The following is a 57671-nucleotide window of genomic DNA, read 5'->3' on the forward strand; positions in this document are numbered from 1 at the left end:
GTATGTTCGTTAATCATAATGTGCCCTCAAACAAGATTTGAAGATCTGATCATGACATTGAGATTTAGTTCAAAAAAATCCCCGCTAATTTCTTAGCAGGGATTTGTGTATAAGAGACAGCTAAATAAGCGGCTTTGTTGTTTAAAGTAATCTTAAATTAACGTATGCATTGCGGCCTAGGCTCGAACTCACTCGCCCTAAGCGGTAGCTGAATCACCTTGCCACATCCTGGTGGTGCCTGCTTACCCGTTTGTTCATTTACAAATGCCCAGCGTATTGATGGTGGACGCGTATCAGCTATTGCTTGTGGGTTAAGTGGTTTTAAGTAACGAATATATGCTTCTAATGCGCCTACGCTACCTGTTAAACCAGTGCTTTTGTTGTCATCTCGGCCAAGCCACGCAACAGTCACTGTATTTTGATCAAAGCCTGCAAACCAACTATCACGTAAATCGTTGCTGGTCCCTGTTTTACCAGCGAGCTGGATTGACGGAAAGTGTAAATTTAAGCGTTTAGCAGTGCCATCTTTCGTTACGCGTTTCATTGCGTATTTGGTCATATACATTGCAGATTTATCAAAACGAGGCTCTGCATTTACTTTATGCTTATAAAGTACTTTACCAACAGAGTCAGTTAATGCCGAAATTGCAGTGAGCTTTTTATATTCGCCATCTGCAGCAATTGTTGTATAAAGCTGAGCCACTTCAAAACTCGACATTTCAACAGCCCCTAAAAGCAGCGATGGGTATTCGTCTATCGCCCCTGTTGCGCCTAAACCTTTCAATGTATTTACTACTTTATCAACACCTACATCGAGGCCTAAATTAACCGCAGGGATATTTATACTGTTACTAAATGCTTTATAAAGTGGAATTGCACCACGGTATTGGTGGTCAAAATTTTCTGGTTGCCACACTTTACCTTGCTCATTTGTGACCTGTACTGGCGAGTCATCAAGCAAAGTAGCTAAATTATAATGTGGCAATTGCAGTGCGGTTAAATACACGGCAGGTTTTACAAGCGAGCCTATATTACGTTTTGTGTCTAAAACACGGTTAAATCCTGAATATCGAACATCGCGACCAGCAATAAGTGCAGAAACACCGCCTTTTTCTACATTAACAGAGATCATGGCTGCTTCTAGTTTTTCAGTTCTAGGGCGATTTTCCAAGTACGGTAAACTCTTTTCAATCGACTCTTCCATTGCTGTTTGCTTTTGCAAGTCAAAATAAGTAAATACTCTTACGCCTGCATCAAGTGTTTGCTGATCAGGTAATAATTCATTTAACTCTCTGTTTACTAGCTCTAAATAGCCTGGGTATGATTTTTGTAAACTGGCTTTCATTGGCGCAATATCAATTGGGCGATTAAGCGATGCACGGTACTCTTTTGTGCTAAGTAACTTATTTTCGACCATTAGACGCAGCACTAAGTCCCTGCGCTCCATTGTGCGCTCTTTATAACGACGTGGGTTGTAATAAGATGGGCCTTTAACCATTGCCACCAGCAGAGCAATTTGATCGTACTCAAGCTCGTCTACAGGCTTTGAAAAGTAAAAGTCAGAAGCAAGCCCCATACCATGGATACCTTGGTTGTATGACTGCCCTAGGTATACCTCATTTAAGTAAGCTTCTAATATCTGATCTTTTGAATAGCGATAATCTAAAATAAGGGCAATAAAGGCCTCATTTATTTTTCGTACTAAAGAACGCTCACGCGTGAGGTAAATATTTTTAGCTAATTGCTGAGTAAGCGTACTGCCACCTTGAACGGTGCGTCCCGCTTTAATATTTGAATAAAGCGCACGTAAAATAGAAAACACCGACACACCATGGTGATCATAAAAATCACGGTCTTCAACTACCAATAGCGTATCTTTTAGCATCGCTGGAAACTTATCTAGTGGTACAAATTCTCTATCTTGTTTAGAATCGTTGCCAATTCGCGCTATTTGCACAGGTTCTAGGCGAGCAGAGTTTAAACGCCTGCCGAACTTATCTTTAATAGTCGCAACTTTTTGCCCTGCAAAACGAAGTTCAATAATATGTGATTCTTCAAGGCCATCATAAAATTCAAAATCACGGCGATAAATCTTGATGCTATCTGCTGTTTTAACAAACTGCCCTGTTCTGCTTAATCTATTAACAGATGAATAATGTAGACGCTCTAACTCAAACACAACTTCTTGGCTTGATAAAAATTGCCCCGGATAGAACTCCATAGAACGAGCATACACTTGCGCTGGAAGTTGCCATTTATTACCTTCAAATATACGTGTAGTTTTTGAATCTAAATAAATGAAATACATTGCCATTGCAATAAAAACAGCCAAGCTGAATTTCCAAAACACTGACCATGTTTTTCTCATAAAAGAGCGTTTAACAGTGGGATTCACTGTTTTTTTACTGCCCTTTGATGTGCTTTTTTTTGTCGTGCTTGACGATTTACTAGCACGTTTAGCTGCAGGTTTGCTGGTAGGTGTTTTTTTATTGTCGGCCATTTAAGTGTAATTTATTCCAAGGGTTATTCACGAGTGTGAGCTTAGCATATTGGGCATATCCTAACATCCGAAAAGTTAACCCCCCCTGAAACAAAAAAAGCCCTACCGAAGTAGGGCTTTATGTAAACACACTATTATTTAAATAAACTATTAGCTATTTCGAACAGAAACAAACTCTGGGTAGGCTTCAATACCACAATCGTGTTGATCCATACCGTTTAGTTCTTCCTCTTCAGTTACTCGTATACCCATTGTTTTGTTAAGCACAGTCCAAACAATAAATGATGCTACAAATACAAAGGCAAGAATACACACTAAACCAATTAACTGATTAACAAAGCTTGCATCACCATTGGTTAGCGGTACTAACATAATACCTAATGCACCACACACACCGTGTACAGAGATAGCACCTACTGGATCGTCAATCTTAACTTTATCAAGTGCTATAATGCTAAACACAACTAATGAGCCACCAAGTAAACCTAGTAAACATGCCATTAATGGAGAAGGTGAAAGTGGGTCAGCAGTAATTACAACTAAACCTGCTAATGCACCGTTTAATACCATGGTTAAATCTGATTTGCCCCAAAGTATCTTACATACAAACAGTGCAGCAATAGCACCCATTGCAGCAGCTGCATTAGTATTAAGTAATATTTGACCTACCGCAGTTGCGTTTTCTTTATCCGAAAGTAGTAATTGAGAACCACCGTTAAAGCCAAACCAACCCATCCATAAAATAAATGTACCTAGTGTAGCAAGTGGTAAGTTTGAACCTGGAATTGGGTATATTTCACCGTTTTTACCATATTTTCCTTTACGAGCACCTAGGATTAGTACACCCGCTAGTGCAGCAGCTGCACCTGCGCCATGTACAATTGCAGAACCTGCAAAATCTACAAAGCCCATTTCAGATAAGAAACCACCACCCCATGTCCAGTAACCTTCAATAGGGTAAATAAAACCAGTTAGTACTACAGCAAAGCCAAGGAAAGCCCATAGCTTCATACGCTCAGCAACTGCACCCGATACAATCGACATAGCCGTTGCAACAAATACTACTTGGAAGAAAAAATCAGATTCTAAAGAATGGTCAGCATCAGCAGCTTGTGTGCCAATTAAAGCGCCTATTGAAGGAATAAAACCACCTTCGGCATTGTCTACATACATAATGTTGTAGCCAACTAATAAAAACATCGTACATGCAATTGAATACAGCGCGACATTTTTAGTTAAAATTTCAGCTGTGTTTTTAGAGCGAACTAAGCCCGCTTCTAACATGGCAAAACCTGCTGCCATCCACATTACTAATATACCTGATATTAAAAAATAGAAGGTATCGAGTGAAAACTTTAGTTCTATTATTGTATTTTCCATGAGACCCCCTTAAATTGCTTCTTCGTCAAGTTCGCCAGTACGGATACGAACAATTTGGTCTAAGTCGTACACGAAAATTTTCCCGTCACCGATTTTACCTGTTGATGCAATTTTAGTAATTGCTTCAACAACGCGTTGACAATTTTCAGTACGAGTTGCAATTTCAAGTTTGATCTTAGGAATAAAATCTACTTGGTATTCTGCACCACGATATAACTCAGTATGACCTCGTTGACGTCCAAAACCTTTAACATCAACTACTGTCATCCCCTCAATTCCTAAATCAGCGAGTGCTTCACGCACGTCGTCTAATTTAAATGGTTTTATGATTGCACTAATCATTTTCATAGCGGCCCCCTCGGACTCTTTATTGTTATCCTGTTGGGTTAAACAATCCAACCTTTGTGCCACTATTTTTATATTTTTTAAAACAATAAGTTAGTGAAAAACAGAAACTAAATAACAAAAAAAACGCACCAATTAGGTGCGTTAATTTAACAAGTTATCTACATTGGTGCGTGCAATATATTAATTGCATGCTTAGCTTTATATAACAGAGCTATACCACGCAGTTTCTTCCTTGGTTTTTAGCTTCGTATAATGCTTTGTCAGCAACACGCATTGCCTGCGTCAAGCTAGTGTCTTGAAAGTCTGCCAAGCCTATACTTGTAGTAATTTTAATTGATTTATCGCTGATAGAAAAATCGTAACTAGCCAGCTTTTTTCTAAATGCTTCAAAGTATTCACGACCACGTTCAAGCTCTATCTCAGGTAATATTATGGCAAACTCTTCTCCACCAACCCGTGCAACTGTAAACTTTGAAAACGTAGTGCGGATTAATGAACCAACCTGCTTTAAAGCCTGATCGCCACCCTCATGGCCTAATGTATCGTTAATATTTTTGAAAAAATCGATATCTAACAATGCGAGAGTATTTTTCTGGTTTTTACTTTTAAGGAGCTTTTCTGCATATTGATAAAAATAGCGTCGATTATGAAGCCCTGTTAAATGATCCCTATGCGCGCTTTCTTTAATATCTGAAATTAACGATAGTTGCTCCATTGTTTGAAGTACTCGACAATGAAACTCCTCATTCATAAATGGCTTTGTTAAAAAGTCATTGGCGCCATATTTAATAAATCGCGCTGATAGGCCATGTTTCCCCGCGCCCGACAAGCCAATAATTGCTAAGTCGTCTCGGCCTCTAAAGTTACGTACCGCTTTAACAAGTTCAAAGCCATCCATAGAAGGCATAGCGTAGTCGGTCATAAGTAGCTTTATATCAGGATTAGCTTTTAATATTTCGAGTGCTTGTTGTCCATCGTGGGCATCTGTCACATCAAACAATTGCTTTTCAAGCATTTGCTTCATTAACGAGCGGCTCAGTAATGAATCATCTGCTACTAATGCTTTACAACCTTGGTTTCTTAGCAATTGCGCAACGAGTTTAACGGCGTAATGGTAAGAGTCGCGATTATCTTTAATAACATAATCAACGACACCTAATTCAAGCATTTGTTGGCGCTTGTACTCATCTATTTTTGAGGTTAAAACAACCGTAGGAATCTTTTTAGATAAAGTATATTTTGCGACTTCACCGTGAGGAGCATCTGGCAAGGTTAAATCAACTAACGCAAGCGTGTAGTCGTATTTTTCTACGTAAGTGGCACATTCAGCTAAAGACCAAGCAAAATCGATTGCCACATCAAGGTATTGTGCAGTTAAGTGGCGAAGTACCTGCTGCACTACTTTACTGTCTTCAACCACTAATACTCTTTGCATAAAGCTTCTCTTTACCTTTAATTAGTTTTACCACAAAACGACAAATACCACGCAATTACTGCAATAGCATTAGTCATAAACATCCGGTGTAGAGTGCACTTATGTGCTTGAAAGCGTAATCCGTTAGATTTTTTGGTGATAGCCTGTATAAAAAATCAATACAAGTAGGCCGCAATATACCTGAATTTTGCAATTAACTAAATAAAGAAAGTAAATCCAAAATAACTATAAAAGCGATTAATACGCGCCTTTCAATGTATTAATACCTTACTGAACCAGTATTATCGGCCACTAGTCTCAATACTTTTGTTATTTAACTCATTTTTATCTTTAATGATGTATCAACAATAATAAGGACACCTAATGAAGCTTAGTCGTATTATCAGTTTACCGATAACCGTTATTGCATTAATAATTAGTACAAGCACGCTTGCCGATAACCAACGTCGTATTGATGTAGACAGCAAAGTAGTTACCCAACATAAGGCTAAAATTAATGGCCAGCGTTTTAGTTATACCGTAGCTACAGGCACACAACCTGTATGGGATGATAAAGGCGACGCGGTTGCTACACTACAATACACCTACTACACACGTGACAAAGTTGACGACAGGACAGCTCGCCCATTACTTATTTCATTTAATGGCGGGCCGGGTTCGGCTTCTGTATGGATGCATCTTGCTTATACTGGCCCTCGCGTATTAAAAATTGATGACGAAGGCTATCCAATTCAACCTTATGGCGTAAAAGACAACCCATATTCTGTACTTGACATTGCCGATATTGTTTACGTAAACCCGGTAAATACTGGCTATTCTCGCGTACTTGAAAACGAAAAAGGCGAACTGCCTTCCAAAGCAAAACAAAAAGAATTATTTTTTGGTGTTAATGCCGATATTAAATACCTTGCTGAGTGGTTAAATACTTTTGTAAATAGAGCACAGCGCTGGCGCTCGCCTAAATTTTTAATTGGTGAAAGCTACGGTACAACACGTGTATCTGGACTCGCTCATGAGCTTCAAAACAGTCAGTGGATGTACATAAACGGTGTTGTTCTCGTATCACCTACTGACATTGGTATTAAGCGCGACGGCCCGATTAAAGCCGCTAACCGCCTACCTTACTTTGCAGCGACTGCTTGGTATCACAAAGCACTTAACGCCGATTTACAAGCTAAAGATCTTGATGAGTTATTACCTGAAGTTGAAGAGTTTACTGTAAATGAGTTAATCCCTGCGCTTGCTAAAGGTGGCTTTATTAATGCTGATGAGAAGCGACGCATAATTACAAAAATGGCGCACTACGCAGGCTTATCAGAAAAGTTTGTTGAGCAAAATAACTTAGATATTCCAACTCAATTTTTCTGGAAAGAGCTACTGCGTGAACGTGGTAAAACTGTAGGCCGCTTAGATTCTCGTTATTTAGGAATGGATAAAAGAGACGCAGGTGAATCCCCAGACTACTGGGCTGAACTTACCTCTTGGTTACACTCTTTCACTCCTGCAATTAATCACTACTTGCGTGAAGAGCTAAACTATAAAACGGATGTAAAATATAATTTATTTGGTAATGTTCACCCATGGGATAGAACCGGTAATAATACGGGCGAAAATCTACGTTTAGCTATGGCGCAAAACCCTTACTTAAACGTGATGATTCAATCAGGATACTTTGATGGTGCAACCAATTACTTTGACGCTAAATATACGTTATGGCAATTAGACCCAAGCGGTAAAATGAAAGACCGTTTGAGCTTTAAAGGCTACAGAAGCGGACACATGATGTACCTTCGCCACGCTGATTTAGAAAGCTCTAATAACGATTTACGTGACTTTATACAGCACGCTTTACCCAAAAAAGGGCAAGCGGCTAAATACTAAAATACCTAAAACAAAAAATGGCTCTTTAAGAGCCATTTTTTATGTGCGTTTTTCATATCGTAAACAATAGCTTTTAAGTTGTGTGACTACAGCGTTAAAGCGCTCTTCCAGCTGCTGTATATATTCATTTTTAACTGTTTCGTTTTCTGCCTGTGTTTCTATCTGCTGGCATATATTTGCCAACTCAATAGCCCCAACAGACTTTGAAGACGACTTTAATGCATGAGCCTGAAAAGCTAAATCAACATAGTTTTTACTCTTAGCATACGCGTTAGCTAATTTAATTTGCTCCCCTGCTGTTTGTAAAAACGCATTAAATACCATGCAATGTACGCTAGGATCATCACCAAGCATTGCTTTTAGTAGCGTAATATCTAATTGATCAAAACTATCTGAAGCTATATTTTCACCATCTGATTTTTCTGAACGTGTATTGACCATAGTTTGAGAATGCTCCATCAATAACGACTTTAATTTAACAAGCTCAATAGGCTTTGTTAAAAAGCCATTCATTCCACAACTATAGCAATTATCTATGTTGTTTTTGGTAATGTTGGCCGTAATTGCAATTATAATCAGTTCATCAAAATGAGTGTTTTCTCGTATTTTTTTGGCTAACCCTAACCCATCGAGTAAGGGCATTTGAATGTCGGTTAGTAAAATATCAAAGCGTTTATTTTGTATGGCCTCCCAAGCTTGCTCACCGTTACTTACAAAAGTAGAGCACACTCCAAGCATAGTTAATTGCTGTTTTAACACTTGCTGATTTGTAACTTGATCTTCTGCCACTAAAACCTCAAGCGTAGGAAGCGTTACCGCATTTAAGCTTTGCTGTGTTATTTGAGGGGCTTGCACTTGTGCTGGCAAGTCAGTTTGATCAAAACTGTTAAAGTTTAGCGTAAAACAAGAACCTTTGTGCTGCTCGCTTTGTGCGCTCAAAGACCCTTGCATACGCTCTACCAGCTGCTTAGTTATCACTAAACCAATACCGGTTCCATTTACTTTACTGGTTTCAGCGCCTAAGCGGTCAAAAGGTTTAAATAGGCGAGAAATGTCATCTGGAGAAAATCCGCATCCGGTATCTATTACATCTATTTCGCATTGTTTATTACTTAACACCCGACAATTAATATTAATGCTGCCATTTAGTTTGTTGTATTTAATCGCATTTGAAAGCAAGTTAAGCATCACTTGTTTAAAGCGGCGCTGATCAATATAAATACTCAACCCTTCTAAGGACTCAAAACCGTGAGTTTGCAGTGTTATTGATTGCCCTTTAATTAGCTCAGTGACAAGCTCTACTGACTCTTCTAATATGCTTTTAATAGGCACATAAGAAAAACTAAACTGCATATTACCCGACTCAATAGCTGTTAAATCAAGCACATCGTCTATGAGTAATAGTAAATGCTCTCCAGCTTGATAAATGCTTTTCGCGTTTTCTTTTTGTACTTTATTAGCACTCTCATCATATCCATACAGCTGGGCTAAGCCTAAAATTGCATTTAATGGAGTTCTTAATTCGTGGCTCATACTGGCCATAAAATCTGACTTTGCTTTGCTTGCAGACTCAGCTTGAATTCGTAATGCATTTAATTTTTGATGGTTATTCGCAACCTCATCAACCATATTATTAAATGCATTTATTACACTGCCCACTTCATTTTGTTGTTGTTTATCTATATGGCAATCAAAGTCGCCTTTGGCTAAACGTGAAAACCCAAGTTTTAGCGTCCTCAAAGGCGATGTAACCCTGTAATCCACCAGCCAAGCTAAACCTATAAAAACGATAACTAAAATAATAAATTGTATATATATTAAGGTGTAATGAAGTTTTGAAGATTCGTTAATTTCATTCGTAAAATTAACAACCAAGCTAATATTAGCCAGCGGTTTGTCTAAAAATACCACCTGTTGAGATAACAGCATGTCGCCGTTTTCATTTGCTCCAACCCAATTCTCAAGCGGATACAATTGGTTTTTTGAATCAACGTCAACAATTTTAATACTTTTCCAATTAGGGCGAGTTTGAAGTTGACTGTCTATTTCTTCATATAGCTCTGCATATTGCCTAGTTAACAACGGAGTCGTTATAGAAGTCGATAACTGCGCTAAAGAACGCTGAGCAGCCTTTGAAAGGCCATCGTTTACCCAACGCGCTTGTTCAGGTAATGCGTAAAACATAAAAAGACATGCCATAAGCAAGCCACAAAGCAATACAACAATAAAGCTTTGCGCCCTTAAACTACGAAACCCTCTAATTTTCAACATAAAATGAGCGCAAGCCCCACTGAGTTAACTGCTGATACTCTGCTAAAGTTGCAATACTAGGTTTAATAATTGGGATACCTGCAAGTAAATGTTTATGCTCTGGGCTTTGCCCTATATCTAAAATAGCTTGTTGCACTTTTAACTGTATTGCAGGATCAACCCTTGGATGGGCTACAATTGGGTGGCGACTAATTTCACGCGTTTTATAAAGAATTTTGAGTTTATTTTGTAAGCTTTCTGGTTGTTGTTTAAATGTGCCCATTACACCACCGCCCGCCATTGTTGAGTGCAGTGCTACATTTAAATATACCGATGGATGAGTTTGGACATATACAGGCTTTATTGTTAGCCCGTATAACAATGCTAAATCAGCTCTCATTAATAATGACGCACCTAATGCGTTAGGTGCAGGGAATGCTATTTCAGCGCCCTCTAGTTGGCTTAAATTATCAATATCACTGTCTTTGTTTACGAGCAAAATACCTTGCAGCTTTCGCCCTGCATCTTTTATTAATGGTAAATATCCCTGTTTTTCGTATGCTACAACACTATGCCATGGGTTCATGTATGCAAAGTCGTACTCGCCATTAGCAAAGGCTTTTTCAAATACAGGAATAGACTCAACTGTAATTAGCTTTATAGTTATTCCCGTTTGCTTACTTACTTGCTTTAACAAAGGTTGCCAAATAGTATTTAGCTTTTGCGGCTCGTATTGCGGCACTACACCAAAGGTATATTCTTGAGCTAATAAGAATGAGCTGTGTATCAAACATAATATAGCCACTAAATACTTCATCAATTCTCCAAATAATAGCGTGTCATTATTGCTTAAGCGTAGTTAAAGACTACTCAACACACCATTAAATTATTATATATTCGATATTTAGCATTGACCTGCTTTGATTAGAGGTAGTTTTGGAGTGTATTTTTTATCTGTGAGCATATGATGCAAGTTCATAAATGTGATGTAAGTACTTTTCAATCCGACCTTATTGCTTAGCCAAGTAGGTATTGCCCCATCAGGCAAAGCATATACTTGGTACTCAATATCAAGGCGGCCTTTGTCCTCACTCAGCAGCCAGCGTGCATTTAAAGTAGTAATTCTTATAACGCCATTGTTTTTGGGCTGCTTATTAGGGCGAGCCTTAATAAGCAATTGGCTTTTATTTGCAGTCAACTGTGAATAACAAGAATAAGTAATGCTATCTCTATCTCTAACAGGCCAAGGAGAATTAAAATAACTGTACACTAAATTTTCTGATGGGCTTATGTGCTTAATAACCTTTACCTGAGATATATTTTCGAGCCATTGGGGTGCGGCATCGGTATCACTAAGTAATTCTAAAAACTCATTGGTGGATACGCCTTTCACGCTCATCTGCGCTTTTACTTCAAAGGTATTATCACTGTGGCTTTGATAATACACACTTACGCCATTTTTGTTTTTATACAAATGCCATATGGGCTCAGCGTAAGTGTTAAAACTAACTAATAAAAAAATAACGAATAAACACTTTTGCAACTGAATTTTATTACAAAAGCGCATCATTTATTTTTGCCAGTAAGGTTCTATGTCAAGTGAAGCAAGGCGACTTTGCTCCATGGCACTGACCAAATATTCAGACTTTTGTTCAAGCCATGACTGGATTTTAGCAAGCTGTTCGTCCTCTTGCCCTGCACATAATTGCTTTAAATACTCAAGCGTACTTAATTCATAAATACCATGAGAAATATCAAGCCAAGGCAATCTAAACTCTAGGCGTTCTTCTTTATCAAATAACGATCCTAAACAGTTACCGCTCAGTAGGCTATTTTCAAGCTGAGTTCGTAGGTTTAAATACGAAGCGACATCGAGTGTTTGCTCCTTTGGAAGCAACTCGTGCAGGTTTTTCCAGTCTTTATTGAAAAGCCTATTGGCAATAGACGACACATTTTGCTCAGCCGCTTGAAGCTCTGCTTGCCCCCAGTCTTTACGCCATTGCTTATCGATTAACCATGTAGTTAACGATAGTAATAAACGATTATAACGTGCGCTGTGAAACAGTGCATTTATATCGTCAATGCTTGGCTGTAACTCTTTTAAGTCTCCAATGACTTGAGCAAGTGCTGGCGCCGCATTAATTTTTTTATAAAAAGCATGGCGTTTAGACGTGTACGTTTTTAATTGAATCGCGTTTTCTACCCACGCTAATTCACTTAATAACCATTTAAGTTCGGTACGTAAGTGCTCTGTACTTTCTTTAGATACTATATCGTCGTATAGCCAAAAAGTATGGCGGATTAAACTGATGCCGTCAGTTACGCGTTTAAGTGTTTTTAAACTTGGCTTATCGAAATAGCATTGCTCGTGCTTTTGTACAAAGCGAATGCCAAAGTTCATGGCTTCAACTAAAGCACGCTCTTGAGTAGTCGACTTTGGTAATTGTACAAAACCAATAGATTTGCTTGGCATTAAAGGTTTTTCATCAGCAAGTCGATAACCACGCGCGGCCTTAGAATACAAACCTAAGCGTATGCAGTTTTGGCTAACTAGTATATCTGCAAATGCAAACAGCTCATTACGACTGCCCTCAACTAGCTCAATTTCTAGCTCGCTAATAATTTCAATTTTACCCGAAGCCGCAATTTCACCTTTATCGAGTACGACTTCAATTTTAGCGCCACTTTCGGTTTCAATTAACCAAGTACGACGAATGAAGTTAGTACTAAATATTGGATACAAGTTTTTTGAGATGGCGCTTATTTGCATGCCATGAGGCCAAATATCAGCATCAAACGCCATTAAATTAGGGCGGCTTGATTCAATTGGTAAATTGTACTCTGGACGTTGGTGTAAACCACCTACCACTTCACCTGCAAGCTTTATAGTTTGCTCGCATTCGCTGTCAGAACAACGCGTTCGAAAGCCTATATCAAGCGCTCTAAGCTCTCTGCTTGGCGTATCGTAGTATGCATTTTGTAAGCTGCGAGACGGTTTATTCTTCACCGTTTTTGCAAATTGAGTAATTAACGAGGGGATCAGTGGAATAACGGCATCTGATACCAAAAATTTCAGTTCTATCTCAGTATCCATTCGGTTTGCGGATTACCTTTAAAATAAATAAGTGCTCAAAATAAACAAAGCGCCTTAACAATGCAAATTTTTTAACCTTATTTTAGGGCTTGATGACCTTTGCGGATTAAAATTCGTTCTATCTAGGAGCAATTTAATCACAGCGTGAGGCTTGTAACCTAGTGGACTCGATAACTACTCCTGCGTTACCGTACTGGGTTACAATATCAGTCTTGCTATTGATCTATTTAATCCATACTATCTAACTACTTATGTGAAATAAAAATCACGTTCATAACGGACGCAGTTAGATCAACAAGGTAGATAAATGCTAAAACATTGTTTATTAGGGCTACTTTTAACAGCCACCACATTCATGAGTTATGCACAAGAAGCACAACCTGCAAATTCAACGAATGCAAACACCGCTTATATTATCGATAATCTATACACTTTTATGCGCTCTGGGGCGAGTAAAAATTATCGACTACTCGGCTCTGTAGATGCTGGAACAAAGTTAACCTTGTTATCAAATGAAGAAAACGGCTTTATAAAAATTAAAGATGATAAAGACCGTGAAGGCTGGATAGAAACTAAGTTTATTACTAAAACAGCTGGCTTACACCAACAGTACAAAACACTAAGTAGCGAAATGAGCACTATGCAAGAAAAGCTACGTCAAGCTCAAATAGAACTTCCACAGCTACAAGAACAAAATCAAACTTTAACAGATCAAAATCTGCAGCTATCTGCTCAAATCACTAAACTTAAAACAACGCTAGAACAAGAGCGCACTCAAAAAGAAGCTGCTAGCTCAAAAGAGAAACGCCAGCTACTGACTTACGGTGGTGCTATTGCGTTTTTAGGCCTGTTTTTAGGTATTATATTAACGATAGTGCTGTCACGTCGTAAGCGCTACGAAGGTTGGGCGTAAAGCTCCATCCAACTAAATACAAAAAAGCCGCTTTATAGCGGCTTTTTATTCTCTGTATTTTCATGCAGTTCGAGTTTTGGTGCACTCATACCTTTGAGCAACCGACCAAATATATCAGCGCCGGTAATAATGCGTTTCACGTCGCTCCACACTAATACCACATCGTGATCAATGGCCCCATCAAACGATTTATCTAAAGAATGATTAGCTCGTATTTTTAAAATCACTTCACTCAAACGCATCGCTTCATCAGCAACAATTATAGGTCTGTGACAATAATGATAAGGGTCAAACGTATCTGGCTCAAATAACGCTGATCTTAAAAAACCGTCAGCATCTACCACTAATAAAGGCCAACCGTCTTCATTGGTAATGATCACCCAGTTATAACCTGACTTATGTAGTTTGCGTAAAAACTCATTATCAGTCGTTAATGTAAGGTCTGGGAAAATAGGCAAATCAAGCTTAGTAGGCAAAGCAATAATAGAGTCTGGATCAATTACCTCACCCTCTTTGGTTACGCTTATTTCATCTAAGCTAAAAAAGTTAAGCGCGCCTATTCCCTCAACGTGTTGAACATCAGCTTCTTCAGCCTCTATGTGTTTGCGAATAATACCCCTGAGCTCACTTTCAGCAAAGTACGTAATCCCCTCTTTGCCTAACCATGCATCGAGAATTAAAGCAGTTGGCTTAGCAACTATATAAAACAGAATCTGATAAAACTTAATTAACGGCGAAAGTAGGCTCGCCATTTTTAACGCATTACGCGAAAAATAAGCCTGTGGTGTTATTTCACCAATAATAGTAATTGCGATAGTTGAGAATAAAAACGAACTTGCGCCCATTAATACCGAATCAGAAAGTAGTGTAAGTAGTACGTTAATACCTACGTTACCCCACAAAATAGTCGACAATAAAAAATTAGAGTCGTTTCGAAGGGCCATGACTTTTATGGCCGCCTCGTTCCCTTTTGCACTTTCCATTTCAAGCTGAAGCCTACTTAGTGAAAAAAACGCTAAGTTTAAGCCCGAAAATATTGCCGATTGTGAAATACACAAAGCAATTGCACACCAAATCATGACTTCAAAGGTCATTGTATTTTCCTGTTAGTAATACCAATTCACTTAATTAAGCGAATTGGTATAAGGCTTATAAAAGCAATAAACTGCCTAAACCTAAAAAGGTAACAAACCCAACAATATCGGTAACGGTAGTTAAAATTACCGAACCAGATAACGCAGGATCAATTTTCATTTTGTCTAAAATAGACGGAATAACAACACCTGCTAGTGACGCGGCCACTAAATTCAATAATATGGCTACCGTAATCGTAATACTAAGCATTAAGTCGTTAAACCATAAAAAGGTAAGTAGGCCGATTACAAACGCCCATACCAAGCCATTTACAGCGCCAACACGCAGCTCTTTTTTAAGCAACGCATTACGGTTTGAATCTGTAACCTGTCCAAGCGCTAAACCTCGCACAATAACGGTTAATGTTTGACTACCTGCAATTCCCCCCATAGAAGCGACCACTGGCATTAATACCGCTAGTGCTACAACTTGTTCTATCGTTGCGCCAAATAAACCGATAAACCACGACGCTAAAAAGGCAGTAGCTAAATTAATACCTAACCATATGCCACGGTTTTTAGCACTTTTTCGCACACTTGCGAACAGGTCTTCGTCTTCACGTAAACCACCGGCTTTAGCGGCTGCTTCATCAGCAATTTCTTGTCGTAATTCATAAGCAGAGGCAATGGTTAATCGCCCAAGTAATTTGTTATCAACATTAACCACTGGCAGTGCCATTTTTTCACTGTGGATCACCACTTCTGCCGCTTCATATAAATCATCATCAGCATGGAGCGATGAAAAGTCATGATTTGCCAATGTCATTAAGTTATCGGTGTCGCTGGCTTTTATTAAATCATTTACCGCAACCTCACCTATTAAACTACCCTTGCGGCTTACTAAATAAATAACTTCACTGTATTGCGGTAAACCTTTGTGTAGCAATTTTTTAGCACCACCGGCTGTTAGCTTCTCCGATACTTTTAAAAAGTCAAAACCTAACCAGTGACCTAATTGCTCTGGCGGGTATTGCTGCGCTAAATCATATTGTTTGGTTTGCGCTTCATCGAGTTGCTTTTTTGCATACTCAACAAATCGCTCTGGTATAACTTCTTCAAGTTCCAGTAGCTCTTCTACATTAACTTCATCAAGAAGTTTAAAAGCCTCAGTGTCTTCTAGCGTTTGTAGCAACCACAAACAACTATCTTCACTTAAATTAACAAAAATTTCGTGTTGCGTGTCTTCATCAAGCAACTGCCAAATTTCAAGTCGTTGTTCTTTTGGTATCGCCTCAAAAAGTAATGACAGGTGCTCTGTTGAAAGCGTTAACTGCGCATCTGCTAATAATTTATTTTTGCGTTCTGTTGTATCGCATTGCAATAAATCATTTATGAGCTGTGGAAGTTGGTCTACAGGATACTCAATCATCTTAAAACCTTAAAATTTAAAAGCGCACATTATTTATAGTCTACTTGAACAATAAAAAATTGCAGAAAAAACGTGAACTTATTAAGCATGCGCAAGCTATTTTTGCGCATTGTATGGGCAAACTAAATGCAGTACTAATATTTATTTTAAAAAATTAAAAAAACAGTAAAAGGACTTGTTTTTGAGGGATTAAACAACAAGTAAGCAAACCAAATGGATTACTTATAATAAAAAAAACCCCATATTAGCTAGGCTAATATGGGCAAAATCACACAATGAATTAGGTGTTTTTAAATTACGGTTTATGCTTTAAATTAAAGTCTATCAGTAATATTTCGTACTAAGTCAGAATCTACAAATTGAGTAATAAGTGCAGCGCCCCACGCATAGCCTCGCTGTATTGGGTAACCTTTAAAAATCCAGCGTTTACGCACGTGATTAAAGCGCTCTAAATAGTCTTGTTTTTTTTGTGGCAGAGGTTGCTCACCCAATTTATTCCATGCTTTATATACGCCTGACATGTCAGATCCTCGCATAAAGCGTTGCAACCAACGTGGAAAACGAGAAAAGCTAATAGTGGACTGAAAATCAATAAAATAAGGTTTACCGTCTGCGCCGCATAAAATATTACCCATATTACGCAAGTCTAAATGCACGATGCCTTTGCGATGCATTTTTGCTACTTGACGCTCAAGCTCACTAAAAAAGTTAACAGGTAGTGTTTTGTCTTCATGAATTAAAGCGCGCAGTGGCGTGCCTTCAATATAGTTATAAGCAACCGCTATCGGCGACAATCTACAAAAGCGGTTAGCAACTGCATCAAGCTCTGCTAAACGGCTCAACCCTTTATACTCTTGATTTACCGACATTCGTGCAAATGTTTTGCGGATAAACCAGGGGCTTTGGCTAAAATCTTTAACGATTAAATCAAATTCATTATCTTTATATCGATACACAATCGCGTTAGCAAAACGTCCCTTATGGACAACACTTAAGTGATGTTGCATAAAAGTATGTTCTGGAAATTGCTGTTGTAATTGTACTAACAAATTATTTTCAATCATAACAAACCTAACAAGATGATAACTTTAATTGCCTAGGCAACTATATTATCAAAGTTAGATTCTGCGCACAATCAGATCAACTAATTAGCACGCTAACTTTCTATTGAAACAGTATCGCTATTTTATTGATAATCTACTTTTGGGGGGAGTCTGGCAGTGAATCAAGATTATTTATAGCTTTGAATAGTAAGTCGATTATTTGGTTTTTTTCTGGCTCCGAAAAACCACTTAATGCTTGCGCATAGACTTCGTTCACTACAGGCATAATTTCAGGACAAAGAGCTTTACCTTTTTCACTTAAACACAAAATAGTTGAGCGCTTATCAAGCTCACATTGCGTTTTAATAATGAGTCCTTTTTCTTCAAGTCGGTTTAGTAAGCGGCTCATAGCGCCACGATCATAAACCATATACTCGCAAAGTCCTGCAAGCGTATTAACCGACTCTCTCGCAAGTAGTACAACCACAATATATTGCGCAGAAGTTAAGTCCATAGGAAGTAACTTGGCATCAACATGAATGGCTAATCTCGAACGTAAAAAAGAGACTAAACGCCCCAAATCTTGCTCTGGCGCTAACTCTTCTCGAGTACAACGTTTAATTGATGGCATGTTTTGCATGGTTATTCCACTGTATAAGTATATTTGCATGCTGATAGACCTTAACGCATACAAAAAATTCAATAATTTTTATAAAAAATCGCCCACAAAAATAAAGCCGCTATTAGCGGCTTTTAGTGTAGGGCTTTAAGCTTTGTTAAATTTTAAATTGGCCAACTAAGTGTCCTAAGCTTTCACCACGCCCAGCTAAATGCTGACCAACTGAAGAGGTGGTTTTACTTGAAATAGTTAGCTCATTAACTATTTCTTGAATAGCAAATACATTACGGTTTATTTCTTCTGTAACGCTACTTTGCTCCAGCGCCGCTGTCGCAATTTGTGTGCTCATGTCGTTAATTGATCTAACTGAGCTTGTTACAGCGCCTAAACTTTCTGAAATAGCACGAGAGGATTCAACAGAGCGATTACAACTACTTTGGCTTGCTTGCATTGCTGCAACTGCATCTGATACTAAATTATGTAGCTCACTCAACATTTCACTAATCTCTAGTGTGCTAACTTGAGTACGACTTGCTAGGCTTCTTACTTCATCGGCTACAACTGCAAACCCTCTGCCTTGCTCACCTGCTCGCGCAGCTTCTATTGCAGCATTGAGTGCAAGTAAGTTTGTTTGCTCAGCAATTCCACCAATTACACTTAGTACGCTATTAATCTTTTTAGATTGATCACTGAGTGAATCAACCTGTTCAGCAGCTAGGTTAATTTCGCCCATTAAGTTTGAAACCTCACAGAGTGAAATATCAACACACTCTTGAGCTTTAGCAACTTCTTGCGTTGCCGCTTGAGTTGACTCTGCCACTTGGTTTGTATTTTGAGCCACCTCATGAGAAGTAGCCGACATTTCGGTAATAGCCGTTGCAACAAGGTCTGTTTCATGATTGTGATTAAGTAACTTGTCTTCAATTAATCGTGTTTGTGTATTTATGTCACCAGAAGCTGTTTTTACATCGTGTGTTACATCAACCACATTAGTAATAATGCCATGTAGCTTACTTACAAACATATTAAATGCTTCGCCAAGTTGACCTATTTCATCATTAGTATCAATGTCTAGACGCTTAGTTAAATCGCCCTCACCTTTTGCAATATCGTCAAGGCTTTGCGCCATGCGCTGTATTGGTTTTACCATTGTGTTTGCGGCAACTAACGCACATATAATTGTTAAAACAACCCAAAATAAAGCAATTAATAATAAGGTCATTACCTTATCATTCATGTGCTCTTGCATAGTTGTTTGGTATTTAAGTAGCTCTGCGTCTATATCATCCATATATGCGCCAGTACCAATCATCCAGTTTGTGCCTGGTATCATTGCTGCATAGCCCATCTTTTCAACTAAGCCTGTGGTATTTGGTTTTTGAAAATGATAGTTAAAAGCGCCACCGCCTTTTCTAGCTTGCTCTAATAAGCCCACTATTATTTTTTTACCGTTAGGGTCAGTCATCCCTATTTTGTTTTGCCCTTCAATAGCATCACCTAGTAATGCATGAAAAACACTAATGCCATTGGTGTCGTATATAAAAAAGTAACCACCTTGGCCAAATGTTAAGTCTCTTAAAGCGTTTTTAGCATCTTGCTCAGAGCCATTTGCTAATTGATAGCGAACAATTTTGCTAGCAATTTCAATTTCGGTACTTAGTAACGTTTGCTTGTCACTTATTAACTTAGTTTGAAATGCTTCAAAATTTTGTTGCTGATTTTTATTCTCTAAATAATAAGAACTCAGCATTAAGCTGATCAAAAGTAGCATTAGCGGTAAAATAGCTAGTAACAGCAATTTGTTTTTCAAGCTTAAATTACTCATTTTTTCTCCGAGGTGAATAAAGGTGTGTGTGCAGCAACAACTAAAATCTAGCAAAACTAATATAGTTTGCAGATTTACTTATTTGCCCAAAATAACTTCGCTCATTTATATCGCTTTAAACTTATATTAAGAAAAGCATAGGTAAAATTAGGTAGGACCAAGTTAGTTAGAAGTCAGCTTAGCCATATTATAATCCCAACTCGGCATTTTAGACACCAATAACGCAGAGACCTTAGTCTTAATAAAAATAATTCATCCAACGTTTATCCATTATTTAAAACACTCTCTATAAATAATATCCACGTAGCCTTACTGCTTTTATTTAAGTTAATTAGTTTTAATTGCGGCGAGTTAGATTATTTGTAAGCGAGTATAAACATTGACCTCAAGGTTAAATTAATATGTAGAGATTAATTTTTTATTAACATATAATAACCCTATCTTCCTAGTACTAAATAACCAGATAGATTGAAACATATTGTTTTGAGCCACTGTTATGAATTAATAAAAATGAATTACTAATGAAATATATTTTATATCTTGTGCTTTTAATCTCTAGTCAAGTATTTGCAAAGCCTGTAAATAATAGTATTGCATTTTACTATTCGTACCCGATGCCTCTAGCCGAAATGACTTTTTATTCTCGCGTTGTAGTTCAGCCCGAACACGTCACTGAGCACGAACTTAATTGGTTTAAACAACGTAATATTGCTGTATATGCTTATTTAAGTGTTGGCGAGTCCTTTAATAAAAATAAGTCATCACTTAGTATAAACCCCAACTGGGATAGTCATATTGCCGATTTAGCATCAGCACATTGGCAACAACATATTCAAAGGAGCGCTGAGACATTAAAAGCACGTGGTTTTAGCGGCTTATTTTTAGATACTCTAGACAGCTATCAACTTTTAGATGACAAGCACAGTAAACCCGAACAACAAGCTGGATTAGTCACCATAATAAGTTCACTCTCTGAGACTTTTGATAAGCACCTTATCCTCAACCGGGGCTTTGAGCTATTGCCTAAACTCGCTAATTTAGCCAACGACTTAGTTGCTGAGGGTTTGTATAGCCACTTCAACCCTAACGACAATAGCTATACACTGACTAACAAAAACGACCAAAATTGGCTAAGCGCACAATTAAAAAAAGCACAAAACTTAGGCCTCAACGTCCAAATTATTGATTATGCAAAGCCCGATAACCGCCTCGCTATGGCACAAAAGATTATAGACGCAGGTTTTAATCCATGGGTGACAGATGGCCACTTGCAAACATGGGGTACATCATCAATAAAACCGGTGCCTAGGCGAATATTAATTCCTTATAATAGCGATATTTCACCCTTAGTTAAAAAATCTGTTCATTCAAAGCTTGCTACAATCATAGAATACTTAGGGTATATTCCTGATTATGTAGATGTAGCTAAAGAAAGCTTACCTAGAATAGATCCCAGTTTACATGCCGGCATTATTTCTTGGACTACTCATAGTATATTTTATAGTACTGAGATTATTAAATGGCTGGAAGGGGGTTTAAAAATAGTACCGGAGCTAATATTAGGGGAATTACCTCAATCAAATAAATTACTGATTAGTTTAGGCGTAGAAAATATAAATAATGCGCAACCTGGCCCTTATAAAGTTGAATACTTTGCCGATTGGCTAAAAGGTGAAACTACAAAAGCACCTGTAATTATCAGACCAAATTCCCTTAAGTTAACCTCAGACGCCACAGCGTTAATTAGCATTAGTTCAGCAAATGGTAAAATCCTAGCGCAAGGAAGTAAGACTAAACTAGGTGGCATAATAGTAGCCCCTTGGCTAATTGATAATTTACCACTGGAAGGCAGTAAATGGGTGATAGACCCTAAGAACTTGTTAACAAAAGTACTAAATTTACCCACAATATTAGCTCCTGATACAACGACTCTGAGCGGAAGGCGTATGTTAACTTTGCACATAGATGGCGATGGATTTAGTAGCGTTGCGCACTTCAAAGGTAAGCCATACAACTCAGAAGTTATTCGCGATGAAATAATAAAAAGGTACAAATTGCCATTAACATCCTCCATAATACAAGCAGACATAGAGCCTAACGGCTTACATCCAAAACAAAGTGAAGAACTTGAGCAAGTTGCAAGAGATATATTTAAACTACCTTATGTAGAGGTTGCATCGCACACATATAGCCACCCTTACTTTTGGAAAGTGCTATCAGGGATACAAAACATAGATGAAGATGATACGAAATACGGACTTAATTTAAATATTCCTGGGTATCTCTCTGTCGATTTAGAAAAAGAAATTTCAGGGTCAATTCAATATATTAATGAACGACTGACGCCAAAGAATAAAAAAACAGTATTAATTCTATGGTCAGGCGATGCGGTTCCAGGACCAAAGGCTTTAGCCATAGCAAGAAAAGCTGGCGTGCTCAACGTGAATGGTGGTAATACTTCAGTAAAAGCTGATAACCCAACTCTTACAAATGTATCGCCAATTGGACGACCTGAAGGTGACTTGTTATACCAAATTTATGCACCCATTATTAACGAGAACGTATACACCAACTTGTGGCATGGGCCTTATTATGGTTTTAAGCGCCTAATCGAAACATTTGAAATTACAGAAAAACCATACAGATTAAAACCCTATAGTATTTACTTTCATTTTTATTCTGGTGAACTACCTGCTGGACTTGATGCCCTGAAATATAATATAGACTACGTACTTGCAAGACCGAATACGCCAGTACATTTAAGCCAGTATGCAAAAATAGCTAAAGACTTTTATTTTTCAGCTCTTGCTAAAAACAGCAATAACGAATGGGTTTTTAGCTCTCAAAGTATTCGAACATTACGTATTCCCAATGATTTTGATGTTCCTAATGTAGCTCAAAGTTCAGGAATATCCGGCGTCACTCAAAAGGGTAATTACATTCATATAACTGATGATTTAGCAAAGCTTAGCTTTGATCACAGCCAAGAAAACAATGTACCGTATTTAGCTTCAGCTAATGTCTCCATGGATAATTGGCAAGTGAATGGAGCTGTCAGTTTTAAAGCCTGGGTGCCTGCTAAAATTGATTTAGTTAATGGGCGTTCTTGTGAGTTTGTTTCTAATGATGGAAAGCGCTTTAAAGGTAAATCAAATGCTGATATCACACAGTTTAGTCTGCCAAAAGGTCAATTCTACGGTTACTTAAAATGTAAAAGAGCTGCTTGATGGTGAGTAATAAAAAACTAAGCTCTTATTGTAAGTAACATATTGATACATTCTTTTATCGTTTTTCTAAGTATAGGTTTGTAGGTTGCTCTTAATAACTCGAGTGGCAAACCAATGGGTTTTATTGTGGTGAGTTAATCAAACCAGCATGTTATTATACCCCTTGAGTATATGGTTGAATTAACATGTAGAAATTAATCTTCCATTAACATATAATAACCCTATATTACTAATACCAAATAGCTAGATAAATTGGACCGCATTACTTTGAGCCACAGTTATAAATTAATTGAAATGAATTACTAATGAAATATTTTTTATACCTAGTGCTTTTAATTTCTAGTCAAGTATTTGCAAAGCCTGTGAATAATAGTATTGCATTTTACTACTCAGCGCCGATGCCATTAGCCGAAATGACCTTTTATTCTCGCGTTGTAGTCCAGCCTGATCTTGTGACTGAGCACGAACTTAATTGGTTTAAACAGCGTAATATTGCTGTCTATGCTTATTTAAGTGTTGGTGAGTCGTTTATTGAAAGTAAGTCTTCACTCGCAGTTAACCCTAACTGGAATAGCCATATTGCCGATTTAGCATCAGCACATTGGCAACAACATATTAAAAGTAGCGCTGCGGCATTAAAAGCACGCGGCTTTAGCGGCTTATTTTTAGATACCCTAGATAGCTATCAGCTATTAGATGCTACACACAGTAAACCCGATCAACAAGCTGGGTTAGTCACCATAATAAGCTCACTATCTGAGACTTTTGATAAGCACCTTATCCTCAATCGGGGATTTGAGTTATTGCCTAAACTCGCTAATTTAGCAACTGACTTAGTTGCTGAGGGTTTGTATAGCCACTTCAATCCAACCGACAATAGCTATAAAGTGACCAACAAAAACGACCAAGATTGGCTAAGCGCACAATTAAAAACAGCACAAAGTTTAGGCCTCAACGTCCAAGTTATTGATTATGCAAAGCCCGGTAATCGCCTTACTATGGCACAAAATATTATAGACGCAGGTTTCAATCCGTGGGTGACCGACGGTCACTTGCAAACGTGGGGCACATCATCAATTACGCCGATCCCTAGGCGCATTTTAATCCCTTATAACAGTAACGTAAAACCACTCATATACACTACCGTACACTTAAAGCTTGCGACCATGATTGAGTATTTGGGGTACATACCTGATTACATAGATATGGCAAAACGCGACTTACCTTTGGTTGACCCTAGCTTACATGCCGGTATTATTTCGTGGACCTCAAGCGATGCATTTTACACCCCAACACTTACCAATTGGCTTGAAGCTAATTTAGGTGTTGTGCCAGAACTTATTTTAGGCGAGTTACCACAGTCAACTAAATTACTATTTAACATGGGTATTGAGTCGTTAAACACACTACCTGAAGGTCCATATAAACAAGATAGCTTTGCACCTTGGCTCAAAGGAGAATCCACAACACCTCCCCCTATCGTTAAACCATATTTACTAAAATTAGCAACTAATGCGACTCCTTTAATTACAATAAAATCAGCTGATAACACAATAATTGTACAAGCGGCTAAAACTAAATATGGTGCAGTCGTGGTTGCTCCTTGGCTAATTGATACATTTCCGATGGAAGGCAGCAAATGGGTTATTGATCCGCGTACATTGCTTACTCAAGCAATGGGGTTACCACCTATATTAGTGCCAGATACAACCACCGAAAGCGGCAGGCGAATGCTTACTTTGCATATCGATGGAGATGGATTTACAAGTATTGCCCACTACGCAGGTAAGCCTTATTCAGCAGAAGTAATTCGAGATGAAATAATTAAACACTACAAACTACCGTTAACGTCATCAGTGATCCAAGCTGATATTGAAGAAGGCGGTATTCATTCTAAACAAAGTGCCAAACTCGAAGGCATTGCGCGTAGTATTTTTAACCTGCCTTACGTAGAAGTTGCTTCACACACCTATAGCCACCCCTATTTTTGGACTGCTCTATCTGGGCAAAAAAAAATAGATGAAGACGACACTGATTACGGTTTTCATCTAGATGTACCTGGCTACAACACAATTAGCCTTAAAAAAGAAATTACCGACTCGATAAAGTACATTAATGACAAGCTCGCACCTAAAAATAAAAAAACAGTGATGATGTTATGGTCAGGCGATGCAACTCCTGGTCCTAAAGCGCTTGAACTGGCTCGTGATGCTGGCGTGTTAAATGTCAATGGCGGTAATACTGATGTAAATGCTGATAACCCAAGCCTTTCTCACATCTCCCCTATCGGTCGCCCTGAAAGAGATTTGCTGTATCAAATTTACGCCCCCATATTAAATGAAAATGTTTACACAAACTTATGGCATGGCCCTTATTACGGCTTTAGACGCTTAACCGAAACATTCGAAATAACAGAAAAGCCATATAGGTTAAAACCTTACACTATTTATTATCACTTTTATTCAGGTGAAGTTCTTGCGGGCTTAGACGCTCTAAAACACAACATAGATTATGTTTTAGCAAGGCCAAATACACCGGTGCATTTAAGCCACTATGCAAAAGTAGCAAAAGATTTTTACTTTTCTGCACTTGCAAAAAACAGTAATAATGAATGGTTATTTAGCTCAAAGTACATTCGCACTCTGCGCATACCTACCGATTTTGATGTGCCAAACATAGCTCAAAGTGAAGGTGTATCTGGTGTAACTGAAAAAGGTGACTACATACATATTATAAATAACATAGCTCGCCTTAGCTTTGATCATAGCCAAAATAGTAAAAAACCTTATTTAGCATCTGCAAATGTTGTTATTAATAACTGGCAAGTTAACGGACCGGTTAGTTTTAAAGCATGGGTGCCCGCTTCACTTGATTTAATTAATGCACGTTCTTGCGAATTTGTATCTAATTTGGGTGAGCGCTTCAAAGGTATTAATCGGGGTAAATTAACACATTTCAAAATACCTGCAGGTGATTTTTATGGTTACCTTAACTGCGACGGAGCCGCACTATAATGAATACTACAAAGCGCCCTCAGTTAATTTCAGTAAAAACAATATTAGCGATATTAGCCGTAAGTTGTTTTGCACTTTATGCATTATTTCCACATACCTTATTTTTTGAAGATGATGCACTTTCACAAGACTATACCTTTGAGAAGTCTTACCTTAATGCAGCGCTCAATACAGAGCCCGACAACGAAAAGCTACGCGCAAAATTAGTTGAGCTACATATAGGGCTTAGTGAGTATTCACAAGCTACTAACGAGCTTGAAAAGCTACCTAGAGGTGAGCGCAAAGCAACACTTGAAATAAAGCTGCTCTACTCATTATGGCTAGCAAGCGGTGCTAAAGTTGACGACCGCTTTGAAGAGTTATCTTTAAAAATTGGTGCTCATAAAAACTGGAACGAACAAATATTAACTATTGCAAAAGCAGTTGGGTTAAATGCAAAAGTTGCTCAGTACTATCAAAAAAATAAACAGCCTCTCCTTGCAGCCGATTACTGGTTAAGCGCAGGGGAACCTGACAAAGCATTCGCTATTTATAAAACAAATATAAATGCTGATATTGCAGCTAAAGCGATTGAAACTGCACTTGGTGCAAATAACCCGATACAAGCTTATGCATGGTGGAAAACCTATGGCGACCAAGCCAATATTAAACGCACACTTTATTTGGCTAACTTAGCAGGCAATACAGAAGATGCGGCTCAAGCCATTGAAAGTTTATTAAAGACCGATCCAAATAACAGCGAGTACTTAACACAAGCAATGCACCTGCGTTTAGCAAATGGAAATGCAAAAGGGGCTGAGCAATTACTTGCAAAGCTATTACTACAAAGCCCAGCTGACAAAGAGCTACATTTATTAAATTGGAAGATAAAGCGCTGGCAAAACAAGCCTAAAGAAGCACTTCGAGAGTTTAAATGGCTAATGTCTAACAAAGCTGTAACTCCTGCGATGCTTACCGATAGTATTAACGATGCCACCGCTTTATATTTATACCAAGACGCTAATGATATATACGAATATAAAGCCCAAAATAGAAATCTAAAAGGTAATGGCTTTGCTAATTGGATGCAAGCTAACGAATTTATTGGTAACACAAAGCAAGAATTAAATAATATTGAACGCTTTGAGCAAATAAATGGTAAAAGTGCATTATCACAATATTGGAAAGCAAAAGTACTTCACGATACTGGTAATTTAAAAGCATTAAGAGCTTTGTGGCCTACATATAAAGGGCCTAAAAATGAAGAAGATTTACTTTGGATTGCCCGCGCATTTTGGCTAGATGATGACTTTTCTACAGCTCTGCAAGTACTAAAAAACAAACATGAAAGTTCTGACGATGAGTTTTGGAGCGCCAATGTTGACATGGCAATGCGAGTTAAGGACAAAGCTCATGAGCTATATGCATTAGAGAAGTTACAAAAAATAAGTCCTTTGAGCGTAGGCGACATGCTGCACTACCAACAACTGCGCTTTGAAGGTCGGCCTCAGGAGCTTCTTGATTATTTATGGAAAAGTGAGTCGCAAACTGACCGTCAATTGATTCAAATTGCATTATTAAGCACACAAGTAAATGATGCTAAATCAGTTGCACGTATTCATGCTGAACTTGATAAGCAGCGCTACAATAAAGCTCTCTACCCTGCTTGGTTAATTCTTTCAAATTGGTATCAAAACCAAAGTGATTTAAATTCAGCTTATACAACTTTAAACCGCGCCGCTAAATTAAGCGAATATGACTCTGATGTTGTGCTTGCACAAGGTTGGTTAGCGCTGCAAATGCATGACACTGTAATGATTGGCCGCATTTTAACACGCTATTCTCAAAGCGACACTTCCTATGCGTGGACGCAGCTCTTAGCTAGCCTATCTATTTATGAAAAATCATATAACAGTGCCTACTTTTATTTGCGTAAATTAGCCATTGCAGATCCAAGCGATTTAACAACACTGGTTAACTTAGCCGATGTAATGAAGCAACTTGGTTATTATGCAAATGCTGCTGAACTTAATCACTATTTACTGCAACACTTACCTAAAGATAAATATGCATACAGAGGCTTAATGTTCCGCTGGGCGGGCGCGATGGCTGTTCCTCATTTAATGCAATTAAACACAATGGAAGAACTTGCCCCCGACACTATTGGTGAGCCCCAAACAAACTGGTGGTTAGCGCGCAGAGCTGCACAAAAATTAGAGCCATGGCAAAAACTACAACTTTATATGACCAACGGCGAATTTAATAAAGCGAAACAACTATTAGCAGAAGGCTCACTAAGCAAATTAGATGAACTAAACGCCCTACTCTATCTAAAGCAGCCATACGCAACAATGCAGCGTTGGTACGAAGAACTCACTGGCGAGGCAAATGAATCGCAATTGAGTTTACTCAGAAATGCACGCGCATCCTATTTTAGAGCGCTTGAAATAAACCTATCGCCAGAGGCTGGTTTAAACAGTAGCCAGTACGATGTAAACGTTTATTTTCCTTATGCTAATGGGCAATGGAAATTAAGTTTAAGTAATCAGCAAAACCTTGATAACAACGGATTACTGTTTGCAATAGAAGATAAAATGACATTTGGTCGTTGGTATTTTGATGCAAAAATAGATTCGCACCAAGGCAGCTTAGTTAGCCGCCAAGGTCTTAGCATAGACTCTCGTTATCAATGGGATTCACGAACACAGGTAGGTTTAAAGCTTGAATATAATGTTGAAAACCGCCAATCAGAAGCACTACTTAGCTATGCTCAGCTAGATAAAGCCACGGCCTATGTTAACTACAATATTGATGGTAGACAAAACGTACAGCTATCAGCAGCAGCGATGTCTTTTTCTCGAAGAAGCGATGGCAGCTCACTAATAAACGGCCAAGAATATAATGCTCGTTACCAATACAGCATTTTAAAAGACCGCCCAATTTGGAACGCTTATTTTAGTGCGCAATGGCAAGACTTTGAACGTGTTAATGCATTAATAAATACAGATGCAAGCAGAAGACCGCTAAGAGTTGACCTTCAACCATTTAGACGTTTTGCACTAGGGACTTCATTTGCTTCAACTGGCTCATTAGAACCTCCTTATTTAGGCGCAAGCCCTTCGTGGTTATTTGATATAAGTACTGGCTATCAAACACTTAACGATACAGTAGATGTATCAGTTTCAAGTGGCGCAGGTTGGTCTGTACTGGGCGATGATTTATTTAAATTACAGCTGGGTTACCAAAGTAGTAATAAAGTGGGTAACTCAGATACACAATTACAATTAGGTTATTACGTACATTTTTAATGTTAGGAGAGAGTATGTTTCGTTTAATTATACCGTGTTTGGTATTACTATTATCAGCATGTACCACCAGCAGAGTTGCTGATGATGTAGAGCTTAGCCCTTTAAAAACAGTGGCATTAATGCCACTTGTTAATCATGCTCAAACACCGCTTGCCGGTGAGCGTGCTGAAGATATTTTAGCCAGCATTTGGCAACAAAATAAATTACCAACTCTAATACGTGCACCTCGCGTAAACAGCAAAGAGCTTCCACCACTGGATGATCAATACCGTTTAGACAATGCTATGCAATGGTTAAGCACTCAACAAGCTGACTATGTACTAACAGGCAGCATTGAAGAGTGGCGCTATAAAGCAGGCCTTGATGGCGAACCTGTTGTTGCACTTACATTATCACTCACTGTAAATGGACAAACCACACCAGTTTGGACAGGTACTATTGCTAAAAGTGGCTGGGGCCGCGATAGCATTGCAGCAACAGCACAAGATGTGATTGCCGATTTAATTTCTTATATAGAGGTTAGTGAGTGAAAACACATTTCCTTAGACCAAGAGACGTTCCTGAGCTACAAATATGGGCTGAGGTATTTATATTTACCGCGCTTGCTTTAGGGCTGCCTGTATTATTTAACGCACAGGACCCATTTTGGACTGAGGGAGGGTTTTCGTGGCCTGTACTTGGCCCACTTTTAGTTTCTTTACGCTATGGCTTTTCAAAAGGCTTTATTAGTATTTTATGTTTGCTTGTTGGCCAACTTTTTTTACTTCAAGCAAATATTTTATCACCGCAAAGCGACTTCAATATTAACGCTATGATTGGCTACATTATTGTAATTATGATCACAGGCGAATTTAGGGATGTGTGGGAGCGTACTAATCAACAGCAAAGTATTCAGCTTGAGTACGTAACAGATCGTCTTGAAACATTTACTCGTCAGTATCATTTAATTAATTCATCTCACGATAGAATTGAGCAAATGCTAGCTGGCCATACGTTAAGTTTACGTGAATCACTACAAGCAGTAAGAACCTCTATCGGGCTATTAAAAGAAAGAAGACTTGATAGCGCAGCGCAAAAAATAATCGACTTGTTTGTTGAGTACGGTTCGCTAGAAAGAGCGGGGTTATATAAAGTTGAAAACGACAGTGTTTTAGAACCACCACTTGCCTCTATAGGTAAGATGAGTCAAATAGCTAAAAACGATCCTCTTATATTAGCGATGATCGAAGAAAAAGAATTAGTATCGGTAAAAGACGAAAAAGCATCATCGGGTATAAGTAAATACCATATGGCAATCCCACTTATCGACGTAAACAATACTATTTACGGCGCTATTTTGGTTGAAAGAATACAATTTTTTGCGCTTAAAAATACAACTCTAACATTACTTGCTGTAATGGCTGGGCATATTGGCGATCTACTGCGCCATGAAATAACAAACCCAGTAATGACTTATGAAGAGTATCCATACTTTATTCGCCAAGTTAAACGTGCGAATAAAGAAGCAAAACGATACAACATTCCATCGCAGCTACTAAAGATAAAAGCTAATAATATTACTGATAAATCCACTCAACTTATGAGTTATTTAAGTGAAGCACGCCGTGGTTTAGACATTTATTTGTACGATAATCAAAATCAGGTATTACTGCTATTGATGCCATTAGCTGATGAGCTTGAAAAAGCAGGGTTTATCGCCCGAATGAACACTTGGTGTAAAGAGCGCACTGGTAGCACTTTAGCTGAGCTTGATATTGTTATTGAGCAGCAACTTGCACTACCTATAAGCTCAGATGACATAAAGAGATTGGTTTCACTTTCATGATTATAATTATTGTAGCGGCTATATTAGGGTGTATTTGTCAGTACTTTGCACTAATAGAAGTACTGGAAACACCTGATTGGTTTTTAGCTATATTATTGCATGCTATCGCTAGCATCTTTTTTGCTATTGTTAGTTATGTTTTTATACCTAAAAAATACAAAACGACTCCTTATAGCTCTTTGCTACTCATGTTTTTATTATTGTTTACATTACCAGTACTTGGAATTATAGGTGTTGTAGTAGCGCTTACATTTGCTCTTTGTAAACCTCTCAAGAATGACGAGATAGAAATAGAGGAGCATAAAATACCTGAGCTTCCTTTTGAAGCCAGAGCAATATCAGCAAATCCAACCTATTCAATTGGTGGACTTAAAGCAATTTTGAAGCACGCTAATGAGCCAAATAAGCGTTTAAGTGCTGTAATGGCGGCTCGTCACATGAGTGACTCACAAGCTATTCCTATTTTAAAGCTAGCACTTAAAGATTTAGAAGATGATATTCGCTTGCTCGCCTACTCAACCCTTGATGGTAAAGAAACCAAACTTAACGAAAAAATCAGTTTGTATCAGCAAGAAATAGCAGTTACAACTAAGCAGCCAAAATTGAGTCATTTACAAAAACAGCTAGCCGAACTTTATTGGGAACTGAGCTATTTAGGCTTAGCACAAGGCGCACTGCGTAAATACGTTTTAGAAAAAGCAGAAGCACTTGCATTGCAAAGTATTGAGCACGTAAAAACACCTGCAACTTTTATATTTTTAGGGCGTATATCTTTAGCCTTAGACAAATACGAAATAGCCCATGAGTATCTACTTAAAGCAACTGAGTTTGGTATGGCAAGGCGCCATGTATTGCCTTATAAAGCCGAAGTTGCCTTTTGTATGAACAAGTTTGACGACTGTAAACGCTACTTAAAAGAACTCCCAGAACAACCTAAGGGCAGTGAATTACGTCATTTGCAGGAGTATTGGCATGAGTAATAAAAATGCAGACATTTTACTGCTTTTAGAAGGCACTTACCCTTATGTACGTGGTGGCGTATCTAGCTGGGTTCATCAAATAATTGAAGGGTTACCTCATTATAACTTTGAGCTTGTTTTTATAGGTGGAGCGCCAGAGCATTATGGCGAGATTCAATATACTTTGCCTGAAAACGTTACCAAGCTGCATGTTCATTATTTAGTGGAAAATGACACATCTGAAATAAAAGCTAAGCATGGCGTTAAATATAAAAAAGAGCTTTTTGATTTTTGGCAGCAACTACAAAATTATTTTAGGGATTGTGATGAGCCCATCCCAACTGAGTTATTAAAGTTTGCATTTGAGACTTTGGCTAAAAAAGACGGTATTAACGAAGCCGACTTTTTATATAGTGAATCATCGTGGCAAGTACTCACCAATTACTATTCAACTTTTTGTGATGAATCCTCTTTTATTGACTTTTTTTGGTCATACCGCAATTTATATAAACCGCTATTTAAAATAGCCGAAATTGCACGCGGACTTCCAAAAGTTAAACTTATTCACTCAATATCTACCGGGTATGCTGGTATTTTAGGATCTGGTGCCAGTGTAATAAGCGATACTCCCTTTTTGTTGACCGAGCATGGTATTTACACCAAAGAGAGAAAAATAGATCTTATTCAAGCCAGTTGGATCAAAGAGTCTGAGCAAAGCCTAGGTAAAAACTTAAATACCGAAATGGGCTTTATTCGCCGTATGTGGATCAGCTTTTTTGAGCAAATCGGCCGAACAACATACCAAGAAGCAGATAAGGTCATTTCGCTATACGGCGGTAACAGGCAGCGCCAAATAAAGGATGGTGCAGCGCCAGAAAAAGCATTTGTTGTACCTAATGGAATTAAAACAGTGCGCTTTATTGAAGCGCTTGAGCAGCGTCCAAAACAGATACCACCAGTTGTTGGATTAATTGGACGTGTAGTGCCTATAAAAGATATTAAAACCTTTATACGTGCGATTAAAGAGGCGCAATCGATGCTGCCTGAAGTAGAAGGCTGGATCATCGGCCCTTATGAAGAAGATCCGCAATATTACAAAGAGTGTGAACTACTTGTAGGCAGTCTTGATTTACAAAGCAGTGTAAAGTTTTTAGGTATGCAAGATATTACCAAAATTTTGCCTAAGCTCGGAATTGTAGCTTTAACCTCGATTTCCGAAGCGCAGCCTTTAGTACTTTTAGAAGCAATGGCGGCCGGTGTGCCTGTACTTGCTAGTGATGTTGGCTCGTGCCGCGAAATAATCGAAGGCGGAACTGATGAAGATAAAGCATTAGGTAAAGCCGGTGAAGTTGTCTCAATTGCTTCACCTAGCGAAACAGCACAACAAATATCAAACATGCTAACAAATGAGCAAGTTTGGCTTGAGTATCAAAAAAGTGGTTTAGACCGCGTACAAAAATTTTATGACGAGAGCCACATGTTTGCCCGTTACGATAAACTTTATAAGGATACAATGGCATGGCCGGAATAGGTTTTGAGATACGAAAAATTCTCAAAAAAAATACCCTGCTCTCAGTTTTTGAAGCATACGGCTACGCGGGCTTAATAGGCTCAGGCCCTTGGCTGCTCTCTATTGTAGCGTTAATGCTAATTGGTATTTTAAGTTTAGGCGTTGTATTACCCAAAGTACTTATTATTCAGTTTTTAACGCTTGTTACCTACATGATGGCAGCTTCACTTATTTTAACGGGTGGCTTGCAGTTATTATTAACTCGATTTATTGCAGATTTGTTTTTTCAAAAAGAAGAGGCAAAAGTACTGCCTAATTTACTTGGTGCGCAACTTATAACAACAATAGCCGCATTATTGGTGGGCTTGGCTGTATGGCCTATGCTCCCTATACCCGTTGTTACTAAGATTATAATTTTAGGTGCCTTTGTAAGCTTATGTAATCAGTGGCTTGGCGCTATTTTTCTATCGGGTATGAAAGAATACCGGTTGATTTTGATTACCATGCTAAGTGGTTATGCCTTTATGGTACTGCTTGCATATTTATTAAGAGACTGGCAGTTAGACGGCTTGTTTTTTGCGTTTTTTGCAGGCGAAGCTCTACTCTTTTTTAGCTTTTTGTTTATGATTATTCGCCGCTACCCAGGTGAAAAACTTATAAGCTTTGACTTTTTAAGCAATAAAAAAGTGTATTACAGCCTATTCTTTTGTGGTCTGTTTTATAACATTGGTGTGTGGGCTGATAAAATCATTTTTTGGTATTCACCAAGCACATCAATACAAATTATTGGCACGTTAAGAGCCAGCCCAATTTACGACTTACCTATATTTTTAGCCTATTTGTCTATTATTCCCGGTATGGCAGTATTTTTAGTAAAAATGGAAACCGATTTTGTAGAAGAATACGACCGTTTTTACACAGCTATTCGAGAGGGTTCATCGTTAGAAGAGATTTACTATTTAAAAGACAATATGATCCAAACTGCACGTGCCGGTTTATACGATATATTTAAAATTCAAGGTATTACCGTTGCCTGCTTATTATTATGGGGCGAGCAAATACTTACCTTTATTGGTATTGATCCAAACTATAAAACGCTTTTATTTATTGATGTAGTTGGTGTGGGTGTACAAGTTATATTTTTGTCTATTTTAAATATTTTGTTTTATTTAGATAAACGCTCAACCGTCCTATTTTTAGCGGGGCTATTTTTGGTAATAAACGTTGTTTTAACTTTGCTATCAATCGCTTTTGGGCCGCAATTTTATGGTTACGGCTTTGCTCTCTCAACTATTGTTACCTCTGTTGTTGGGTTATTTTGGCTTTCTAAACAATTTGAAGATTTAGAATACGAAACGTTTATGCTGCAATAGCATAATATAAAGGCTGCTTATGCAGCCTTTATATTTAAAGCTTTTCGTACAAAATTAAAATAATTAATTATTGGAAAGCGGCTGATACACACCATGTTTATAGCTCATATAAGCGCCTCAGTTTAAAGCAAAAAAGACTAGCTCAGTAAATGTATAAAATGTTTATAAAACAAAGGGCTTATAAAAACCAAGCCACCCTACCTTGGCTTAGCTAATCTCTTGTACAATTAGACTTAACTAGTTTAGCTTTATGCTAAATGAGGTAGCCGTTGCCATTACTTACTCACCCATCGCGCTTTAAAGCCACGCGTATCAACATGTATAAATGCGCCTCTGTGCGACTTAGGCCCATAAATACCTAAACCACCTAGTAAACCTTTAAATGATTCACGTCTAGCTAACGACTCCACTATATCGGCCATCGCTTTAGCATCACCAATTGAATGCTTACCATCATTATTTATATCATCCATACGGTAGTTGCCATCGTTATCTATAAAAATATCGGCAGCATCACCAAATACATGTCGGCTAAGTTTTACATTGCCAATTGATTTGTTGTAGTACGGAGTTCTATAACCGCTCATAACCACCATATTACTAACCGGTATACCTTCTAAAATCAGTTCTTTGCGTATTTTTTCTAGTTTAAGTAACAACTTATTTTGTAAAAATAAATACTTTGGGTACTTACTTCGCTGCTTACTAACAAATTCCTTTAGTGAAAAGTGAGGTGATATTTTTACGTTTTCATTTTCAGGCGTTACCTTCACAAAGCCATCGGGCACTATGTAGTGTGAAGCGTCTTTAATCTGTGAAGGTTTAGGGTAGTGCCCAATGTGGTAATACTTGAGCTTTCCTCCTTCAACATTGTCTGCCGGTACTTTTACAAATACGTTGATTTTCATACGCTGTTTTTTATCGGGCGACTCAATAATTACCGTTGTTAAACCGGGCTCTTTGGGTGCTTGCCATTGCCAACGGTTGGTGTCTGTAAGCTTAGATTTCCCCTGAGTGTTAATTAGCGTGTAAGCATTTTTTGATTGCGCAAAAAGCACTTCAAACTCAACTTGCTCTTTGGGCATTACAAATACTGAAAACACCGAATATGGCATAACTATATCGTTAATTTTTAGGCTAAATTCTGCATCTTCAAAGTTGGCTTTGTTTTTTATATCAACTACCTGATGCGCAGGCTTTGTAGGCGCGGCAGCAAATACACTATTGCTAAATATAATTGTGAATATGGCGATAGAAATATAATGAATAAATTGCATAAACCCTCTCATTATTTATTTTTTAATAAAGCGGCAATCACCGACTGTTCATCATTTTTGAATAGCGCTTTTTTATCGCGTTGATATATGTCATCTCTAAAGTTAACCAGCTTATTTTCGTCAACCCATGCAGTCCAATAAACTAAATGAATAGGAAGAGGCTCATCTAAATAAAACGTCTGAGTACTATTTTGAGCAAGTGCGCTGTCCATATTATTGAGTGTTTGCACTTCTCCTTCGTGCTTAATAATTTCACGCGCTAACGAAAAAGGCTTTTCTATTCTTATACAGCCATGAGATAAAGCTCGGTTTGCTTGGCTAAAACGGTGCTTTGCTGGTGTATCGTGAACATAAATTGCTTCGGGATTGGGGAATAAATACTTAACTTCCCCTAGGGGGTTTTCTTCACCAGCACGCTTTACTAAAAAGTGATCAAATTGGTACGGCTTAATAGAATCCCAATCAATATTGCTTGGATTAACAGTTTGTGAGTCTAGGTAGCTGTTTTTTCTAATTTCAATATTATTTTTTACAAGATAGTCAGGATCCTCGGCTACCTTTGGAGCAATTTCTTTGGTGGCAATTGAGGTGGGTATACGCCATTCAGGATTAACTACAAACTTTTCTATTTCGTCGCTAAATGCAGGTGTTTCCCAACTTGGTTTACCTACAATTACGTTATTTTTTAATTTTACATCGCCAGCTTTTACAAATCGTAAGCTGTATTCAGGAATATTTACATACACATATTGCTCATCACTTGCGCCTGCAAAGTTAGTTATTCTATAAAAGTTAAGTTTTAATTTATCGAGTTTTTGCTGTGCGGGCACATTAAGCGATGCAAAAGTACGCTTACCCACTCGGCCATCAACTTTTAAACCATGGCGGCTTTGAAATTGCTTAACAGCTTGCTCTATATCTTTATCAAACGTGCATATAACTTCGTCGCACACATTAGTTTTTAAGTCACGCTCTTGGTATAAACGCTGTGCAAGTAAGCTCACTTGTTTATTATTACTGCCTAGTTCAAGCAATTCATCGTTATATAAGTGTGTAAAACCACCTTTGTTAACTATTTCTTGATACCAATTAATGGCTTTTTCTGTACGTTCAATTAACTGCGCTGAATATTGGTCAAAGTAGTAGGTGTCATCTGCTTGCACGTACTTTTGTGAGTTGTAAGTAGTTAGTGAAGAGTTAGCGAGTACCACACTTTCAAGCTCATTGGCAGCGAGTGTTGGTGCTGAGCATAAGCCGCTCATGCCAATAAACAATGCAGTTTTTAAAGTAAAACCCTTTGCTTTAGTAAGCGCTTGATTTGAAAATGACCCCTTCACTGTGTACCTCCTCGCTAAATATCGTTGATAAATGCTTTTGTACTTACCAATAAGTAGTACACTGGAGGTGCAACGGTAATGCCAAATTAAAGTTTCAAAATAAACAATTGAAATTTAATGACTTTTTAAAAAATCTTATTCTAAACGTTAATAAATTAAACTAGAGAATATGTAATTACTATGCTCAAGTGTGTAAAGTTGCTATGGCAATTAATCTTTTAAAAAAGCTAAAAAACCACGTTCATAACGACTCAAGTACTTTGTTTTTCGTGGTAATGAAAGAGACTCTCTCCACGCAGTTTGAGTATCTTCATCTTCTTTACACAGCGTAATTAAATCGGGATGCACATAAGATTTGCGTGCTATAGCGGGAGTATTACCAAGTTGCTCAGATACGCTATCAAGCATGTTTTTTAAACTAAGCGCCCCTTTAGCTTTAGCTAATTGTTTGAATGCAATAACGCTTGCTCGCCAAGTTCTAAAGTGTTTTGCACTAAACTCCTCGCCCATTATTTGCTGAATGTATTGGTTTATTTCACTTGATGTAACATTTGTGCGCTCACCTTCATTTATATACTGAAATAAATGCTGCCCGGGTAAATCTTGTAAGTCTTTTATAACATGGCTAAGCACCCTGTCGGTTATATTTACTTCACGTTCTTTACCTGATTTGGCACGATATTTTAGCTGAATATTTTTGCCCGTGAGTTGTGCATGGCGTGTTCGTAATGTTGTCGCACCAAAACTTTTATTTTGCTTTACGTTACGCTCGTTACCTACCCTCAGCGCACCTAAATCCATAAGTCTTACAACTGCTGCTAAAGTGCGTTCAATATTAAGCTCATCGCCTTGTAAGTCTGTTTCTAAACGCGCTCTTAACAAAGGGAGTTTATTACCAAATACTCCACATGCTTGGTATTTTTTTGCTTCTTGTTGCGCCCTAAATTCAGGATGGTAACGGTATTGCTTTCGCCCCTTACTATCAAATCCTGTCGCTAAAATATGTCCGTTTTCTTCTGGGCAAAACCAAGCGTTTTTATAGGCAGGCGGAAATGCCAATCCATTCAAACGATCAATCACATTTTGCTCTTTTATTTGCTTACCGATTGGATCAAAGTAAAGCCAACTTTTCTGTTTAAGTTTACGAGTGATCCCTGGTAAATTATCGTCTACATAAATTAGCTTCATTAACCCTCCAGTTATATTTAAGCATGCGTCGGAATACAAAATGTATCACTTTAAAATAACCTTAAACTGAACAAGATTATTGATATATAATAAAAAACCAACAACAATTATAAATACTTAATATATATTAATAATTCTATTTAGGTTTTCGTAAAAGTAGGTCGAACTTACGCGCCAGCAACAAGCCTATTACGATTAAACTCGATGCACTTAGCGCTAAAAAAAGCTACTTGAGATAGATTTATTACCCTAAGTTCAGATTAATTACACTTTGTCCCCCGCAATTGGGGTGCTGTTTAAATGGAGAATTCAATGGCTTTTGATTATGGATCGATTGATCTTGGACTAAAAAACCCCTTCAAACTGGAAGGTAAAGTAACAGCATTAAGAGGACTCATTGAGTCTATAGCAGGTATTAGTTTACTTGTTATTGCTGCGGGCTCTGTGAAAGAAGATACAACCGCGGGTTGGATTTTAATGGTGTTTGGCATGCTTATTTTAGCATTCGGCATTCGCTCACTATCGGCAGGTATTTACGCAACACTTAAATACTTTGTAGGTAGAAACCACCCAACTTCACTTGCTTATAACTACAGTAAATCGCAAGCATCAACCGCTCAAGAAGAACAAAAAGAAGTAGCCTACACAGCGCAATCACTTGAAGAAATGCTGGTTGGTCGTAAAAACAGTACATTTAAAGAGCCTAATGGTTTTTTATCACGCTTACTTCACAGCTTAATCCCTAAGTTATTGTTTCTACCATATCCTATTCGAAATGTTGCCCAGCGATTATTTGGCTCATGGGTAAGCACCTTTGTCGCCCTTATTGCTTATGGCCTTGTTGCATTTGTATCTTTGTCGGGCTTTACCGGTGAAGCTGGGGAATTAGCATTTCCGGTCTATAGTGCAATATTAATGTTTTACGTGCTTTTTTCGTGGCGCTCTACAGGTAAACCTATCTCTCGAAATGCAGAAAAGAATATTGAAGCACTTGGTACTGGTGCACTCGCTAAAATTATTTCTTTATCTTTTATTTTACCCATCGCTATTGGTCTTTCTATGTCATGGTTGATGAAAGAGCAGCACATTAGTAAACAAGAAATAGATAACTGGCTTGAGCAACTGCCTAGTCTTCATGCTGGAATGTACTTAATTGCAATTATTGTATTAGCAACTCTAAGCTGTGCGCTTGCTTTTATCATGATTAAAGCGCGTTTAAATTCAGTTACCCCTTCAGCTGAAGTATCTGAACTACGTGAAAACTGGCAAGAGTCTGTTCATCCAGACGAGATTTTCATAAACCTCGATAACCTAGTAATGGCTAATCGCCGTTATAAAGAAGTACCTAACAGAGTTTACAGAGAATTAGACCCTAAGCTTCAAGAACAAATAGAAGGTAAAGGCGGTTTTAAAGGTGAAATGATCCAAGAGATTCAGCCTAAACTGCACTCAATGGACTTAGGTAAAAACTTTACACTCGCGAGATTACTTGCTTTGGTGAGCGGTAACTTACTTTATATTGTAGCGTTAGCATTTACTGTACTTTTAGCGTATTCGTTTATTAATATTTACCATTACATTGATGCGGCAAATATTAATAGTTTTAAACAGGCATTTAATAACCAACATGTCATTCAATTTAGTGAGCTATTAATGACAAGCTTTCACTTATTGCTAATAGGCGTACTTATTAAAGCATTTGCGCAGTTACTTGCAAACACAGCGCATCTATTTTTTGCAGAAATGCAATTTGAGTCACTGCTTGTGTACTTTAAATGTGAAGGCACTTTTACTGAGTCTAAAATATCAACAGGTACTGGTATTCACGATAGCACCCGCTCAGAAAATACTTTAGTACGCAGTAGCATAACGCCTTGGATTATTGTTTCTCGTGTTATCTCTACTACGTTTGCTGCAACAGGTATGAAAAACCTTGAACATCCTCGCCACATTATGGAAATGCATAAAGACGAAGGACAATTACAAGCAATCAAAAAAGACGTTATTTCATTCTTAAAAGACCGCGAATCTATCGCCTCAATCACCAGTGAGCGTGATTTAGGTAATGCGTCACAAATACATCAACTAAACCAACAAACGCGCGCTATACCTACTCAGCAAGCGATAACGAAAGATGATGAAGAAGCTGCCGGGTATTTAAGACAAGAAGAAAACTTATCTCCCGAGCCCAAGGGTTAATTAACCTCAAACCTAGATAACTTTTATTAATGCCACCTTGTTAACTTAGGTGGCATTTTTTTTAACCTCTATTCAATACTTTTTAACTTTATTACCTCTTTTGCACTCAACAACATGATTAATATTGGATTAGTTCACAAAGCCCTTGCTTTATGTGCCAAAACACAAATAATGAAAGGATTAATTACAGGGTAAGAATGAGGACAATGAGCTATATACTAACCACCCAATGTGCTGATGATGTAGGCTTAATAGCTAAAATTACAGGGCTTTGCCATAAAAATAATTTAAACATTACGCGTAACAACGAATTTGTAGATAAAGACGCGCAGCGATTTTTTATGCGTACAGAGCTTACAGGTGAGCCACAAAGCGACTTTTTAGATCAATTACGCGCACTGTTGCCACAAGGCGCTAAACTTGCGCTACATTGCGGCGCAAAAACTAAAGTAGTTTTACTGGCAACTAAAGAAGCTCATTGTTTAGGTGGTATGCTGTTAAAGCAATTTGAACAAACTCTTAATATTGAAGTACTCGCTGTAATTGCTAACTATGCTGATTTAGAGCCGCTAGCTAAAGGGTTTGGTGTGCCATTTCATGTTGTATCGCACGAAGGGTTAACCCGTAGCGAGCATGATAAAAAGGTAGGCGATTTAATTGCCAGTTACAATCCTGACATTATTGGTCTTGCTAAATACATGCGTATTTTAAGTCCTGAATTTGTGGGTCGATTTGAAGGTAAAATAATTAATATTCATCACTCATTTTTGCCAGCATTTATAGGGGCTAAACCTTATCATCAAGCATTTGAGCGCGGTGTAAAAATTATTGGTGCTACCGCTCACTTTGTTAATAATGAGCTTGATGAAGGGCCTATTATTTTGCAAGATGTAACCAGCGTTACACATGCTAATACCGCCGAAATGATGGCTAAAATGGGCAAAGATGTTGAAAAAACAGTGTTTTGTAAAGCACTTCAACTTGCCTCAGAGCATAAGCTATTTATTAATGGTAATAAAACCGTGGTGTTTTCTTAGCATTAATCCAACTGCTTAATTATTCTACATATAAAAAATGCCAGCATTGTTGCTGGCATTTTTTTATCATAAATAAGCTAATAACTTTTTAAATGTAAATTATGCCTGCTCTATTGGTTCGAGCTTTAATTTAGCGGCAATTAAAACGGCTTGGGTACGATTGTACACACCGAGTTTTCTAAATATGGCTGTAATGTGTGCTTTTACTGTCGCTTCTGATATGTGTAGTTCATAAGCAATTTGCTTATTAAGTAAACCTTCGTGCAGATATTGCAGCACTCGGTATTGTTGAGGCGTTAATGAGGCAACTTGCGCTGCTATTTCTCTATCTTCACCTTCAATTTCAGCTACTTTGTTTTTTAGCTCTTTTGGTAGCCATGTATCGCCTTCAAGTATTTGGTTAATTGCACTGGCAATATCATCAGACGATGATGATTTAGGAATAAAACCCATAGCGCCGTAACCCATTACTTTAGAAACGATATTCACGTCTTCACTACCCGAAACAACGGCAATAGGTAAGCTTGGGTATTCTTCTCTAATACGAATAAGACCATATAAATCACCATTACCTGGCATGTGAAGGTCTAGCAGTAATATATCAAGATCCTCTTGCTCGCTTAACACTTGCAGTGTGCTGTCAAAATCGGATGATTCAAAAACCTCTAAACCCTCAAATTTTGCGCTCAGTGCGCCCTTTAGTGCTTCACGAAATAACGGATGATCGTCCGCTATTAAAAACTGACTCATGGTTCACTCCTAATAAATTCGGCTGCCAGTTAGGTTTAAAACCTTTACTGACAGCCGATATACTACGTTTAGAATCAACTTGTAATCAAGTTTTTAACGCACATTTAACGATTTAATCTGTTCTCGATTAGTTCATCGACAACTGAAGGATCGGCAAGCGTTGACGTATCACCGAGTTGTTGGTGCTCATTTGCAGCGATTTTACGTAAAATACGACGCATAATCTTGCCTGAACGTGTTTTTGGCAAACCCGGTGACCATTGAATCATATCTGGAGATGCAATTGGGCTGAGCTCTTTACGAACCCAATTACGTACCTCTTTAGTTAATTCATCGCTTACAGTTACACCTTCGTTAGGCGTAATGTAAACATAAATACCTTGGCCTTTAATATCATGCGGGTAACCTACAACAGCAGCTTCTGCTACCGCTTCATGCGCAACTAACGCACTTTCAATTTCGGCAGTACCAAGGCGGTGCCCAGACACATTAAGTACATCGTCCACACGACCTGTGATCCAGTAATAACCATCTTCATCACGACGACAACCATCGCCTGTAAAGTAAACTCCTGGGTAGGCGCTAAAATAAGTTTGTTCAAAACGTTCATGGTCGCCATAAACAGTTCGAGCTTGCGATGGCCAACTATCTAAAATAACTAAATTACCATCTACGGCACCTTCGAGTGTATTACCTTCAGCATCAAATAATGCAGGCGCAATACCAAAAAATGGATGTGTTGCAGAACCTGGTTTTGTATCAGTAGCGCCCGGAAGTGGTGTGATCATAATGCCACCGGTTTCTGTTTGCCACCATGTATCAACAATCGGGCAATTAGATTTACCAATACTCTCGTAATACCATGTCCACGCTTCTGGATTTATTGGCTCACCTACTGAACCTAAAATACGTAAACTATCGCGATGTGACGAAGCTGTAGGCTCATCACCTTTAGCCATTAGTGCTCTAATTGCTGTAGGGGCGGTATATAAAATAGTAACACCGTGTTTATCAACTACTTCGCCCATACGCCCTGCAGTTGGATAAGTGGGGACACCTTCAAATAAAACCTGAGTACAACCGTTTACTAATGGCCCGTACGCAATGTAACTGTGGCCTGTGATCCAACCTACATCGGCACTACACCAATACACATCATCTTCTTTTAAATCAAATACGTATTCATGTGTCATTGATGAGTAAACTAAGTAGCCACCTGTAGTATGTACAACACCTTTAGGCTGACCAGTAGAACCTGATGTATACAATATAAACAAAGGATCTTCAGCATTCATTGGCTCTGGCTCACACTGTGCCGGTAAGTCAGCAACTAGCTCGTGCCACCATATATCGTGCTCATTCCAATCAACTTCACCGCCTGTTAATTGATGCACAATAACGTGTTCAATTGTGGTTACAGTTTCTTGCGCTACCGCTTCATCTACATTTGCTTTTAATGGAACACAATTTCCTGCTCTGCGTCCCTCATCAGAAGTAATAACAACCTTAGCACCAGAATCTCTAATACGATCAGCAATAGCCGATGGTGAAAAACCACCAAATACAACAGAATGAATAGCACCAATACGTGCACAAGCTTGCATTGCATACACCGCTTGTGGGGTCATTGGCATATAAATAGCTACGCGGTCACCTTTTTGTACACCCAGTTTTTTTAAACCATTGGCAAATTTAGCCACTTCGTCATGAAGTTTTTGATAAGTAATGTTCTCACTTTGAGAAGGATCATCTCCTTCCCAAATAAGCGCAATTTTGTCTGCTTTCGTTTTTAAGTGGCGGTCAATACAGTTGTAAGACGCATTTAAATAGCCATCTTCATACCATTTAATACTGATGTGGCCTTTATCAAAAGAGGTGTTTTTAACTTTAGTGTAAGGAGTAGACCAATCGAGGCGTTTGCCATGCTCACGCCAAAAACTTTCAGGGTCATCAATAGATTGCTTATAAAGCGTATTATATTTATTTTTATCAATGAGAGTCGCATCTTTAATATGCGCAGGAACTGGATAGATACTTTGTGACATCTTCGTCTCCATTTAAATTACTTGCCTTAAGCTTTTATCAAGGATTACTCAGCAGTACTTTATTAAGTATTAGACCTTAGTTGTACTCTACTCCAATTTACTCATTTGTAGTTTATAATCCACCTGCTTTCAATTTTTTTACATAAATAATACAACGCGTTAAATGTAAGTAAATGCAAACTAATCAACTCTAAAACCTTAGTCTTATAGACCAATAGGTAATTGAGTAAATATTGCACATATTCAAAAGTATTTGTGCACTTTAATAAAGATATTTGCGGTATTACTTGCCAAAGCTTTATTTAACGAATGAAAACAATATGTGTATTGAAAAGCCAAATTAACACCCTTTTTTATTCGTAAGTAATACTAGTAGCAAGTAATACAACCTTACATGAAAAAAAAAGCAACAAACAACAAGTAGCCTATAAAGGACACCACAATGAAATTTACCCCATTAAAAACATTAGCAGCAAGCGCTGTATTATGTGCACTATCAAGCACTGCTTATGCAGCGACTGCCGCAAAAATTGGTGATACGGAATTTACTTACGGTGGATACATTAAACTCGACTCTATGTGGAGTGATTATTCAGCGGGTGCGCCTGCAGGCTCAAACGTAGGTCGTGACTTTTACGTACCAAGTACGTTAACAGTTGGCGATGATAACAGCTCAGATGCTGTATTTGATATGCATGCTCGTGAGTCACGTTTTAACTTTGGCACAGCCACTGTTATGGATAACGGTAAAACCGTTAATGCTAAAATTGAAATTGACTTTTTGGCCTCGGCTGCTGGCGGTAATGAGCGAGTTTCAAATTCTTACGCCCCGCGTATTCGCCATGCGTTTGTGACTTACGATGGTTGGTTATTTGGTCAAACATGGTCTAACTTCCAAAACGTGGGGGCGCTTGCTGAAACGCTTGATTTTGTAGGCCCTGCTGAGGGCACTGTGTTTGTGCGTCAATCGCAAATTAAATACACCACTGGCGCATGGTCGTTTTCATTGGAAAACCCAGAAAGTACAATTTCTACTACTAGCGGTATGGTAGTAACTGATGATGCATCATTGCCTGACTTTACAGCTCGTTACACACACAAAGCCGATTGGGGTAACATTGTGGTTGCAGCGCTTGCTCGCCAACTTACTTATAAAGTAGGCAGTGTTGATGCAGATGAAACTTCTTTTGGTATTAGTGCATCAGGTAAAATAAACCTTGGTGAAGACAACCTTAAATTTATGCTTACTCAAGGTAAAGGCTTAGGCCGTTACGTAGGCTTAAACGTTGCTCACGGTGCAGTACTTAATGGCGATGAACTAGATGCCATTGATTCGACTTCTGGTTTTGTTGCTTACCAGCACAAGTGGACAAGCCAATGGCGTTCAACGTTCTTATATTCATTCTTCAGTGCTGATAACAACACTGATTTATTAGCTATTTCTGGTGATCCGACTGAATCAAGCCAAAGCTATAGCGCTAACATTCTATACTCACCGGTTAAACGTCTAACTTTTGGTGCTGAGCTAAAGCATGCTGAGCGTGAAACTGAAAGCGGCGTTGATGGCGATTTAGACCGCTTACAGTTTTCTGTTAAATACTCTTTTTAATAACTAGAAAGCTAACTACTTTAAAAAGCGGCCTAGGCCGCTTTTTTTATAAGCGAGATTGAGTTCTATATAATTCATCAATTCGTACCTAAAATCTTTATATGTGGCGCTAAAATCCAAAAAAATAGAATTATTATTGATAAAAACACTAAACACAATTGCAAATCGATATCATTTAGATTAAGTTACGCACTTCTTTTGAACTAACTGGAAAAACTTATGTCGTCCCCTCAAGTTTTGCGTTTATCTAAACTAAGCTTTGCTACTTCTTTAATTTTATCTGGTTATGCACTTGCTGATGAGGCAAATGTAAAATCTGAACCTCTCGAAAAAATTGCGGTATATGGTCAGCATCATAAAAACTACATTACTGAAGAAGCGCAATCGGCTACCAAACTAGGTTTAACAATTAAAGAAACACCACAATCAATCTCGGTAGTTTCACGCGCACTAATGGACGACTTTTCACTAGACGACATAAACTCAGTACTTGAAAGCACGCCAGGCGTAACAGTAGAGCAAATAGAAACAGATCGTACTTACTTTAAGGCCCGTGGTTTTGAAATTACGAACTTTCAAGTTGATGGCTTAGGGATCCCACAAAGCTCAGGCTCTATTCAAGGTAGTCTTGATACATCAATTTATGACCGTGTAGAGATAGTTCGCGGTGCTAATGGTTTAATGACTGGCGCCGGTAATCCTTCTGCAACTGTAAACATGGTTTTAAAAAAGCCAACTTATACAACACAGGCAAATGCATCAGCATCGTATGGCTCATGGAATAAAAAACGTTTAGATTTAGATGTATCTACGCCAATAAATGAAGACCACGCTGTACGCGCTGTATTTACAAAGCAAAAAGCTGACTCATATTTAGATCGCTACGAAACAGATAAAACCATTGTTTACTTAGCCTACGAAGGCAAATTAACAGACAACACATTATTAAGCGTTAACTATGTTAACCAACAAAAAGACGCAGATAGCCCGCTGTGGGGTGCACTACCTCTTTATTATACAGACGGAACAGCAACCGATTACGACGAATCAACCAGCACTGCTGCTGACTGGTCTTACTGGGATAACAGTGCTGAGCAAGTATATGTAACACTTGAACAAAACTTATCGGCAACATGGGTAGCTAGAGCACGTTATGCTCACATCGAAAACGAACAAGACTCAGAGTTGTTCTACGTATACGGCACCCCTGATAAAGATACTGAACTTGGTTTAACAGGTTATGCTAGCCGTTATGATTACGAAGATAAGCATGACTTATTTGATTTATATGCCAGTGGTAAGTTTGATTTATTTGGCCAAGAGCACGACCTATCATTTGGTGTTAGCCAAGCTAAAATGGATTACAACGAGCAGTCTCTTTACGATTACACTACAGGCAATGGTTTTCCAGATATGCCATCACTTAAAACGTGGGATGGTGTAGTACCAGAGGCAACACTTGCTGATGGCTTAGATGGTAGTAATATTACTAACGAGCAAAAATCAGCTTACATATCTACTCGCATTAAATTAAGTGAGCCTTTAAGTGTGCTCGCTGGTGTGCGTTATACCGATTGGAAAACAAAAGGGAGTGCTTACGGTGTTGAACAAACAAGAAGCGACTCTGAAGTTATTCCTTATATTGGCACGGTGTACGACTTTAACGAGTCTCTATCAGCTTATGCAAGCTACACAGAAACATTTGTACCGCAAAAAGAGCTTGATATTAATGCCAACCAATTAGCTCCCGTAATAGGTAAAAGCAGTGAAGTTGGTATAAAAGCACAGTTACTTGATGACCAAATTTTCGTAACTTTTGCTTACTTCGATGCAAAGCAGGAAGGGCTTGCCATAGCTTTACCCGACTCACTACCTAGTGATACGCGTTATTATGCAGCAGATGGTATTAACAGCAACGGCTTTGAAGTTGAACTAAGTGGTCGAATAACAGATGATTTAAGCGCAAGTGTAAGTTTTAGTAACCTAACTATTGATGGTGATGATTTAGTTAAAGATTACACACCTGAAAATCAACTTAAAGTGGCCGCAACCTACCAAGTACCTTTAGTTGATGGTTTATCATTTGGTGCAAACTATCGCTGGCAGGATTCAACTAGCCGAGTTCAAGTCGAAGATACAAATGGTATTGCAAGCGTCACTACTCACCAAGATGCATACGGGTTACTTGATTTAATGGCCACTTACGAAATTACAGATAACGTAGGAGTCACTTTCAACGTAAATAACACCACCGGTGAAAAATATTTGCACAGCCTGTACTGGGCACAAGGTTACTACGGTGCACCTCGTAACTACGCCCTATCTGTAAACTGGCAATTATAAATATATTTGATTAATTAAAGACTCTAGATTTTTTCTATTGAATTAAAAAACGACACATTTTTAATGTGTCGTTTTTATTTTATCTAACCTGATGTAAGTTTTTAATAACAAAAAAGCGCTAATCATTACTGATTAGCGCTTTTCAAAGCTCGGGTCAAATCAAGCTTAAAAACTCATTTGGGTGCAGTTTAAAGGTCTGGATCGTCGCCTAACTTATCTTCACCGTCTTCAGGTTCAATAGTTGCTTTTAGTAAAAGCATTTCGCGTAACTTACCTTCAATCTCATCTGCAATTTCTGGGTTTTCTTTCAAAAACTTAATTGAGTTAGATTTACCTTGGCCAACCTTGTTGCCACTGTAACTGTACCAAGCACCTGCTTTTTCAACAATTTTATGCTTAACACCTAAATCAATTAACTCGCCTTGCTTAGAAATACCTTCGCCATACATGATGATAAATTCAGCTTGTTTAAATGGCGGCGCTACTTTGTTTTTAACAATTTTAACGCGGGTTTCGTTACCAACAACTTCATCACCTTCTTTCACAGAACCAATACGACGAATATCAATACGTACCGATGCGTAAAACTTAAGTGCATTACCACCCGTTGTTGTTTCTGGGTTACCAAACATAACACCAATTTTCATACGGATTTGGTTAATGAAAATACATAACGTGTTAGAACGTTTAATATTACCAGTAAGCTTACGTAATGCCTGTGACATTAAACGTGCTTGTAAGCCCATGTGCGAGTCGCCCATGTCGCCTTCAATCTCAGCTTTTGGTGTAAGTGCAGCAACCGAGTCAATAATAACGACGTCTACTGCGCTTGAACGTACTAACATGTCACAAATTTCTAGTGCTTGCTCACCTGTATCAGGTTGAGATACAAAAAGGTCATCAATATTTACACCTAGTTTTTGTGCATATACAGGATCAAGAGCATGCTCAGCATCAATGAAGGCACATGTTTTACCTTCTTTTTGAGCTTCTGCGATAACTTGTAAAGTAAGCGTTGTTTTACCAGATGACTCAGGACCATACACTTCAACAATACGTCCCATAGGTAAGCCACCTATGCCTAAGGCAATATCAATACCTAGTGAACCTGTAGATACAGATTCAATGTTTAACGCTTTGTTGTCACCCAATTTCATAATTGAGCCTTTACCAAATTGACGTTCAATTTGTGATAGTGCTGCGTCTAACGCTTTTTGTTTGTTATCGTTCATTTTGTTCTCCAATCCAGCTAATGCGAACAAGTATACTGTATGAAATCACAGTATCAAGCTAATTTTTTCATTTTATCACATCTATTACACTTTTTAATGCAAATACAATAGCTTGCAGTCTTACTTGAGCCCTATCACCAGTAAATATTTGTTTAAAGGTCAGTACTTTGTCATCAATTTGTATGCCAAACCATACAAGTCCAACAGGTTTACCATCTGTCGCCCCGCCAGGCCCTGCAATACCCGATACAGCTATAGATATATTAGCGTTTGTTGCTTTAATAGCACCTACTGCCATTTCATGGACTGTTTGCTCGCTCACAGCACCGTATTGATTTAATGTACTAGCACTAACATTGAGCAAATCTTGCTTTGCTTGGTTACTATAAGTGACAAATGCACGGTCGATATAAGCTGAACTTCCAGGTGTATCGGTAAGCGCATAACTCACTCCGCCACCAGTACATGACTCAGCAGTAGTGATCCATAAGCATTTATCCGTTAAAATAGCGCCTAATTGCGCAGCAAGTGTTTTAATCTCTTGATGTAATTCCATATTCAGCCTTTGGGTAAATACATGTCGTTTGATCTTTATGCACCACACACTATAAAACAACAAACCCCTATGATGCAGCAGTATCTAAAAATAAAATCAGAGCATCGCGATATTTTATTGTTTTATCGTATGGGCGATTTTTACGAACTTTTTTTTGATGACGCTAAACGCGCCGCTCAATTACTCGATATTTCGCAAACTCATCGTGGTAAAGCTGGCGGCGATCCCATTCCTATGGCGGGCGTACCCTACCATGCGGTAGAAAACTACTTAGCACGTCTAGTCCAAATGGGTGAGTCAGTCGCTATCTGCGAACAAGTGGGAGACCCTGCAACCAGTAAAGGCCCTGTTGATCGTAAAGTAGTGCGTATAGTTACACCCGGTACAATTTCTGATGAAGCGCTTTTACAAGAACGACAAGACAATCTCCTTACCAGCGTTTGGCAAAGTAAAAAAGGCCTATACGGGATTGCTTATTTAGACATTAACTCTGGTCGTTTTAATATTGTCGAAGTAAATACCGACGAAGCCTTTAGCTCAACTATTCAGCGCCTATCACCAGCCGAGCTTCTGTATAGCGAAAGCTTTGAAAACGTTCATTTAATTGAACATATAAAAGGTGCTCGCCGTCGCCCAGAGTGGGAATTCGACTTAGATACGGCTCAGCACTTATTATGCGATCAGTTTGGTACTAAAGATTTAGTTGGCTTTGGTGTTGATAAAGCCCATAGCGCTCTTGTTGCTGCAGGTTGCCTAATGCAATACGTAAAAGATACACAACGTATTGCACTGCCACATATTCGTGCAATTACGCTTGAGCACAACGAACACGCTGTTATTTTAGATGCCGCTACCCGTAAAAATTTAGAATTAACTGTTAATTTATCGGGCGGGTTTGAAAATACACTTGCTCAAGTACTTGATAAAACAGCAACGCCAATGGGTTCTCGCTTACTTAAGCGCCGTATTCATACACCAATTCGTAATAAAGACGAGCTAAATTCACGTTTAAATGCAATTAGCGCTATTTTAGATGCGCAGCTTTGTGGTGAATTACACGAATCATTAAAAGAGATTGGTGATGTAGAGCGTGTTATTGCACGCCTAGCTTTATGTACTGCACGCCCGCGTGATTTAACTCGCCTGCGCAGTGCGCTACAAGCACTTGCACCACTACATACTTTGTTAGCTGACGCTAACGATCCTCGTATAGCAGGTATCATCAAGCACTCGCCTGAACTCCCTGATTTACAAGCGTTATTAGAACGAGCTGTGATAGAAAACCCACCGGTACTTATTCGTGACGGTGGTGTTATTGCTCCAGGTTACAATAGTGAACTTGATGAGTGGCGTAACTTAAGCAAAGGTGCCACTGATGTCCTTGAGCAATTAGAACTGCGAGAGCGCGAACGTACGGGCATTAGTACGCTTAAAATTGGTTATAACCGCGTACATGGCTTTTTTATTGAAGTAAGTAGAGCTAATGCGCACTTAGTGCCAGCCGACTACATTCGTCGCCAAACGCTTAAAAATAACGAACGCTACATTATTCCAGAGCTTAAAGAGCACGAGGATAAAGTACTCGGTAGCCAATCAAAAGCTCTCGCGCTTGAAAAACAACTATACGAGGAGCTGTTTAGATTTATTGCTCCACATATTGAGCAGTTGCAAATGATGGCAGCAGCATTGGCCGATTTAGACGTTTTAAACAATTTAGCTGAGCGTGCATTCGCACTCAATTATGCAAAACCAGAATTGTGCGATAACGACAATATAAGCATTAAGCAAGGTCGTCACCCTGTTGTTGAACAAGTAATGAAAGAACCGTTTATTGCTAACCCTGTTGAATTAAACAGCCAACGTAAAATGCTAATTATTACCGGTCCAAACATGGGCGGTAAATCAACCTATATGCGCCAAACGGCACTTATTGTTTTAATGGCTCACATTGGCAGTTATGTACCCGCTGACAGCGCTAAAATTGGTAATATCGACCGCATATTTACACGTATTGGTGCAAGCGATGATTTAGCATCAGGGCGTTCAACCTTCATGGTAGAAATGACCGAAACAGCGACTATTTTAAATAATGCAACTGCGCAGTCTTTAGTGTTAATGGATGAGATTGGTCGCGGTACAAGTACTTACGATGGACTCTCTCTTGCGTATGCAACAGCCGATCATTTAGCATCAAAAATATCTGCTAAAACATTGTTTGCTACGCACTACTTTGAATTAACAGAACTTGCTGAGCAAACTACGGGCCTTGTAAACGTGCACCTTGATGCAATAGAGCATAACGACACTATTGCGTTTATGCATACAGTTCTCGACGGTGCAGCAAGCAAAAGCTTTGGTTTACAAGTAGCAGCTCTTGCAGGTGTGCCAAAAGCTGTGATTGCACAAGCAAAGCAAAAACTTAAGTTGCTTGAAAATCATCAAAGCGTTACTGCACCAAATACAGAGCAACAAGCCTTTACTTTTAATAACGAAATTGCACAAAGTACACCTTCTGAAGTTGAAGAGCAGTTAAGCGCAATCGACCCTGATAATTTATCGCCACGCCAAGCGCACGATTTGTTATATAAACTAAAAGCATTGCTGTAATTTATATCACCTAATTTACAAGCATAAAAAAAGCCGAAGAATAAACTCTTCGGCTTTTTAACACACATAGTCTCTTAAACTATTTAACTAGTTACGAAAACTGATTAAACAAGCTATCTGTACTTAAACCTTCTTGTTGCAAAATGTCTTTTAGACGACGTAATGCCTCTACCTGAATTTGTCTTACTCGCTCACGTGTTAAGCCTATTTCACGACCTACATCTTCAAGTGTAGATGGCTCATAGCCAAGCAGTCCAAATCGACGTGCTAACACTTCACGTTGTTTAGGGTTTAATTCACCTAACCAATCAACAATATGTTTATTAATATCATTATTTTGTACTTCGCCTTCAGGACCAGCACTTTTTTCATCAGGAATGATATCAAGTAGTACACTGTCGTTTTCGCCACCAATAGGCATGTCTACTGATGCAATTCTTTCGTTTAAACGTAGCATTTTAGTAACGTCTTCAACGGGTCTATCTAGGCAAGCTGCAATTTCGTCAGCTGTTGGCTCATGGTCAAGCTTTTGAGTTAACTCACGCGCTGTACGTAAATAAACATTAAGCTCTTTAACTACATGAATAGGTAAGCGAATGGTACGCGTTTGGTTCATAATGGCACGTTCAATTGTTTGACGTATCCACCATGTAGCGTAAGTAGAGAATCTAAATCCACGCTCAGGGTCAAATTTTTCAACTGCGCGAATTAAGCCTAAGTTACCCTCTTCAATTAAATCAAGTAGAGCAAGGCCGCGATTATTGTAACGACGTGCTATTTTAACAACCAAACGTAAGTTACTTTCAATCATACGTTTACGTGAGGCTTCACACCCTCGAAGTGATTTGCGAGAAAAAAACACTTCTTCTTCAGCACTAAGCAAAGGAGAAAAACCAATTTCGCCTAAATAAAGTTGAGTTGCGTCAAGATTTTTAGTTACTTCTTCTTTAGCAAAGATTTCATCGTCGTCTACTTTATCTAGTAGAGCTGTGCTTTCATCAACATCGATGTCATCGAACTTTTCGTCAGTCGTAGTATGTTTGTCAAGTTTTGCTGCGCTAGCCATAAGCCTTCTCCCGAGCAATTATCAATACCTAAAAATTAGGGTAGGTATTTAGCAGGATTGACAGCTTGCCCTCGGTAGCGGATTTCAAAGCGAAGCGCGGTGACCGGAGATTCTGAATTACCAATTTCTGCTATTTTTTGTCCTGCCTTAACTTTCTGCTTTTCTTTAACAAGTAATTTCGAGTTATGTGCATAAGCACTTAGGTAATCATCATTATGTTTCAATATGATTAAACTACCATAACCTCGAAGGGCGTTACCCGCGTATACCACTGTTCCTTGTGCCGCAGCTAAGACTGAAGCCCCTTTGCGATTAGTAATCTGTAAACCTTTATAACCGTTTTCCTTATTAGAAAAGCGTTTGGTAATTTTGCCCTGTGCAGGCCAAAACCACTTAACTTTACTGCTCGACAAACGTTTAGTATTACTAATTTTGTTACTGGCTTGTTTCTGAACATACTCTCGTTGTTTTGGGGGATCAAGCTCTTTCTTTAAAATTTTGTTATTTTTTTGTAATTTTTTTATAGACTTTTTACTCGAATTCGTATAATTTCCATCCCTTTTTGTTTTTTCGGGCTTAGGGAGTAAGGAGATGTTTTGCCCAGGGAAAATTGTGTAAGGTGATGGAATTGAATTGTTTTTTGCCAACTCCCTAAAGTCTTGCCCAGCACTAAAGGCAATAGAGTAGAGCGTATCTCCTTTTTGTACTTTATAGCTAACCCCATTAATGTTAACAGTATGACCTAAATCATTAACATTATTATTTAAGCTACTAACAGGTGCAGGAACATGGCGAGAAGAGCAACCAAAGAGAAAAATACTAATAAATATAGTTACATACAGTAAACACTGTTTATTCATTGTATTTTTCCCCTAAATTAGAAAATTGATATTTTTAACGCTTAACGCAATAAAAAGTAAGCTAGCGCAATTAATACCACTAATCCCCAACCAAGTATTTCAATATACTGACGTAATTTTCGCTCCATTTGAGCTCCGCCCCACTTCATTAAGGCTGAAACTAAAAAGAATCGCGCACCGCGCCCAATGGCTGATGCTATTAAAAATGGCAAAAATGCCATTTGTAAAACGCCTGCGCCAATCGTAAATACTTTATATGGTATAGGCGAAAAACCGGCTAAAAACACAACCCAAACACCGTAATCCTTAAACCAGTTTAGTGCTATATCAAACTTTTCTTGCCAGTGCATTTGTGCAATCAATGGCTCTACAACGGGTTCAAATAGCCAAAAACCAAGTAAGTAACCAACCACTCCACCAATAACCGATGCTATTGTGGCAAAGCTTGCAAATCGCCATGCTTTGTTTGGTTGCGCAAGCGACATAGGTGCAAGCATTACATCGGGTGGTATCGGGAAAAAAACTGATTCTGCAAAGCTCATAGCAGCTAAGTAACGTTCCGCATGACGGTGTTTTGCCCACACTAGGGCCATATCGTATAACTTGGTAAACAACTTCAAAATGAATTCCTATTCAATATCGCCAGGTACTAACGGCACAAATCTAACGGGAGCAATAACATGCTCTTTATAATTATCGCCTTTGCGGATAACCATTACTAATTTTTGATCGCTCTCACCAATTGGGGCTAATAACACGCCACCATCGGCCAACTGAGCAAGTAAGTCTTGCGGAACTTTAGAGGCCGCAGCAGTCACTATAATACCATCAAACGGCGCTTGTGATTGCCAGCCTTGCCAACCATCGCCATGCTTCATGGTTACATTATATAAATCGAGTTGCTGCAAACGTCTTTTTGCCTGCCACTGAAGTGTTTTAATACGCTCTACCGAGTAAACCTTTGTAAACGTTTTGGCCAATATTGCAGTTTGATACCCAGATCCCGTACCTATTTCTAGCACTTTATTGCGCACACCAGCTAAACGAAGTAGCTCTGTCATGCGCGCTACTATGTAAGGCTGAGAAATTGTTTGCCCTTGCCCAATAGGGAGCGCTGTATTTTCATAGGCTTTGTGTTTTAGCACATCATCTATAAAAATATGGCGCGGAATATCAGCTATAGCACTAAGTACTTGCGTATCTTCAACACCTTCACGCTTTAGTAAGTCAGAAAGCGCTTTAGCACTGCGGGTATAATTAGCGAGCACGATTAATCTCCAAATCGGCTAACCATTCTCCTACTGCCTTTAAGCTATCTTTAGCTGTCATATCAACACTCAGTGGCGTAACTGAGGCATAGCCATTATTGATTGCGTAAAAGTCGGTGCCTTCACCAGCATCGCTTTCGGTGCCAAGCGATCCGTACCAATAAATATCACGCCCCCAAGGATCGGTTTGTTTCGTCATCGTTTCAGCTTTATGACGAGCACCTAAACGTGTTACTTGCACCCCTTTTAATTCACTTAATGGAATATCTGGCACATTAATATTTATTATTTGATCTTTTGGAAGCGGATGCGAAGCCAAGCCTTTAATAATATTTACGGTAACAGCAGCGGCTGTTTCAAAATGATCGCCATTATGTGAGCAAAGCGATACCGCAATTGCAGGCAGACCTAAATGGCGACCTTCAGTTGCAGCGGCAACAGTACCGGAATAAAGCGTGTCATCACCCAAATTGGCACCATGGTTAATACCTGCAACAACAAGGTCGGGCTTTTCATCAGCTAGCTGATTTACACCTAAATGTACACAATCAGTGGGTGTGCCATTAACTGACATAAAACCATTTTCGAGTGTAGTCGCTCGTAGCGGGTTCATAAGTGTTAAAGAATTACTCGCACCACTACAGTTGCGATCAGGTGCAACAAGGGTTACATCTGCAATTTGTATAAGCGCCTGATATAAAACCGCAATGCCTTTGGCATTTACGCCATCATCGTTACTTAACAGTATCTTCATTTATGCCATTATCCTTTTCTTTGCGCTCTCGAGGGCTAGCATCAGTGTAATCCACCAGCTCACGTAATAATGCGGTTGCAAAACACCCTTTTGGCAAACCAAAGCTTAGTTTTAGTGTGGTTTCATCAAGTGTTTCAACAGTTAAGTTTTGTGGAATTAAGCGCAGCATTCGGCGCTCATTTTTAAGGCCTAACTCACCTAAACCATCACACCATGTTTGGTAAGGTGCAAGCCATACTTTTTCTTGCTCGGTTAAGCCTTTTTCACTTTTACCCACCATAGGTGCCGACATCATAATATCGCCAGTGGCTAATCGCTCTATGTTTTCGTCATTAATTGCATCTTCAAAAAATGCATTGCTGCCGCTAAGCATAAATACTTCACGATGCATTGTTTTAGCTAAACCATGCTCTTTTACACGCAGGCTCACTAACTGATTAAATACATGCGATCGTGCTGCTGAAATAATAATACCGCGCAACTTTTTATCGCGAATACGCTCACCGGCAAACATTTTTTCAGCCATAACTAAGTTATGACCACCATGACCAAAGCGCT

Annotated in this window: 41 protein-coding genes (1 of these 41 running past the window's edge); 15 read left to right on the forward strand and 26 right to left on the reverse strand. The window is 38.6% G+C overall.

Annotated elements, in window-relative coordinates:
• Positions 1–157: 157 nt before the first annotated feature.
• The 4 genes from mrcB to H5160_RS14430 all read right to left on the reverse strand — a co-directional run bounded on the left by mrcB (position 158) and on the right by H5160_RS14430 (position 5663).
• Positions 158–2500: a penicillin-binding protein 1B gene (gene mrcB / locus H5160_RS14415; protein WP_024596271.1), complete on the reverse strand. Its 2343-nt coding sequence runs from the start codon at positions 2498–2500 to the stop codon at positions 158–160.
• Between the two features lie 150 nt (positions 2501–2650).
• Positions 2651–3880, reverse strand: a complete 1230-nt coding sequence (locus H5160_RS14420) for an ammonium transporter (protein ID WP_024596272.1) — start codon at positions 3878–3880, stop codon at positions 2651–2653.
• A 9-nt stretch (positions 3881–3889) separates the two neighbouring features.
• The gene (locus H5160_RS14425; RefSeq protein ID WP_004587162.1) at positions 3890–4228 is read right to left on the reverse strand and encodes a P-II family nitrogen regulator; all 339 of its coding nucleotides are present in this window, start codon (positions 4226–4228) and stop codon (positions 3890–3892) included.
• Positions 4229–4439: 211 nt separating this feature from the next.
• On the reverse strand, positions 4440–5663 hold the full coding sequence (locus H5160_RS14430) for a diguanylate cyclase domain-containing protein (RefSeq protein ID WP_002958922.1): 1224 nt from the start codon (positions 5661–5663) through the stop codon (positions 4440–4442).
• A gap of 363 nt (positions 5664–6026) precedes the next feature.
• On the opposite strand from H5160_RS14430, the gene H5160_RS14435 reads away from it, so the two are divergent.
• Positions 6027–7544, forward strand: a complete 1518-nt coding sequence (locus tag H5160_RS14435; protein WP_182737834.1) for a S10 family peptidase — start codon at positions 6027–6029, stop codon at positions 7542–7544.
• Between the two features lie 39 nt (positions 7545–7583).
• Here the strand turns inward: H5160_RS14435 and H5160_RS14440 are convergent, their stop codons facing one another.
• The 4 genes from H5160_RS14440 to H5160_RS14455 all read right to left on the reverse strand — a co-directional run bounded on the left by H5160_RS14440 (position 7584) and on the right by H5160_RS14455 (position 12888).
• Complete coding sequence (locus H5160_RS14440; protein WP_182737835.1) at positions 7584–9815, reverse strand: ATP-binding protein; 2232 nt, start codon at positions 9813–9815, stop codon at positions 7584–7586.
• On the reverse strand, positions 9802–10611 hold the full coding sequence (locus H5160_RS14445) for a phosphate/phosphite/phosphonate ABC transporter substrate-binding protein (RefSeq protein ID WP_024596275.1): 810 nt from the start codon (positions 10609–10611) through the stop codon (positions 9802–9804). The genes H5160_RS14440 and H5160_RS14445 overlap by 14 nt, the downstream gene beginning before the upstream one ends.
• Before the next feature lie 87 nt (positions 10612–10698).
• Entirely contained in the window at positions 10699–11364 is a 666-nt protein-coding gene (locus tag H5160_RS14450) for an START domain-containing protein (protein WP_182737837.1), read from the reverse strand.
• Entirely contained in the window at positions 11365–12888 is a 1524-nt protein-coding gene (locus H5160_RS14455; protein ID WP_024596277.1) for a CYTH and CHAD domain-containing protein, read from the reverse strand.
• Positions 12889–13195: 307 nt separating this feature from the next.
• On the opposite strand from H5160_RS14455, the gene H5160_RS14460 reads away from it, so the two are divergent.
• Entirely contained in the window at positions 13196–13801 is a 606-nt protein-coding gene (locus H5160_RS14460; protein WP_002958928.1) for a TIGR04211 family SH3 domain-containing protein, read from the forward strand.
• Positions 13802–13833: 32 nt separating this feature from the next.
• On the opposite strand, the gene H5160_RS14465 is transcribed toward H5160_RS14460, so the two are convergent.
• The 5 genes from H5160_RS14465 to H5160_RS14485 form a co-directional block, all read right to left on the reverse strand.
• Complete coding sequence (locus tag H5160_RS14465) at positions 13834–14895, reverse strand: DUF21 domain-containing protein (protein WP_024598984.1); 1062 nt, start codon at positions 14893–14895, stop codon at positions 13834–13836.
• A gap of 55 nt (positions 14896–14950) precedes the next feature.
• Positions 14951–16303, reverse strand: coding sequence for a magnesium transporter (locus H5160_RS14470; protein WP_165724231.1), 1353 nt, complete (start codon positions 16301–16303; stop codon positions 14951–14953).
• A 314-nt stretch (positions 16304–16617) separates the two neighbouring features.
• Entirely contained in the window at positions 16618–17367 is a 750-nt protein-coding gene (locus H5160_RS14475) for an RIO1 family regulatory kinase/ATPase (protein WP_182725098.1), read from the reverse strand.
• 133 nt (positions 17368–17500) lie between these two features.
• Positions 17501–18016, reverse strand: coding sequence for a MarR family winged helix-turn-helix transcriptional regulator (locus H5160_RS14480; protein WP_231388420.1), 516 nt, complete (start codon positions 18014–18016; stop codon positions 17501–17503).
• Positions 18017–18122: 106 nt separating this feature from the next.
• The gene (locus H5160_RS14485; RefSeq protein WP_182737839.1) at positions 18123–19790 is read right to left on the reverse strand and encodes a methyl-accepting chemotaxis protein; all 1668 of its coding nucleotides are present in this window, start codon (positions 19788–19790) and stop codon (positions 18123–18125) included.
• A 521-nt stretch (positions 19791–20311) separates the two neighbouring features.
• Here H5160_RS14485 and H5160_RS14490 point away from each other — a divergent pair.
• The 8 genes from H5160_RS14490 to pelG all read left to right on the forward strand — a co-directional run bounded on the left by H5160_RS14490 (position 20312) and on the right by pelG (position 34985).
• On the forward strand, positions 20312–23017 hold the full coding sequence (locus tag H5160_RS14490) for an endo alpha-1,4 polygalactosaminidase (RefSeq protein ID WP_182737840.1): 2706 nt from the start codon (positions 20312–20314) through the stop codon (positions 23015–23017).
• Positions 23018–23322: 305 nt separating this feature from the next.
• Positions 23323–26031, forward strand: a complete 2709-nt coding sequence (locus H5160_RS14495; RefSeq protein WP_182737842.1) for an endo alpha-1,4 polygalactosaminidase — start codon at positions 23323–23325, stop codon at positions 26029–26031.
• A complete protein-coding gene (locus H5160_RS14500) occupies positions 26031–29318 on the forward strand; it encodes a tetratricopeptide repeat protein (RefSeq protein WP_182737843.1) in 3288 nt (1095 codons plus the stop codon). The genes H5160_RS14495 and H5160_RS14500 overlap by 1 nt, the downstream gene beginning before the upstream one ends.
• A gap of 14 nt (positions 29319–29332) precedes the next feature.
• Positions 29333–29848 (forward strand): protein PelC, encoded by a 516-nt coding sequence (locus tag H5160_RS14505; RefSeq protein WP_182721403.1) that lies wholly within the window; start codon positions 29333–29335, stop codon positions 29846–29848.
• Positions 29845–31143, forward strand: a complete 1299-nt coding sequence (locus tag H5160_RS14510; RefSeq protein WP_182712257.1) for a PelD GGDEF domain-containing protein — start codon at positions 29845–29847, stop codon at positions 31141–31143. The genes H5160_RS14505 and H5160_RS14510 overlap by 4 nt, the downstream gene beginning before the upstream one ends.
• Complete coding sequence (locus H5160_RS14515) at positions 31140–32123, forward strand: hypothetical protein (RefSeq protein ID WP_024597303.1); 984 nt, start codon at positions 31140–31142, stop codon at positions 32121–32123. Before H5160_RS14510 ends, H5160_RS14515 begins: the two co-directional genes overlap by 4 nt.
• Positions 32116–33633, forward strand: a complete 1518-nt coding sequence (gene pelF / locus H5160_RS14520) for a GT4 family glycosyltransferase PelF (protein WP_154903678.1) — start codon at positions 32116–32118, stop codon at positions 33631–33633. The genes H5160_RS14515 and pelF overlap by 8 nt, the downstream gene beginning before the upstream one ends.
• Complete coding sequence (pelG, locus tag H5160_RS14525; protein WP_024597305.1) at positions 33621–34985, forward strand: exopolysaccharide Pel transporter PelG; 1365 nt, start codon at positions 33621–33623, stop codon at positions 34983–34985. Before pelF ends, pelG begins: the two co-directional genes overlap by 13 nt.
• 275 nt (positions 34986–35260) lie before the next feature.
• Here the strand turns inward: pelG and H5160_RS14530 are convergent, their stop codons facing one another.
• The 3 genes from H5160_RS14530 to H5160_RS14540 all read right to left on the reverse strand — a co-directional run bounded on the left by H5160_RS14530 (position 35261) and on the right by H5160_RS14540 (position 38787).
• Positions 35261–36262: a D-Ala-D-Ala carboxypeptidase family metallohydrolase gene (locus H5160_RS14530; RefSeq protein WP_182735936.1), complete on the reverse strand. Its 1002-nt coding sequence runs from the start codon at positions 36260–36262 to the stop codon at positions 35261–35263.
• 11 nt (positions 36263–36273) lie between these two features.
• The gene (locus H5160_RS14535; RefSeq protein WP_182712260.1) at positions 36274–37599 is read right to left on the reverse strand and encodes a murein L,D-transpeptidase; all 1326 of its coding nucleotides are present in this window, start codon (positions 37597–37599) and stop codon (positions 36274–36276) included.
• A 210-nt stretch (positions 37600–37809) separates the two neighbouring features.
• The gene (locus H5160_RS14540) at positions 37810–38787 is read right to left on the reverse strand and encodes a DNA topoisomerase IB (protein ID WP_154903681.1); all 978 of its coding nucleotides are present in this window, start codon (positions 38785–38787) and stop codon (positions 37810–37812) included.
• A 312-nt stretch (positions 38788–39099) separates the two neighbouring features.
• Here H5160_RS14540 and H5160_RS14545 point away from each other — a divergent pair, with 312 nt between their 5' ends.
• Entirely contained in the window at positions 39100–40986 is a 1887-nt protein-coding gene (locus H5160_RS14545; RefSeq protein WP_182725105.1) for a hypothetical protein, read from the forward strand.
• A gap of 206 nt (positions 40987–41192) precedes the next feature.
• Positions 41193–42023, forward strand: coding sequence for a formyltetrahydrofolate deformylase (gene purU / locus H5160_RS14550; protein ID WP_024597310.1), 831 nt, complete (start codon positions 41193–41195; stop codon positions 42021–42023).
• Positions 42024–42122: 99 nt separating this feature from the next.
• Here purU and H5160_RS14555 read toward each other — a convergent pair whose 3' ends face one another.
• Together H5160_RS14555 and acs are read right to left on the reverse strand one after the other, a co-directional pair.
• Entirely contained in the window at positions 42123–42773 is a 651-nt protein-coding gene (locus H5160_RS14555) for a response regulator transcription factor (RefSeq protein ID WP_002958948.1), read from the reverse strand.
• Positions 42774–42877: 104 nt separating this feature from the next.
• Positions 42878–44818: an acetate--CoA ligase gene (gene acs / locus H5160_RS14560; protein ID WP_024597311.1), complete on the reverse strand. Its 1941-nt coding sequence runs from the start codon at positions 44816–44818 to the stop codon at positions 42878–42880.
• Positions 44819–45260: 442 nt separating this feature from the next.
• On the opposite strand from acs, the gene H5160_RS14565 reads away from it, so the two are divergent.
• Together H5160_RS14565 and H5160_RS14570 are read left to right on the forward strand one after the other, a co-directional pair.
• Positions 45261–46427, forward strand: coding sequence for a DcaP family trimeric outer membrane transporter (locus H5160_RS14565; protein WP_182737845.1), 1167 nt, complete (start codon positions 45261–45263; stop codon positions 46425–46427).
• 219 nt (positions 46428–46646) lie between these two features.
• Positions 46647–48770 carry a TonB-dependent siderophore receptor gene (locus H5160_RS14570; protein WP_182737847.1) on the forward strand — a complete coding sequence of 708 codons (2124 nt, stop codon included), beginning with the start codon at positions 46647–46649 and terminating at the stop codon, positions 48768–48770.
• 188 nt (positions 48771–48958) lie between these two features.
• Here the strand turns inward: H5160_RS14570 and recA are convergent, their stop codons facing one another.
• Together recA and H5160_RS14580 are read right to left on the reverse strand one after the other, a co-directional pair.
• Positions 48959–50002: a recombinase RecA gene (gene recA / locus H5160_RS14575; RefSeq protein ID WP_002958952.1), complete on the reverse strand. Its 1044-nt coding sequence runs from the start codon at positions 50000–50002 to the stop codon at positions 48959–48961.
• 67 nt (positions 50003–50069) lie between these two features.
• Positions 50070–50558, reverse strand: coding sequence for a CinA family protein (locus H5160_RS14580; RefSeq protein ID WP_182737848.1), 489 nt, complete (start codon positions 50556–50558; stop codon positions 50070–50072).
• Between the two features lie 21 nt (positions 50559–50579).
• On the opposite strand from H5160_RS14580, the gene mutS reads away from it, so the two are divergent.
• On the forward strand, positions 50580–53165 hold the full coding sequence (gene mutS, locus H5160_RS14585) for a DNA mismatch repair protein MutS (RefSeq protein WP_182693730.1): 2586 nt from the start codon (positions 50580–50582) through the stop codon (positions 53163–53165).
• Between the two features lie 91 nt (positions 53166–53256).
• Here mutS and rpoS read toward each other — a convergent pair whose 3' ends face one another.
• The 6 genes in view from rpoS to truD are tightly spaced (at most 41 nt apart) and all read right to left on the reverse strand, a layout consistent with a single transcriptional unit that may run on beyond the window.
• Positions 53257–54231 (reverse strand): RNA polymerase sigma factor RpoS, encoded by a 975-nt coding sequence (rpoS, locus tag H5160_RS14590; protein WP_002958955.1) that lies wholly within the window; start codon positions 54229–54231, stop codon positions 53257–53259.
• 35 nt (positions 54232–54266) lie between these two features.
• On the reverse strand, positions 54267–55091 hold the full coding sequence (locus H5160_RS14595) for a peptidoglycan DD-metalloendopeptidase family protein (RefSeq protein ID WP_182695077.1): 825 nt from the start codon (positions 55089–55091) through the stop codon (positions 54267–54269).
• Positions 55092–55132: 41 nt separating this feature from the next.
• A complete protein-coding gene (locus tag H5160_RS14600) occupies positions 55133–55711 on the reverse strand; it encodes a YqaA family protein (protein ID WP_002958957.1) in 579 nt (192 codons plus the stop codon).
• 9 nt (positions 55712–55720) lie between these two features.
• On the reverse strand, positions 55721–56359 hold the full coding sequence (locus tag H5160_RS14605) for a protein-L-isoaspartate(D-aspartate) O-methyltransferase (RefSeq protein WP_002958958.1): 639 nt from the start codon (positions 56357–56359) through the stop codon (positions 55721–55723).
• Positions 56349–57113, reverse strand: coding sequence for a 5'/3'-nucleotidase SurE (surE, locus tag H5160_RS14610; protein ID WP_024600608.1), 765 nt, complete (start codon positions 57111–57113; stop codon positions 56349–56351). The genes H5160_RS14605 and surE overlap by 11 nt, the downstream gene beginning before the upstream one ends.
• Positions 57094–57671 carry the 3' portion of a tRNA pseudouridine(13) synthase TruD gene (truD, locus tag H5160_RS14615; protein ID WP_182737849.1) on the reverse strand. 475 nt of this gene lie beyond the right edge of the window, so the window shows 578 of its 1053 coding nt (coding positions 476–1053); its start codon lies off the right edge, out of view; the stop codon is at positions 57094–57096. The genes surE and truD overlap by 20 nt, the downstream gene beginning before the upstream one ends.

It is taken from the genome of Pseudoalteromonas sp. SG43-4 (genome assembly GCF_014164325.1).
Lineage (GTDB): Bacteria > Pseudomonadota > Gammaproteobacteria > Enterobacterales > Alteromonadaceae > Pseudoalteromonas > Pseudoalteromonas distincta.

Coding starts and splice junctions, on each gene's coding strand:
- mrcB (WP_024596271.1), bottom strand. CDS start 2,500: ATGGCCGACAATAAAAAAACACCTACCAGCAAACCTGCAGCTAAACGT.
- H5160_RS14420 (WP_024596272.1), bottom strand. CDS start 3,880: ATGGAAAATACAATAATAGAACTAAAGTTTTCACTCGATACCTTCTAT.
- H5160_RS14425 (WP_004587162.1), bottom strand. CDS start 4,228: ATGAAAATGATTAGTGCAATCATAAAACCATTTAAATTAGACGACGTG.
- H5160_RS14430 (WP_002958922.1), bottom strand. CDS start 5,663: ATGCAAAGAGTATTAGTGGTTGAAGACAGTAAAGTAGTGCAGCAGGTA.
- H5160_RS14435 (WP_182737834.1), top strand. CDS start 6,027: ATGAAGCTTAGTCGTATTATCAGTTTACCGATAACCGTTATTGCATTA.
- H5160_RS14440 (WP_182737835.1), bottom strand. CDS start 9,815: ATGTTGAAAATTAGAGGGTTTCGTAGTTTAAGGGCGCAAAGCTTTATT.
- H5160_RS14445 (WP_024596275.1), bottom strand. CDS start 10,611: ATGAAGTATTTAGTGGCTATATTATGTTTGATACACAGCTCATTCTTA.
- H5160_RS14450 (WP_182737837.1), bottom strand. CDS start 11,364: ATGATGCGCTTTTGTAATAAAATTCAGTTGCAAAAGTGTTTATTCGTT.
- H5160_RS14455 (WP_024596277.1), bottom strand. CDS start 12,888: ATGGATACTGAGATAGAACTGAAATTTTTGGTATCAGATGCCGTTATT.
- H5160_RS14460 (WP_002958928.1), top strand. CDS start 13,196: ATGCTAAAACATTGTTTATTAGGGCTACTTTTAACAGCCACCACATTC.
- H5160_RS14465 (WP_024598984.1), bottom strand. CDS start 14,895: ATGACCTTTGAAGTCATGATTTGGTGTGCAATTGCTTTGTGTATTTCA.
- H5160_RS14470 (WP_165724231.1), bottom strand. CDS start 16,303: ATGATTGAGTATCCTGTAGACCAACTTCCACAGCTCATAAATGATTTA.
- H5160_RS14475 (WP_182725098.1), bottom strand. CDS start 17,367: ATGATTGAAAATAATTTGTTAGTACAATTACAACAGCAATTTCCAGAA.
- H5160_RS14480 (WP_231388420.1), bottom strand. CDS start 18,016: ATGCAAATATACTTATACAGTGGAATAACCATGCAAAACATGCCATCA.
- H5160_RS14485 (WP_182737839.1), bottom strand. CDS start 19,790: ATGAGTAATTTAAGCTTGAAAAACAAATTGCTGTTACTAGCTATTTTA.
- H5160_RS14490 (WP_182737840.1), top strand. CDS start 20,312: ATGAAATATATTTTATATCTTGTGCTTTTAATCTCTAGTCAAGTATTT.
- H5160_RS14495 (WP_182737842.1), top strand. CDS start 23,323: ATGAAATATTTTTTATACCTAGTGCTTTTAATTTCTAGTCAAGTATTT.
- H5160_RS14500 (WP_182737843.1), top strand. CDS start 26,031: ATGAATACTACAAAGCGCCCTCAGTTAATTTCAGTAAAAACAATATTA.
- H5160_RS14505 (WP_182721403.1), top strand. CDS start 29,333: ATGTTTCGTTTAATTATACCGTGTTTGGTATTACTATTATCAGCATGT.
- H5160_RS14515 (WP_024597303.1), top strand. CDS start 31,140: ATGATTATAATTATTGTAGCGGCTATATTAGGGTGTATTTGTCAGTAC.
- pelF (WP_154903678.1), top strand. CDS start 32,116: ATGAGTAATAAAAATGCAGACATTTTACTGCTTTTAGAAGGCACTTAC.
- pelG (WP_024597305.1), top strand. CDS start 33,621: ATGGCCGGAATAGGTTTTGAGATACGAAAAATTCTCAAAAAAAATACC.
- H5160_RS14530 (WP_182735936.1), bottom strand. CDS start 36,262: ATGCAATTTATTCATTATATTTCTATCGCCATATTCACAATTATATTT.
- H5160_RS14540 (WP_154903681.1), bottom strand. CDS start 38,787: ATGAAGCTAATTTATGTAGACGATAATTTACCAGGGATCACTCGTAAA.
- H5160_RS14545 (WP_182725105.1), top strand. CDS start 39,100: ATGGCTTTTGATTATGGATCGATTGATCTTGGACTAAAAAACCCCTTC.
- purU (WP_024597310.1), top strand. CDS start 41,193: ATGAGCTATATACTAACCACCCAATGTGCTGATGATGTAGGCTTAATA.
- H5160_RS14555 (WP_002958948.1), bottom strand. CDS start 42,773: ATGAGTCAGTTTTTAATAGCGGACGATCATCCGTTATTTCGTGAAGCA.
- acs (WP_024597311.1), bottom strand. CDS start 44,818: ATGTCACAAAGTATCTATCCAGTTCCTGCGCATATTAAAGATGCGACT.
- H5160_RS14565 (WP_182737845.1), top strand. CDS start 45,261: ATGAAATTTACCCCATTAAAAACATTAGCAGCAAGCGCTGTATTATGT.
- H5160_RS14570 (WP_182737847.1), top strand. CDS start 46,647: ATGTCGTCCCCTCAAGTTTTGCGTTTATCTAAACTAAGCTTTGCTACT.
- recA (WP_002958952.1), bottom strand. CDS start 50,002: ATGAACGATAACAAACAAAAAGCGTTAGACGCAGCACTATCACAAATT.
- H5160_RS14580 (WP_182737848.1), bottom strand. CDS start 50,558: ATGGAATTACATCAAGAGATTAAAACACTTGCTGCGCAATTAGGCGCT.
- mutS (WP_182693730.1), top strand. CDS start 50,580: ATGTCGTTTGATCTTTATGCACCACACACTATAAAACAACAAACCCCT.
- rpoS (WP_002958955.1), bottom strand. CDS start 54,231: ATGGCTAGCGCAGCAAAACTTGACAAACATACTACGACTGACGAAAAG.
- H5160_RS14595 (WP_182695077.1), bottom strand. CDS start 55,091: ATGAATAAACAGTGTTTACTGTATGTAACTATATTTATTAGTATTTTT.
- surE (WP_024600608.1), bottom strand. CDS start 57,113: ATGAAGATACTGTTAAGTAACGATGATGGCGTAAATGCCAAAGGCATT.